This is a genomic window from Paenarthrobacter sp. Y-19, assembly GCF_029223985.1.
Classification (GTDB): Bacteria; Actinomycetota; Actinomycetes; order Actinomycetales; family Micrococcaceae; genus Arthrobacter; species Arthrobacter nicotinovorans.
In genome coordinates, this window is sequence record NZ_CP119414.1 from 2682012 (window position 1) to 2737830 (window position 55819).

General features: G+C 63.8%; 60 protein-coding genes and 1 riboswitch (2 of these 61 only partly in view). Of the genes, 24 read left to right on the forward strand and 36 right to left on the reverse strand.

The genetic code is table 11. From position 1 onward, the window contains the following. The 3 genes in view from PYR64_RS12515 to PYR64_RS12525 are tightly spaced (at most 12 nt apart) and all read left to right on the forward strand, a layout consistent with a single transcriptional unit that may run on beyond the window. Positions 1-346, forward strand: the final stretch of a protein-coding gene (locus PYR64_RS12515) for an ABC transporter substrate-binding protein (RefSeq protein ID WP_026266960.1). Its footprint begins 605 nt before the window's first position; 346 of the gene's 951 nt are visible here — the last part of the coding sequence; its start codon lies beyond the left edge, outside the window; the stop codon is at positions 344-346. Positions 347-358: 12 nt separating this feature from the next. Then, positions 359-1123 (forward strand): amino acid ABC transporter permease, encoded by a 765-nt coding sequence (locus tag PYR64_RS12520; RefSeq protein ID WP_018776499.1) that lies wholly within the window; start codon positions 359-361, stop codon positions 1121-1123. Next, positions 1120-1857, forward strand: a complete 738-nt coding sequence (locus PYR64_RS12525; protein WP_018776500.1) for an amino acid ABC transporter ATP-binding protein — start codon at positions 1120-1122, stop codon at positions 1855-1857. Before PYR64_RS12520 ends, PYR64_RS12525 begins: the two co-directional genes overlap by 4 nt. A gap of 108 nt (positions 1858-1965) precedes the next feature. Here PYR64_RS12525 and PYR64_RS12530 read toward each other — a convergent pair whose 3' ends face one another. The 10 genes from PYR64_RS12530 to hemE all read right to left on the reverse strand — a co-directional run bounded on the left by PYR64_RS12530 (position 1966) and on the right by hemE (position 13289). Continuing rightward, the gene (locus tag PYR64_RS12530) at positions 1966-3186 is read right to left on the reverse strand and encodes a glycoside hydrolase family 3 N-terminal domain-containing protein (RefSeq protein ID WP_275775515.1); all 1221 of its coding nucleotides are present in this window, start codon (positions 3184-3186) and stop codon (positions 1966-1968) included. Between the two features lie 156 nt (positions 3187-3342). Continuing rightward, positions 3343-4656, reverse strand: a complete 1314-nt coding sequence (gene hemL, locus PYR64_RS12535) for a glutamate-1-semialdehyde 2,1-aminomutase (RefSeq protein WP_018776503.1) — start codon at positions 4654-4656, stop codon at positions 3343-3345. Positions 4657-4713: 57 nt separating this feature from the next. Then, entirely contained in the window at positions 4714-5790 is a 1077-nt protein-coding gene (locus tag PYR64_RS12540; RefSeq protein WP_275775516.1) for an LLM class flavin-dependent oxidoreductase, read from the reverse strand. Further along, on the reverse strand, positions 5790-6770 hold the full coding sequence (gene hemB, locus PYR64_RS12545) for a porphobilinogen synthase (protein ID WP_018776505.1): 981 nt from the start codon (positions 6768-6770) through the stop codon (positions 5790-5792). Before hemB ends, PYR64_RS12540 begins: the two co-directional genes overlap by 1 nt. Then, entirely contained in the window at positions 6767-7630 is an 864-nt protein-coding gene (locus PYR64_RS12550; RefSeq protein WP_064721660.1) for a uroporphyrinogen-III synthase, read from the reverse strand. Before PYR64_RS12550 ends, hemB begins: the two co-directional genes overlap by 4 nt. A 61-nt stretch (positions 7631-7691) precedes the next feature. Continuing rightward, positions 7692-8690, reverse strand: a complete 999-nt coding sequence (gene hemC / locus PYR64_RS12555; protein WP_275775518.1) for a hydroxymethylbilane synthase — start codon at positions 8688-8690, stop codon at positions 7692-7694. After that, a complete protein-coding gene (locus PYR64_RS12560; protein WP_110503889.1) occupies positions 8687-9910 on the reverse strand; it encodes a ferrochelatase in 1224 nt (407 codons plus the stop codon). The genes hemC and PYR64_RS12560 overlap by 4 nt, the downstream gene beginning before the upstream one ends. After that, on the reverse strand, positions 9907-10608 hold the full coding sequence (hemQ, locus tag PYR64_RS12565; protein WP_018776509.1) for a hydrogen peroxide-dependent heme synthase: 702 nt from the start codon (positions 10606-10608) through the stop codon (positions 9907-9909). Before hemQ ends, PYR64_RS12560 begins: the two co-directional genes overlap by 4 nt. A gap of 72 nt (positions 10609-10680) precedes the next feature. Continuing rightward, a complete protein-coding gene (gene hemG, locus PYR64_RS12570; RefSeq protein ID WP_275775519.1) occupies positions 10681-12168 on the reverse strand; it encodes a protoporphyrinogen oxidase in 1488 nt (495 codons plus the stop codon). Between the two features lie 5 nt (positions 12169-12173). Further along, entirely contained in the window at positions 12174-13289 is a 1116-nt protein-coding gene (gene hemE, locus PYR64_RS12575) for a uroporphyrinogen decarboxylase (protein WP_275775520.1), read from the reverse strand. 157 nt (positions 13290-13446) lie between these two features. On the opposite strand from hemE, the gene PYR64_RS12580 reads away from it, so the two are divergent. After that, positions 13447-14769, forward strand: a complete 1323-nt coding sequence (locus PYR64_RS12580; protein WP_018776512.1) for a glutamyl-tRNA reductase — start codon at positions 13447-13449, stop codon at positions 14767-14769. Positions 14770-14781: 12 nt separating this feature from the next. On the opposite strand, the gene PYR64_RS12585 is transcribed toward PYR64_RS12580, so the two are convergent. Continuing rightward, complete coding sequence (locus PYR64_RS12585; RefSeq protein WP_275775521.1) at positions 14782-15771, reverse strand: SDR family NAD(P)-dependent oxidoreductase; 990 nt, start codon at positions 15769-15771, stop codon at positions 14782-14784. A 38-nt stretch (positions 15772-15809) separates the two neighbouring features. Continuing rightward, positions 15810-17012 carry a molybdopterin-synthase adenylyltransferase MoeB gene (gene moeB, locus PYR64_RS12590; protein WP_110503886.1) on the reverse strand — a complete coding sequence of 401 codons (1203 nt, stop codon included), beginning with the start codon at positions 17010-17012 and terminating at the stop codon, positions 15810-15812. Between the two features lie 6 nt (positions 17013-17018). On the opposite strand from moeB, the gene PYR64_RS12595 reads away from it, so the two are divergent. The 3 genes from PYR64_RS12595 to PYR64_RS12605 are packed head-to-tail and all read left to right on the forward strand — an operon-like array spanning position 17019 to position 18367. After that, a complete protein-coding gene (locus PYR64_RS12595) occupies positions 17019-17753 on the forward strand; it encodes a TetR/AcrR family transcriptional regulator (RefSeq protein WP_218670569.1) in 735 nt (244 codons plus the stop codon). A gap of 50 nt (positions 17754-17803) precedes the next feature. Continuing rightward, positions 17804-18028, forward strand: a complete 225-nt coding sequence (locus PYR64_RS12600) for a DUF3107 domain-containing protein (RefSeq protein ID WP_018776516.1) — start codon at positions 17804-17806, stop codon at positions 18026-18028. A 36-nt stretch (positions 18029-18064) separates the two neighbouring features. After that, entirely contained in the window at positions 18065-18367 is a 303-nt protein-coding gene (locus tag PYR64_RS12605) for a membrane protein (protein WP_018776517.1), read from the forward strand. A 49-nt stretch (positions 18368-18416) separates the two neighbouring features. On the opposite strand, the gene PYR64_RS12610 is transcribed toward PYR64_RS12605, so the two are convergent. From PYR64_RS12610 to thiO, 4 genes are all read right to left on the reverse strand, one after another. Next, the gene (locus PYR64_RS12610; RefSeq protein ID WP_189075201.1) at positions 18417-18761 is read right to left on the reverse strand and encodes a 4a-hydroxytetrahydrobiopterin dehydratase; all 345 of its coding nucleotides are present in this window, start codon (positions 18759-18761) and stop codon (positions 18417-18419) included. A gap of 46 nt (positions 18762-18807) precedes the next feature. Beyond that, entirely contained in the window at positions 18808-19605 is a 798-nt protein-coding gene (locus tag PYR64_RS12615) for a thiazole synthase (protein WP_039242222.1), read from the reverse strand. Positions 19606-19608: 3 nt separating this feature from the next. Next, entirely contained in the window at positions 19609-19845 is a 237-nt protein-coding gene (gene thiS / locus PYR64_RS12620) for a sulfur carrier protein ThiS (RefSeq protein WP_018776520.1), read from the reverse strand. After that, complete coding sequence (gene thiO / locus PYR64_RS12625; protein ID WP_275775522.1) at positions 19842-21077, reverse strand: glycine oxidase ThiO; 1236 nt, start codon at positions 21075-21077, stop codon at positions 19842-19844. The genes thiS and thiO overlap by 4 nt, the downstream gene beginning before the upstream one ends. Further along, positions 21070-21189: riboswitch (TPP riboswitch) on the reverse strand. It overlaps the preceding gene by 8 nt. 27 nt (positions 21190-21216) lie before the next feature. On the opposite strand from thiO, the gene thiE reads away from it, so the two are divergent. Further along, positions 21217-21903, forward strand: coding sequence for a thiamine phosphate synthase (thiE, locus tag PYR64_RS12630; protein ID WP_275775523.1), 687 nt, complete (start codon positions 21217-21219; stop codon positions 21901-21903). A 116-nt stretch (positions 21904-22019) separates the two neighbouring features. Here the strand turns inward: thiE and PYR64_RS12635 are convergent, their stop codons facing one another. Further along, positions 22020-22502: a CGNR zinc finger domain-containing protein gene (locus tag PYR64_RS12635; RefSeq protein ID WP_275775524.1), complete on the reverse strand. Its 483-nt coding sequence runs from the start codon at positions 22500-22502 to the stop codon at positions 22020-22022. A gap of 41 nt (positions 22503-22543) precedes the next feature. After that, positions 22544-23356, reverse strand: coding sequence for an alpha/beta fold hydrolase (locus PYR64_RS12640; RefSeq protein ID WP_275775527.1), 813 nt, complete (start codon positions 23354-23356; stop codon positions 22544-22546). A 222-nt stretch (positions 23357-23578) separates the two neighbouring features. On the opposite strand from PYR64_RS12640, the gene PYR64_RS12645 reads away from it, so the two are divergent. The 3 genes from PYR64_RS12645 to PYR64_RS12655 all read left to right on the forward strand — a co-directional run bounded on the left by PYR64_RS12645 (position 23579) and on the right by PYR64_RS12655 (position 27954). After that, positions 23579-25078 carry an RNB domain-containing ribonuclease gene (locus PYR64_RS12645; RefSeq protein WP_020608507.1) on the forward strand — a complete coding sequence of 500 codons (1500 nt, stop codon included), beginning with the start codon at positions 23579-23581 and terminating at the stop codon, positions 25076-25078. A 276-nt stretch (positions 25079-25354) separates the two neighbouring features. Further along, positions 25355-27067: a DEAD/DEAH box helicase gene (locus PYR64_RS12650; protein WP_018776526.1), complete on the forward strand. Its 1713-nt coding sequence runs from the start codon at positions 25355-25357 to the stop codon at positions 27065-27067. 8 nt (positions 27068-27075) lie between these two features. After that, a complete protein-coding gene (locus tag PYR64_RS12655) occupies positions 27076-27954 on the forward strand; it encodes a site-specific DNA-methyltransferase (RefSeq protein ID WP_055971844.1) in 879 nt (292 codons plus the stop codon). 34 nt (positions 27955-27988) lie between these two features. Here PYR64_RS12655 and PYR64_RS12660 read toward each other — a convergent pair whose 3' ends face one another. Further along, entirely contained in the window at positions 27989-28597 is a 609-nt protein-coding gene (locus PYR64_RS12660) for a MarC family protein (protein WP_018776528.1), read from the reverse strand. A 13-nt stretch (positions 28598-28610) separates the two neighbouring features. Further along, positions 28611-29456: a PHP domain-containing protein gene (locus PYR64_RS12665; RefSeq protein ID WP_064721646.1), complete on the reverse strand. Its 846-nt coding sequence runs from the start codon at positions 29454-29456 to the stop codon at positions 28611-28613. Positions 29457-29536: 80 nt separating this feature from the next. Here PYR64_RS12665 and PYR64_RS12670 point away from each other — a divergent pair, with 80 nt between their 5' ends. Then, the gene (locus PYR64_RS12670; protein ID WP_275775530.1) at positions 29537-31120 is read left to right on the forward strand and encodes an aminopeptidase P family protein; all 1584 of its coding nucleotides are present in this window, start codon (positions 29537-29539) and stop codon (positions 31118-31120) included. A 110-nt stretch (positions 31121-31230) separates the two neighbouring features. Here PYR64_RS12670 and PYR64_RS12675 read toward each other — a convergent pair whose 3' ends face one another. After that, a complete protein-coding gene (locus tag PYR64_RS12675; protein ID WP_018776531.1) occupies positions 31231-32061 on the reverse strand; it encodes a general stress protein in 831 nt (276 codons plus the stop codon). A 76-nt stretch (positions 32062-32137) separates the two neighbouring features. On the opposite strand from PYR64_RS12675, the gene PYR64_RS12680 reads away from it, so the two are divergent. The 3 genes from PYR64_RS12680 to PYR64_RS12690 are packed head-to-tail and all read left to right on the forward strand — an operon-like array spanning position 32138 to position 35266. After that, positions 32138-33421: a CBS domain-containing protein gene (locus PYR64_RS12680; protein WP_026266967.1), complete on the forward strand. Its 1284-nt coding sequence runs from the start codon at positions 32138-32140 to the stop codon at positions 33419-33421. Continuing rightward, on the forward strand, positions 33402-34133 hold the full coding sequence (locus PYR64_RS12685; RefSeq protein WP_018776533.1) for a DUF1003 domain-containing protein: 732 nt from the start codon (positions 33402-33404) through the stop codon (positions 34131-34133). Before PYR64_RS12680 ends, PYR64_RS12685 begins: the two co-directional genes overlap by 20 nt. A 5-nt stretch (positions 34134-34138) precedes the next feature. Further along, positions 34139-35266, forward strand: coding sequence for a P-loop NTPase (locus PYR64_RS12690; RefSeq protein WP_275775533.1), 1128 nt, complete (start codon positions 34139-34141; stop codon positions 35264-35266). Between the two features lie 59 nt (positions 35267-35325). On the opposite strand, the gene PYR64_RS12695 is transcribed toward PYR64_RS12690, so the two are convergent. From PYR64_RS12695 to sigE, 3 genes are all read right to left on the reverse strand, one after another. Then, positions 35326-35727: a twin-arginine translocation protein subunit TatB gene (locus tag PYR64_RS12695; protein WP_018776535.1), complete on the reverse strand. Its 402-nt coding sequence runs from the start codon at positions 35725-35727 to the stop codon at positions 35326-35328. A gap of 31 nt (positions 35728-35758) precedes the next feature. Continuing rightward, positions 35759-36565 (reverse strand): hypothetical protein, encoded by an 807-nt coding sequence (locus PYR64_RS12700; RefSeq protein WP_275775535.1) that lies wholly within the window; start codon positions 36563-36565, stop codon positions 35759-35761. Between the two features lie 115 nt (positions 36566-36680). Beyond that, positions 36681-37304 carry an RNA polymerase sigma factor SigE gene (gene sigE / locus PYR64_RS12705; protein WP_018776537.1) on the reverse strand — a complete coding sequence of 208 codons (624 nt, stop codon included), beginning with the start codon at positions 37302-37304 and terminating at the stop codon, positions 36681-36683. Between the two features lie 235 nt (positions 37305-37539). Here sigE and PYR64_RS12710 point away from each other — a divergent pair, with 235 nt between their 5' ends. Continuing rightward, positions 37540-38172 (forward strand): O-methyltransferase, encoded by a 633-nt coding sequence (locus PYR64_RS12710; RefSeq protein ID WP_026266969.1) that lies wholly within the window; start codon positions 37540-37542, stop codon positions 38170-38172. 98 nt (positions 38173-38270) lie between these two features. Here the strand turns inward: PYR64_RS12710 and PYR64_RS12715 are convergent, their stop codons facing one another. The 4 genes from PYR64_RS12715 to PYR64_RS12730 all read right to left on the reverse strand — a co-directional run bounded on the left by PYR64_RS12715 (position 38271) and on the right by PYR64_RS12730 (position 41116). Beyond that, the gene (locus tag PYR64_RS12715) at positions 38271-38438 is read right to left on the reverse strand and encodes a DUF3117 domain-containing protein (RefSeq protein WP_064721643.1); all 168 of its coding nucleotides are present in this window, start codon (positions 38436-38438) and stop codon (positions 38271-38273) included. 228 nt (positions 38439-38666) lie between these two features. After that, complete coding sequence (locus tag PYR64_RS12720; RefSeq protein ID WP_018776540.1) at positions 38667-39842, reverse strand: hypothetical protein; 1176 nt, start codon at positions 39840-39842, stop codon at positions 38667-38669. 77 nt (positions 39843-39919) lie between these two features. Then, entirely contained in the window at positions 39920-40261 is a 342-nt protein-coding gene (locus PYR64_RS12725; RefSeq protein WP_018776541.1) for a DivIVA domain-containing protein, read from the reverse strand. Between the two features lie 18 nt (positions 40262-40279). Then, positions 40280-41116: a TIGR00730 family Rossman fold protein gene (locus PYR64_RS12730; RefSeq protein WP_018776542.1), complete on the reverse strand. Its 837-nt coding sequence runs from the start codon at positions 41114-41116 to the stop codon at positions 40280-40282. Between the two features lie 163 nt (positions 41117-41279). On the opposite strand from PYR64_RS12730, the gene PYR64_RS12735 reads away from it, so the two are divergent. From PYR64_RS12735 to PYR64_RS12750, 4 genes are all read left to right on the forward strand, one after another. Further along, the gene (locus tag PYR64_RS12735; RefSeq protein WP_018776543.1) at positions 41280-42035 is read left to right on the forward strand and encodes an amino acid ABC transporter ATP-binding protein; all 756 of its coding nucleotides are present in this window, start codon (positions 41280-41282) and stop codon (positions 42033-42035) included. A gap of 55 nt (positions 42036-42090) precedes the next feature. Then, positions 42091-42966 (forward strand): glutamate ABC transporter substrate-binding protein, encoded by an 876-nt coding sequence (locus tag PYR64_RS12740; protein ID WP_018776544.1) that lies wholly within the window; start codon positions 42091-42093, stop codon positions 42964-42966. Positions 42967-43059: 93 nt separating this feature from the next. Beyond that, positions 43060-43710: an amino acid ABC transporter permease gene (locus tag PYR64_RS12745; RefSeq protein WP_018776545.1), complete on the forward strand. Its 651-nt coding sequence runs from the start codon at positions 43060-43062 to the stop codon at positions 43708-43710. Next, entirely contained in the window at positions 43707-44570 is an 864-nt protein-coding gene (locus tag PYR64_RS12750) for an amino acid ABC transporter permease (protein WP_018776546.1), read from the forward strand. The genes PYR64_RS12745 and PYR64_RS12750 overlap by 4 nt, the downstream gene beginning before the upstream one ends. 324 nt (positions 44571-44894) lie before the next feature. Here the strand turns inward: PYR64_RS12750 and dapE are convergent, their stop codons facing one another. Beyond that, positions 44895-46025, reverse strand: a complete 1131-nt coding sequence (gene dapE / locus PYR64_RS12755; protein WP_018776547.1) for a succinyl-diaminopimelate desuccinylase — start codon at positions 46023-46025, stop codon at positions 44895-44897. 85 nt (positions 46026-46110) lie between these two features. On the opposite strand from dapE, the gene dapD reads away from it, so the two are divergent. Together dapD and PYR64_RS12765 are read left to right on the forward strand one after the other, a co-directional pair. Next, positions 46111-47136 (forward strand): 2,3,4,5-tetrahydropyridine-2,6-dicarboxylate N-succinyltransferase, encoded by a 1026-nt coding sequence (gene dapD / locus PYR64_RS12760; RefSeq protein ID WP_064721641.1) that lies wholly within the window; start codon positions 46111-46113, stop codon positions 47134-47136. A 13-nt stretch (positions 47137-47149) separates the two neighbouring features. Continuing rightward, positions 47150-47992 carry a hypothetical protein gene (locus PYR64_RS12765; RefSeq protein ID WP_018776549.1) on the forward strand — a complete coding sequence of 281 codons (843 nt, stop codon included), beginning with the start codon at positions 47150-47152 and terminating at the stop codon, positions 47990-47992. A gap of 63 nt (positions 47993-48055) precedes the next feature. Here the strand turns inward: PYR64_RS12765 and PYR64_RS12770 are convergent, their stop codons facing one another. Both PYR64_RS12770 and PYR64_RS12775 read right to left on the reverse strand, forming a co-directional pair. After that, positions 48056-48667, reverse strand: a complete 612-nt coding sequence (locus PYR64_RS12770; RefSeq protein WP_018776550.1) for a hypothetical protein — start codon at positions 48665-48667, stop codon at positions 48056-48058. A 96-nt stretch (positions 48668-48763) separates the two neighbouring features. After that, a complete protein-coding gene (locus tag PYR64_RS12775) occupies positions 48764-49387 on the reverse strand; it encodes a TetR family transcriptional regulator C-terminal domain-containing protein (RefSeq protein WP_039242245.1) in 624 nt (207 codons plus the stop codon). A gap of 80 nt (positions 49388-49467) precedes the next feature. Here PYR64_RS12775 and galE point away from each other — a divergent pair, with 80 nt between their 5' ends. Continuing rightward, positions 49468-50484, forward strand: coding sequence for a UDP-glucose 4-epimerase GalE (gene galE, locus PYR64_RS12780; protein ID WP_039242247.1), 1017 nt, complete (start codon positions 49468-49470; stop codon positions 50482-50484). 144 nt (positions 50485-50628) lie between these two features. On the opposite strand, the gene PYR64_RS12785 is transcribed toward galE, so the two are convergent. From PYR64_RS12785 to fdxA, 3 genes are all read right to left on the reverse strand, one after another. Further along, entirely contained in the window at positions 50629-51912 is a 1284-nt protein-coding gene (locus PYR64_RS12785) for a citrate synthase (protein WP_018776553.1), read from the reverse strand. Between the two features lie 232 nt (positions 51913-52144). Then, on the reverse strand, positions 52145-53293 hold the full coding sequence (gene dapC / locus PYR64_RS12790; protein ID WP_275775541.1) for a succinyldiaminopimelate transaminase: 1149 nt from the start codon (positions 53291-53293) through the stop codon (positions 52145-52147). A 14-nt stretch (positions 53294-53307) separates the two neighbouring features. Then, positions 53308-53634, reverse strand: coding sequence for a ferredoxin (gene fdxA / locus PYR64_RS12795; protein WP_018776555.1), 327 nt, complete (start codon positions 53632-53634; stop codon positions 53308-53310). Between the two features lie 134 nt (positions 53635-53768). Between fdxA and PYR64_RS12800 the strand changes: the two genes are divergently transcribed. Then, positions 53769-54005: a hypothetical protein gene (locus PYR64_RS12800; protein WP_082499713.1), complete on the forward strand. Its 237-nt coding sequence runs from the start codon at positions 53769-53771 to the stop codon at positions 54003-54005. Here the strand turns inward: PYR64_RS12800 and PYR64_RS12805 are convergent. Beyond that, on the reverse strand, positions 53953-54369 hold the full coding sequence (locus PYR64_RS12805; RefSeq protein ID WP_275775546.1) for a hypothetical protein: 417 nt from the start codon (positions 54367-54369) through the stop codon (positions 53953-53955). The genes PYR64_RS12800 and PYR64_RS12805 overlap by 53 nt on opposite strands. 35 nt (positions 54370-54404) lie before the next feature. Further along, positions 54405-55819, reverse strand: partial view of a translational GTPase TypA gene (typA, locus tag PYR64_RS12810; protein ID WP_018776557.1) — the 3' portion only. The gene runs 502 nt beyond the window's last position; the window shows 1415 of its 1917 coding nt (coding positions 503-1917); the start codon falls outside the window, past its right edge — the gene reads right to left on this strand; its stop codon occupies positions 54405-54407.

Consider the following 55819-nt stretch of genomic DNA (forward strand, 5'->3'; position numbering starts at 1 on the left):
GCCGGTACGTTTCCCTGACTACAACACCGTCTACGGCAACGTGAAGAACGGCCAGATCGACGCATGGGTTGCCCCGTCGCAGCAGGCCGAAGGCCAGGTCAAGGAAGGCGACAACACCAAGATCGCCGAGAAGGTTGTCAACACCCAGAACTTCACTGCCTACGCCGTGAACAAGGACAACAAGCCGCTCATCGACGCCTTGAACTCCGGCCTGGATGCTGTCATTGCTGACGGCACCTGGGCAAAGCTCACGGCCGAGTGGTACAAGGACCGTCCGACTGCCGCAGAGCAGACCCCCCAGGGCTGGAAGCCGGGCAGCAAGGCCGTCCAGCTCCCGGCCAAGTAACCAAGGCGTTCCATGGATATCCTCAATCAATTAGCCGATACCTTCTTTGACTGGGAGGCGATGGGCCAAGTCATTCCCAAGATGTTCGCCGTTGGCCTGCCCAACACGATCGTCCTGGCTGTCGTCTCGGGCATCATTGGCACCGCCCTCGGGATGCTGCTTGCCCTGATGGGGATTTCCCGGAACGCGGCAGCACGGTGGGTAGCCCGCATTTACACGGACATTCTCCGCGGGCTCCCGCCAGTGCTGACCATCCTGGTGATTGGCTTCGGTTTCGGTCCGATCATTCGCGAACTCACCGGATCCACCAGCCCGTACCCCATGGCCATCGCGGCGTTGTCGCTGATGTCCGGCGCGTACATCGGCGAGATCTTCCGTTCCGGTATCCAGAGCGTTGACAAGGGCCAGCTCGAGGCCACGCGGGCGCTCGGCTTCAGCTACGGCTCCTCCATGCGCCTGGTAGTGGTGCCGCAAGGTATCCGCCGCGTCCTTCCGGCCCTGGTCAACCAGTTCATTGCGTTGATCAAGGAATCGTCCTTGGTCTTCATGCTTGGCCTGCTGGCGACCGAGCGGGAAATCTTCCAGATCGGCAAGGATGCCGCAGCCAACAGCGGCAACCTGTCACCGTACGTTGCAGCAGCGATCTTCTATCTGGCACTAACGATCCCGCTCACGCACTTCGTGAACTGGATCGATGCCCGCATGCGCGCCGGCCGCCCGGAGAAGAAGGAACCGGATGAGGCAGCCGCAGTGGTTGGAAAAGGAGCACAGGCATGAGTGAATTCGCTTCAGGGACGCTGACCGCGAAGAACATCCATTTGTCGTTCGGCAGCAACCATGTGCTGCGCGGTATCGACCTCCATGTTGAGAAGGGCACCACGGCCTCGGTCATCGGACCTTCCGGTTCGGGTAAGTCGACACTGCTCCGTGTCATGAACCGGCTGATCGAGCCGGACCAAGGCGACATCCTTCTGGATGGCCGTTCGGTGCTGAAGGACAATCCCGACGAGCTTCGCCGCCGCATCGGCATGGTCTTCCAGCAGTTCAACCTGTTCCCGCACAAAACAGTGGCCGAGAACATTTCCCTGGCCCTGCGGAAACTCCGCGGCATGTCCAAGGAGCAGGCCCGCGATGAAGCCCTGGCCCAGCTCGACCTTGTGGGCTTGAAGCACAAGGCCGATTCACGTCCTGCCAACCTCTCCGGAGGTCAGCAGCAACGTGTTGCCATTGCCCGTGCACTGGCCATGAAGCCAGAGGTCATGTTCTTTGATGAGGCCACGTCCGCTCTTGACCCGGAACTGGTGAAGGGCGTCCTCGCCCTCATGACCGACCTGGCCAAGGGAGGCATGACCATGGTGGTGGTAACCCACGAAATGGGCTTCTCCCGCAACGTCTCCGACATCGTGACCTTCATGGACGCCGGCGTGGTGGTGGAGTCCGGTCCCCCTGAGCAACTGTTCACCAACCCGCAGACGGAACGCCTCCAAGGCTTCCTTTCGGACGTTCTCTGACCCCGGAAGTACTCAAGCCGAACTGCAGAGAAGCCCTGCCCTTCCCGACGATCATGCCAATGCCCGTCACTGGAAGGGCGGGGCTTTTTTACTGCTCGTGCGCCGGTCCTACTGACCGTTCTTGATCCGCAGCACCGTCAGGGCGGCAGCGTCCACCTTGGCGCGGAAGGCGGGGTCCGCCTGGGCCTTCTTCACTACAGCCTGGTGCATCGCCGGAATGCTGGTGGGATCAGCACAGACCAGCATGGTTCCTCCGGCACCAAAGAAGCTCAGCGCACGGTCGGCATCTGACCAAGCCTCCAACTGAGCCGCGCTGCACAGGTCATCCGACAGGACAATGCCCTTGAATCCGATATCTCCGCGCAGCATCGTGTCCATCACCATGGGCGAAAACGGTGCGATATTGGCGGGATCGATTTTGTCGTAATAGGCATTGGAGATCATGACCCATTTGGTGTCCGACGCGACCGCTGCCTTGAAAGGCCCCAGGGCAGGATCGGTGCGGGTTGTAGCGCTGTCCCGCACATGGCTGGTGACATCGGTATTTGGCACAACGCGTCCCAGACCCGGAAAGTGCTTCACCACCGGCGCTACCCCTGCGTCCTTCATGCCAGCGGCGAAGGCGTTTCCCAGCTCCGAGACCGTCTCCGGCGCAAAGCCGTACTCACGTTGGAAATGGCCAATGGGACCGTTGGAGGGTGCAAACTGAGCACTGGTCACGGTGTCCAGAACAGGAGCAAGGTTGACGTTGACTCCCACGCCGAGAAGCTCCCTCCCCCACACCGCGGCATCGGCCCGAATCTTCGCCGGACCCGATGCTGCCTGCACCAAGGCTGTGGGAATGGTGGAGAACCCTGGCCCGGAGAGAACCTGGACAAATCCGCCCTCTTGGTCAGTTGCGACAAACAGGGGAACACCGCCGGTGGTCGCCGGCGAAACGGTCCCGGTCAGCGAGGAAACGACGGCAGCCGTGGCTGAAGTGCCGGCTTTGCTTCGCCCGCTGAGGTACACGTTCCCTGCATGGTATTTTTTCAGCGCTTCCATGGTGCCCGGCTCGGCGCCCGTAGCCTTGGCCGCCACCATGAACAGCTGCCCGACACGCTGCTCAAGGCTTAACGCCGCAAGTTGTTGCTCGGCAGGTGACGGGGTCCCGGCCGTGGGTGCCGGTGCAGCGGTAGTCGCCGGGGAGGGTGTTGCCGTCGCCGGGCTTGGCTGCGATGAGGCGGGCGCCTGCGACGTTCCCGCTGCGGACGATGGCCCGCCCGATCCTGTCCCGGTTGAACAGCCTGACGCGATGGCGACGAAGGCTCCAGCGGCGACGATGCTCATACTGAGGGATGCAATTGTGTGGGACTTGCGCATGGTAAACCGTAATTCGTTGGGGTTGGGTTTCCACTTACGAGCCTACCCTGAGCGGGCACGGCAATGCCCCGGGCAATTGCAGACCGTAAATGCCGGTCGCAACTGCCCGGGGCATCGGACGGACTAGGCCGAGGCAGCCGCCTTCGCAGCGGCAGGGAGGGCTTCGATGATGCGGTTCATCGCGGCATCGTCATGGGCCGCGGACAGGAACCAGGCCTCAAAAACCGACGGCGGCAGGTACACACCCGAGTCCAGCATGGAGTGGAAGAACGGCGCGTAGCGGAAGCTCTCCTGTCCTTGGGCGTCGTCGTAGTTGTGCACACCGTGGGCCGAGGTACCGAAAGCAACGGAGAACAGGTTGCCTGCCCTTTGAATGGAGTGGTCCACCCCTTCAGCGTCCAGCGCGGAGGACAGTGCGGCTGAGAGTTCCAGTGATCGGGCATCCACGTAGGCGTAGACCTCGGGAGTTGCATGGCTCAGGGTCGCGACGCCCGCTGCCATGGCCACAGGGTTTCCGGACAAGGTGCCGGCCTGGTACACCGGGCCCACGGGAGCGAGGTAGTCCATGACGTCGGCACGGCCGCCGAGTGCCGCCGTCGGCATTCCACCGCCGATGACCTTGCCGAAGGTGAGCAGGTCCGGGGCCCAACCTTCCTGGCGGCCTGTCAGTCCCCAGTAGCCGGCGTAGCCGGTGCGGAATCCCGTGAGGACCTCGTCGAGGATGAGCAGGGCACCGTGTTCCTTGGTGATGCGGGACAGCCCGGCGTTGAAGCCCTCGCCGGGGGTGACAACACCCATATTGGCGGGCGCCGCTTCGGTGATGACGGCAGCGATGTTCCTGCCGTGCGCAGCGAACGCGGCCTCGACGGCGTCGAGGTCGTTGTACGGCAGCACCAAAGTCTCCGCCGCGGTAGCCTCGGTGACCCCGGCGGATCCCGGCAATGCCAAAGTTGCGACGCCGGAGCCTGCCGCTGCCAGCAGACCGTCCAGGTGGCCGTGGTAGCAACCGGCAAACTTGATGATCAGGTTGCGGCCGGTAAAGCCGCGGGCAAGGCGCACTGCGGTCATGGTCGCCTCGGTGCCCGTGGACACCATGCGCAGGCGCTCGACGGCGGAGACGCGCTCCTTGACGATTTCGGCCAGATTGGCTTCGTCCGGGGTGGACGCACCGAAGGACAGTCCCCTATCCACGGCAGCGTGGACGGCGTCGAGCACGGCCGGGTGCGCGTGGCCCAGCAGTGCAGGGCCCCACGAACATACCAGGTCAACGTACTCCTGCCCGTCGGCATCGGTCAGGTAGGCACCCTTGGCGGACACCATGAACTTCGGGTTTCCCCCCACGGAGCCGAAGGCGCGCACGGGCGAGTTCACGCCGCCGGGCATCAGGGACCGTGCGCGGTCGAAGAGCTGATCGGACACAGGGGTGTTTGACGTCATGGTTCCTATTCTTTCAGTGATTCGAGGCGGGTCGTGCCGCCCGGAGGTGGAGATGGCTCAGGCCGAAGCCAGCAGCTCGGCAACCCGCGGAGCCACCTCGGTGCCGTAGAGCTCGATGCAGCGCATCATGGATTGGTGGGGCAACGTCCCGTTGCTGTACTTCAGGTCAAAGCGATCCACGCCCAGGTTCCGCTTGAGCAGGGCGATTTTCTGCGCCACGGTTTCCGGCGAGCCAACGTAGAGCGCACCTTCAGGGCCGCACATGGCATCAAATTCGCCACGGTTTCCCGGACCCCAACCACGCTCGGCTCCGATCCGGTTGCGCTGTTCGAGCCAGTGCGGAAAGAGCTCCTCGCGGGCGGCCTCGTCGGTATCGGCGATGAATCCCGGTGAGTGCGTCGCGATCTGGCGCATGGGGTGCCCGTACTTGGCCATGGCTTCGCGGTAGAGGTTGACCAAGGGCGCAAAGCGGCGCGGTTCTCCCCCGATGATCGCGAAGATGATGGGGTAACCGTATTCGGCGCAGCGCAACACTGATTCAGGGGTTCCGCCTACGCCGATCCAGGCCGGCAGCAGGTGGTGCTGCAGCTTCGGGTACACCTGCAGCCCGTTGACGTTCGGCCTGGTGCGCCCTTCCCAGTGCACGGGCTTCTGCGCCCGCACTTTGTCGAAGAGTTCCAGCTTCTCTTCGAAAAGGACCTCGTAGTCAGCCAGGTCCAGTCCGAACAACGGGAAGGACTCTATGAACGAGCCCCGCCCCAGCATCACTTCTGCCCGTCCGTTGGACAGCGCGTCAACAGTGGCGAATCGTTGGAAGACGCGGATGGGGTCATCCGAACTGAGCACGGTCACGGCGGAGCCCAGCCGGATGCGTGAGGTCACCGCCGCTGCCGCGGCCAGGAAGACCTCGGGCGCGGACACCGCGAAATCGCGGCGGTGGTGTTCTCCCACGCCAAAGGCATGGATTCCGACGGCGTCAGCCAGCTTTGCTTCCTCCAGCAGTTCGCGCAGGACTTGGGCGTGCTCCTTGGGGTTCCCGTCGGCGTCGAGTCCCGCATCGCCGAAGGTGTTGACGCCGAGCAGTATCTGGTCCGCCGCAACCGGGGCCGTGGGATCGGAGGAAACGGATGTCATCAGGACTCCTTCAGCCAGCCTGCCAGTTCGGAGGCCCAATAAGTAAGGACGGTGTCGGCTCCGGCACGCTTGATCCCGAGCACGGATTCGGTAATGGCGCCGCGCCTGTCGATCCAGCCGTTGGCCGCAGCCGCTTCGATCATGGCGTACTCGCCCGAGATTTGGTAGGCCGAGACCGGCACGGGGCTCATGGCAGCCACGTCAGCCAGGATGTCCAGGTAGCTCATGGCCGGCTTGACCATGACCATGTCCGCGCCTTCTTCGAGGTCCAGCTCCACTTCCAGGATGGCCTCCCGGCGGTTGGCCGCATCCATCTGGTAGGTCCGGCGGTCGCCCTTGAGCTGGGAATCGACAGCCTCACGGAACGGGCCGTAGAACGCGGACGCGTATTTGGCGGCGTAAGCCAGCACCGCTGTGTTCTTGTTGCCTGATTCCTCCAGAGCCTGGCGGATGACGGCGATTTGGCCGTCCATCATGCCCGACGGGCCCAGCACGTGCGCACCTGCTTCCGCCTGTGCTACGGCCATCCGGCCGTAGATCTCCAAGGTGGCGTCGTTGTCCACGTAGCCTTCGGCATCCAGCACGCCGCAGTGGCCGTGATCGGTGAATTCGTCCAGGCAGACATCGCCCATGATCACCAGGTCATCGCCGACTTCGGCTTTGACGTCGCGGATGGCTTTGTTCAGGACGCCGTCGGGATCGAGGGAGGCTGTGCCCCGGGCATCGCGGACCGCAGGTACGCCGAACAGCATGATGCCGCCCACGCCCAGTTCCACAGCTTCGGCGGCTGCGCGCTTCAACGAATCGGTGGTGTGCTGGACGACGCCGGGCATGGAGCTGATGGGGCTCGGTTCCGTGAGGCCTTCACGAATGAACGCCGGAAGGATCAGGTCGGCCGGAGCCAACCTGTTTTCTGCTGTGAGCCGGCGCATCGCGGCAGTGGTGCGCAAGCGGCGGGGACGATGGTTCGGAAAGCTCATTGCGGGTTCCCTTCGTTGGCGAAAACAGATTCGAGGGCGGCCACGATGCCGTCCGGGGTTGGTTCTTTGGCTGTAGCAGCCACGGTGAGGTGGAGCCGCGAGGCTTCTGCCGCCGTCGGGCGTCCGATCGCGATGAAACGGCACGTACCCAAGGACGGAAACAAGGCGGCGATCCGCCGTGCGGCACTGGGCGAGGCAGCAACAACCGCGTCCACGGTCCCGGCGTCGATCGCCTTTCGGGCATCGGCGGGTTCCAGGACGGCCGCTATGACTCGGGTGGAGTGCACGGCGTCTGAATTCACGACGGCGGCAGGAACCTCCGCGGTCACGCGCACTTCTTCGCGGGCCGGATAGTCCACCGTGTGGTAGGCAACAACTGCGGTGACGTCCGCTCCTTTCGCGGCCAGACCCTCCCTCAGCCTTGGCGCTGCGATGTCGGCCTGTGGGAGGAAAACCCGCGACGACGCTGGTTCCCACACCTGCAACAGCCCCTCGGCGGACTGGACGTCAGTCGGCGCCAAGTCAACGACGAGCCCTACGGACTCCAAAACCTGGCGGGATGAGTGGCCAATGGTGGCCACTTTGGTCCCGGCGGGCAGCAGCTCTGCGATGGCCAAGCCGCGCCCGGCTGCCTTTTCCAGCAAGACCCGCACCGTGGTGATGCTGCTGATGACCAGCCAGTCGAAGCCACCGGCAGAAAGCCTGTCCAGACCGGTGTCGAGTTCGGATTGGTCACGTGCCTGTTCGAAATCGATCAACGGCAGCACCAGCGGCTCCGCGCCACGGTCGCCCAGGGCGTCCGCCAGCGGCTGGGCCCGGTCCGCGCTCCTGGTGATCAGGATGCGCCGACCGGCCAGCACTGCTGGTTTTCCCGGGCCTGGGTTTAACGGGTCCGGGATTTCGGGCCAGGGGTTTGCTGACTCAGGACGCTGCAAGATCCGCGATCTCCGCGGCACCCGCAGCCAGGAGAAGCTCAGCAACTTCAATGCCCAGCAACGTAGCTCCCACTTCGGTCAAGCCGTCGGTAGCCTTCTTCTCGCGGACCGTCTTGGTGCCGTCAACGGCGCATACCACGGCCTCCAGGTGCAGCATGCTGCCTTTTCGGAAGGCATAGGCGCCAACAGGAGCTGCGCAGCCGGCCTCGAGCCGGGCCAACACGGCACGTTCCGCTGTCACGGCAAGACGGGTGTCGTCGTCGTTCAATGCCGCCAGGGCCTGTGCGAGCACGCCGTTGGAACCCTCGGTGTTGCCAGCCCGCCGGGGGGCGTCGTCCGTGCGGCATTCGATGGCCAGTGCGCCCTGTCCGGGTGCAGGCAGCATCACGTCCGTCTCGAAGAACTCGCTCACCGAGTCCAGCCGGTCGATGCGTTCCAGGCCGGCGGCCGCCAGCACGACGGCATCGAGGTCGCACGTTTTGCCGGGGACAACCTCATCCGTCGGATTTCCGGGAAGTCCCGGCACGCGGCCCAGGCGGGTATCAACGTTGCCGCGGATATCCAGCACCTCAATATCCGGGCGGGCGGCCCGGAGTTGCGCTGCGCGGCGGGGAGACCCGGTGCCTACTTTGGCGCCTCCAGGCAATTGAGCGAGCGTCATGCCATCGCGGGCACACAGGACATCCCGGACGTCCACGCGTTGCGGCGTGGCGGCGATGGTCAGGCCTACTGCAGCGCCAGTGGGCAGGTCCTTCAAGGAATGGACGGCAACATCGCAGCTGTTGGCCAGCAAAGCATCACGCAGCGCGGCAACAAAGACGCCGGTGCCACCCATTTGGGACAGGGACCCGGTCTTGACGTCGCCCTCGGTCCTGATGTGCACAAGCTCCACCGGGAAGCCGCCAACCGCAGCCAGTTTGTCGGCGGTTTGCTGCGTCTGCGTCAGGGCCAGCTTGCTCGCCCTGGTGCCGATGCGCACGGTCACTTGGCTGCCTCCGACGCTGGATAGGGGTCGTGGCGGGTTCCGATCGTGGTTCCGGCTTCGGAAATGACGGGCTTGGCCCCGCGGAAATTCTCGCAGCAGTTAGGCCGGCACACGTCGTACCAAGGGCCCAGGTCCGTGACATGCGGACGGTCTGCGATGTTGTTGTCCACGGTCCGTTCGCAGATGAGGTCCACGAGTCCCGAAACGAAGGCGGCGTGCGTGCCCGGTGTGGGAACACGGGTTGCCGCAATGTCCAGGTTCTTGCAGGTTTCCAGTGCTTCGGTGTCCAGGTCCCAGGCAACTTCCATGTGGTCGCTCACGAAACCGAGGGGAACAATGACTACACCGCGGACGCCCTGGGGCGCAATCTCCTCAAGGTGGTCGTTGATGTCCGGCTCCAACCACGGAATGTGCGGTGCACCGGAGCGTGACTGGTACACAAGATCCCAGGCGACGTTGGGTGCCACGACATCCATGATGGCTTTGGCGTTGGCCAGGTGCTGGGCGGCGTATGCGGAGCCCTCGGCGAATTCGCGGGGCTCGTCCTCGGAGCGGCCGGCGGCCTCGGCGTCACGCGTGGGGATGGAGTGCGTGGCGAAAAGGACGCGGATCTTCGAGTCCGGGTCGGCTTCCCCGGCAGCGGCGAGCTTTCCCCGGATCTCTTCCAAGCCGGCGGCAGTCCCCTCAAGGAAGGGCTGGACCACGCCAGGGTGGTCGAAGTACTGGCGGATCTTGTCCACCTGGAGCTTGCCGTCCAAACCTGTCTCCGTCAGCGCAATGCCGATGTCTTCACGGTACTGGCGGCAGCTGGAGTAGCAGGAGTAGATGCTGGTGGTGAGCATCAGGATACGGCGATGACCGGCGTCGTAGGCGTCCTGCAGGACCGGCGCGATGTACGGGTCCCAGTTGCGGTTCCCCCACAGGACCGGCAGTTCGATACCGCGGTTGGCCAGTTCAGCCTCGATGGCGGCTTTCAGCTCACGGTTCTGCTGGTTGATGGGGCTGATGCCACCGAAAGCGCGGTAGTGGTGGGAAACCTCTTCGAGCCGCTCGTCGGGGATTCCGCGTCCCCGGGTCACGTTGCGCAGGAAGGGAATGACATCTTCCTGGCCTTCGGGACCACCAAAGGATGCGAGCAATACGGCATCGTAGTTTCGGGGTTCCTGGCGACCACGTTCGGTCACTTCGTTCAGGTCGGTGGAGATAACGGGCGTGCTCATGCCAGGACCTCTGCAATCTCCGCTGCGGTGACGCGGCGGCCGGTGTAGAACGGAATTTCTTCGCGGACGTGGTTGCGGGCGTCAGTTGCGCGGAGGTGGCGCATGAGGTCCACGAGGTCTACGAGTTCAGGTGCTTCGAGGCCGAGTATCCACTCCCAGTCACCCAGCGCGAAGGAGGAGACCGTGTTGGAGATGACCTGGGGGAATTCCCGGCCCAGCATGCCGTGCTCCCGCAGCATGGCGCCACGTTCTTCGGCGGGCAGGATGTACCACTCGTAGGAACGGACGAACGGGTAGACACAGAGCCAGGTGCTGGGCTCAACCCCGCGGGCGTAAGCGGGGACGTGGCTCTTGGAGAATTCGGCTTCGCGGTGCACGCCCATGGCGGACCAGACGATCTCGGTTCCGGCGAAGAGTTTGCTGCGGCGGATGGAGCGGACGGCGGCCTGCAGGTCCTCCGGCTTGGCTCCATGGAGCCACACCATGATGTCGGCGTCCGAGCGCATGGCCGAGACGTCGTAGCTGCCGCGCAGGACTACGCCGTCGGCGGCAAGTTTTTCGACCAGGGCTTCAAATTCCTGGGCAGCATCGCCGCTGCGCAGGACGTCGGCCGAGCGTTTGAATACAGTCCAGAGCGTAAAGAACTGCTCTTCGGTTTCAGCAGTTTTAGTGACAGATTCGACAGAAGTGTGGCTCATGGTTCAAGTTTGCCCCGTGCCAGCCGCTAAGTCGAAACGGATCAGTTCTACAAGCCGTAGAAGTGACGCAAATCACGGAAACGAAGGTTCTTCCGCGCTTCCTTGGGCGAGCTGGCGCCGCGTGTCCGCCACCACCGCAGCCAGGCCATTCCCGGCCAACCAACCGCCGACGACCACCAGGCCGTCGGCTGCGGCACAAGCCTCCCGGACCTGGGCTACGCGCTGTTTATGACCGACGGCGGCAAAAGGCAACGCCCCAGCCCACCGCACGACATCCCAATCAACGACGTCTGCACTGGTCACCGGCACCGTCAGCAGGGCCGAGGCGTCCGCCAAGGATGCAGCCAGGAGGGATTCGTCATCCAGAACAAGGTCCGCTCCCCCGCCGGCTTCCTCGCGCCGGCCATAGGAAAGACGCAGGACATGCGTGCCCGGCCCTGCTTCTTCGGCCAGCCAATCCCACTTTGCCGTGGCGTGGGTCAGCGCTTTGGCCTTGATCCCGGGGGTTTGCGGCGCCACGAGGATGCCGGTCCCGCGCGGACGACTATCCAGCTCCGGCAGATCCACAACCAGGGTCACCAGGCTCACCAGCGGTCCGGGAGCGGGACGCAAGGCGGCCAACTCAGGCAAGGACTTCTCCAGAAGCCCAACGGCGGCCGGACCGTCCAGCGCAACGACCAGGCGATCGGCGTCGTACGTCGAACCTCCGGCGGTGACCCGCCAGCCGGCGCGGGTTTTCATCACGTCCTCGGCGCGCTTGTCGAGCACCAGGTCCACATCCCGTTCCCGGAGGTCGGCTACCAGCGCGGTCACCAGGGTGTTCATGCCACCTATAAGGCCGGCGACGGCGGAGCCCGCCTTCGCCGGACCGCTACCGGACCGGCCGCTGCCGGTTTTCGCGATGCCGGATTTCCGCTGCGCGGCTACCGCTGCGGCAAGCGAACCGTGTTTGCGCAGACCCGCCCGAAGTCCCGGCGCGACCATATCAACGTCCAGGAGAGCAGGATCGGCCGAATGGACACCGCCCACCACGGGCGAGACAAGCCGGTCAAGTACTTTCTTGCCCATCCGGGCGGCGACCAGCGAAGCGACGCTGGTGACCTCGGAGGATGTCCCCACCGATGCCGGCAGCCAACGGTCAAGGGAAGCTCGCACTGCTCCCACGAATCCCAGTGAACGCCGGACTTCCGGGTCCCACGGATTCGCGGGAATTCCCAGCACACCTGTTTTGGGCAGTTCCTGCGGACCGTCAGGCAGCTGTACCCAGGCCCCTCCCGGGTGGGGAGCCACGATCTGTTCCGCCAGGCCGAGTTCACGCGCGAGGTCGGCCACCGCCGGAGACCGCGTGGCGAAGGACTCCGCTCCGCTGTCCAGGTGCAGACCGGCGACTACGTGGCCCCCGACGCAGCCTCCCCACGCTCCGGTCGCTTCCAGCACGGTGACGGAAGTGCCGGCCATGGCCAGTTCCCGCGCTGCGAGGAGCCCCGAGATTCCGCCGCCCACCACCACTGCCCTGGCTTCCGGCGCGAGTTGTTTGGGCGTTGAGTGTCCGCCGCGCACGTGCCCTACTTGGCGGGGATCGAGTGGATGAGCTCCACAACGCGGGTAAGCACGGTGGGATCGGTTTCCGGCGGTACTCCATGGCCAAGGTTGAGCACGTGCGCAGGGGCGCCGGCGCCGGCAGCGATGACTTCCCGGACGTGCGCCTCCAGCACTTCCCAGGGTGCCGAAAGCAGCGCGGGATCGATGTTGCCCTGCAATGGAACCGTCCCGCCCAGGCGCCGGTTGGCTTCATCCAGGGGCAGTCGGTAATCGACGCCGACAACATCCACGCCGACATCACGCATGGCGACCAGGAGCTCGGAGGTTCCGGTTCCGAAATGGATCAACGGCGCACCAAGCCCGCGGACGTGGTCCAGCGCACGGGTCGAAGCCGGCGCAACGTACTTGGTGTAGTCGGCCAGACCCAAGGAACCGGCCCAGGAGTCGAAGAGCTGGCCTGCGGAAGCACCCGCTTCGAGCTGTGCCTGGAGGAACAGTCCGGACGCGTCGGCAGCCCAGTTGGCCAGCGCGGTCCAGGTCTCAGGGTCGGCGTGCATCATGGTCCGCGGGCCCAGGTGGTCGCGGGAAGGCTTGCCCTCAACCATGTAGGCGGCAAGCGTGAACGGGGCGCCGGCAAATCCGATGAGCGGCGTCGTGCCGAGCTCGGCAACAGTAAGGCGGACGGCTTCGCGGATGGGCTCCAGGGCTTCCCACGTCAGCTTGGGAAGAGCAGCGACATCCTCCGCGGTTCGCACCGGCTTGTCCAGGACCGGACCAACGCCCGGAACGATGTCCACGCCGACCCCTGCCAGCTTCAAGGGGATGACGATGTCCGAGAAGAAGATGGCGGCATCGACGTCGTGGCGACGAACGGGCTGAAGCGTGATTTCGGATGCCAGCTCCGGCCTCAAGCACGAATCCAGCATTGCAACGCCCTCGCGGACCTTGAGGTATTCGGGCAGGGAACGGCCCGCCTGGCGCATGAACCACACCGGCCTGCGTGAGGGCTTGCCGCCACGGTAGGCCGTGATCAACGGTGAGTCCGAGGTCCGGCCGTCCTTCAGCGGGTGGTTGGCGTCGAGGCTACCCGCCGGGGAGTTGGAGGCCGTACTCTTGGATGCTGCCGTGCTAGAAGTCATGCCTTTGATTGTGCCGAAAATCCGGGACAAAAGATAACGACAAACTGTCACGTCAGCCCGGCGAAGGCAGTTGTGTCGCGGATCACCGGCCTCCGTGGGGATCCCCACGGCGCCATATTGTTCTACCGGGCTACGAAAAAGCTATGATTGGGGTGCTGTGGTTCTTTTCTCATTGGTGGCTACACACGCCGACATCGACCTCGAAACCGTCGCTCAGTTGAGCAACGGTTCCTCTGGGCTTGCCTCGGCAGCCCTGACTGATTCCCCCGTGGTGTCCGGAGCGGTGGTACTCGCCACCTGCAACCGCTACGAGGTTTACGGCGAAACGGCCAACGGGGCTGACCTCGAAGCAGCCCGTTCCGCCCTCGTTTCCCAGATCAGCGAGCTCAGCGGACTCAACGAACAACTCGTCTCGCGCTCCTTCGCTACCCACACAGGTCCCGAGGTCACCCGCCACCTCTTCGCTGTAAGCGCCGGGTTGGACTCTGCCGTGGTGGGTGAGCGTGAAATCGCCGGCCAAGTACGCCGGGCACTCATCACAGCCCAGCAGGAAGGGACAGCGAGCTCCGGGCTTGTTCGGCTCTTCCAGGCTGCATCCAAGACAGCCAAGGACGTTGGCGCACAGACCGCCCTCGGTTCCCGCGGCCTGTCCATCGTCTCCGTGGCCTTGGACCTCGCGACGGACCTTGCCGAGAATGACGACTGGTCCACCAAGAAAGTCGTGGTCTTCGGAACGGGCGCCTATGCCGGTGCCACCATGTCCCTCCTGCGGGAACGCGGCTGCACGGACATCTCCGTCTATTCTTCTTCCGGCCGCGCCGAAGCTTTCGTCGCCACCCGCGGCGGCAACGCGCTCGACGCCGACACGCTCCCCGCTGCTGTGGCCGCCGCCGACGTCATGATCGGCTGCAGTGGCTCTGACAACCGGGTCGAAGCCGCGGACCTTGAGCGTGTCCGCGCCAACTCGGGCAAGCCGTTGATTGCCATCGACCTTGCCCTCACCCACGATTTTGATCCCGCAGTTGGTGAACTGGAAGGCGTCGAATTGCTGACCCTTGAGTCGGTTCGGCTCGCCGCACCACAGGAGCAGGCGGAGTCGCTGTCCCAAGCCAGCGCAATCGTCACAGGCGCTGCCGCCTCCTTCGAGTCCGAACGCGAAGCCCGTTCCGTCGACACAGCCATTGTCGCGTTGCGCCGCCACACCATGAACGTCCTGGACGCCGAGATGGAGAAGGTACGCGCCCGGCACGGCTGCACCGCTGCCGCCGAGGAGGTGGAGTTCGCCCTTCGGCGCATGGTCAAGCAGCTCCTCCACATCCCCACGGTCCGAGCCCGCGAGCTCGCGGCCAACGGCCAGCAAGACGATTACGTCGCAGCCCTTGAGGCCCTGTACGGCATCCAGGTGGAGCAACCGCAGGCAGCGGCCGCGGCCACGGAATGCCCCGTGGACCACGACCAGCTACGTTCTGAAAGCGCCTGAGCCACACCCGGCCTACGCGAAAGCGTTTATCCCCGTCAGCTCTGCCGACAACGCCCAAAGCTTCTTTGCGTCCGCCTTGTCGACGGCGTGGGCGTCCACTCCCTGGTAGCGGGCCAAGGGAGACTCCTTGTCAGTGGGTTTGGCTATATCGCAGTCTTCGCAGTAGACGCCACCCTTGCCATTGAGGGCCTCCGAGGTGGCAGCCCACACGGACGTCGCCGCACCTTGTTCAGGGGTCTTGAATCCTTCGCGGACGTTGCCTTCTGCATCCATCCAGCCCGCTGCCACCATTTCTTCCTTGGGCAGGTGCCGCTGCAACTCGGTCATGATGCCACCGGGGTGGACCGCGAAGGCCCGTACGCCAGAGCCTCGGCCGAGGTGGTCGAGTTCCACCGCCAAGAGGGAATTGGCAGTCTTGGCCTGGCCATAGGCCTGCCATTTGTCATAGGAAGTGCTGAAGTTGAAGTCGTCGAACCGGACCGGAGAGAGCTTGTGGCCTGTGGAAGACAACGACACGACGCGCGCACCGCCTGAGGCCACCAACGCCGGCCACAACAGATTCACCAGCGTGTAGTGCCCCAGGTGGTTCGTCGCGAACTGGGCTTCCCATCCCGGCCCGACCCGTTGTTCCGGGCTGGCCATGATGGCAGCGTTGTTGATCAGGATGTCCAGCTTGTTGTGGTCAGCCAGGTATCGCGCGGCGAAGTCCTTGACGCTGTCCTGGTCGGCAAGGTCCATGTGCTCCACCTGGACGTCCGCGGACAGGCCAGCGTCCGCCAGTACAGAACGGGCGTGCTCCAGGCGCCTGGCGGGTACTGTCACCTCTGCCCCTGCCGCGACCAAGGCACGCACAGTCTCCAGCCCAAGCCCGGAATAGCCACCCGTGACGATGGCGGACTTGCCGCGCAGGTTGATTCCGTCGATGACCTCCATGGCCGTGGTTCCGTGTCCAAACCCGGAGCCGAGGGGCCGCTGTTCTGTTTGTGTCCGTTCTTCGCTCATGCTTGAGCTTCCCAGAGAAGCCGGGATACGGGCAATGGTCAGTACACGGGCTTGGCGGGCTCCACCTGCCGCACCCAGGCGAGAATACCGCCGTCGAGGTGCTTGACGCGGCTGTAGCCGGCCTTCTGTGCGGCTTCCAGCACCGTTGCCGAGCGCGTGCCCGCCTTGCAGTGGAAAACGATGTCCTTGTCCTGCGGAAGTTCCACCCACGCCTCGCCGGACAGGATCCGGCCCTGCGGAATGAGCACCGAACCGTCGATGCTCACAATGCTGTGCTCTCCGGATTCGCGGACGTCGACGAGCTCAAAGTCCCGCTCCCCCGCTTCGCGCTCGGCCAGCATCCGGGCAAGTTCGGTCGCGGTCACGGTGTGGTCCTGGTCCGTGGCGGCAGCGGGTGTCACACCACAGAATGCCTCGTAGTCGGTCAGTTCCGTGATGGGCTCGGCTTCCGGGTCCTTGGACACCTTGATCTCGCGCCAGCTGCCGCCAAGGGCGTCGAACAGCGCCACCCTGCCAAGCAAGGAACGTCCGACGCCGGTAATCAGCTTTACGGCTTCTGTCACCATGAGCGAGCCGACCGCCGCGCACAACATGCCGAAAACGCCGCCCTCACCGCAGGACGGCACGGAGCCTGCCGGAGGGGCCTCGGGGTAGAGATCCCTGTAGCTGGGTCCGTGCTGGGCCCAGAAAACGCTGACCTGGCCATCGAAACGGAAGATGGAACCCCACACGTAGGGCTTGCCAAGGATCGCAGCAGCGTCATTGACCAGGTACCGGGTTGCGAAGTTGTCCGCGCCGTCAAGGATGAGGTCGTACTGCGCGAAGAGTTCCAATGCGTTGGAGGAGTCCAGGCGGATGTTGTGAAGGACCACGTTGACCAGGGGGTTCAGCTCCGCGATTGCACGGCGGGCCGATTCGATCTTGGGGGTGCCTACATCCTTGACTCCGTGGATGACCTGGCGCTGGAGGTTGCTGAGGTCGACGTCGTCGTCGTCGACGATCCCCAGCGTTCCCACGCCGGCGGCGGCCAGGTAAAGCAGGGCGGGCGAGCCAAGGCCTCCTGCGCCAATGACAAGAACCTTCGCATTCTTGAGCCTGCGTTGGCCCACGGCTCCGATTTCCGGAATGATGAGATGCCGTGAGTACCGCTCAACCTCGGCCGGCGAGAGCTCGGCGGCCGGTTCGACAAGGGGCGGCAGGACGGTGGGCGCAGCGGAGTGGGCAGCAACAATTGAGGCCATACCCCAATGTATGCCTGCCGATGCCGCCCGGTCATATTACCCACCGGTAGAGTGGTCATAACTGCAAAGGAAAGGCGGCAGACTGTGGCTGACGGCACACGGGCAAACGATGGGGCACCCGCAAAGCAGGAACGGACCGGTTCACCTCGTTCACCAAGGTTGCCGCGGGACGAACGCCGGGCACAGCTGCTGAACGCCGCCTTGGAAGTCTTCGTCTCCAACGGCTTCCACGGCGCGGCAATGGACGAGATCGCAGAAACTGCGCACGTCAGCAAGCCGGTGCTCTACCAGCACTTCCCGTCCAAACGCGAGCTGTACATGGCGCTCCTGGACAGCCATCTGGCAACCCTGACGGATTTGATGCTCGGTGCACTGAACTCCACCACGGACAACAAGGAGCGCGTCAAGGCCGTCATGCGCGCCTATTACAGGTTCATTGCGGACGACGACCAGGCGCACCGCCTTGTGTTTGAGTCCGACCTCATCAACGATCCCGATGTCAGCTCCCGTCTGGAGACGTTCAACAAGACGTTCGCCGACGCCGTCGCCCATGTCATTGCCGAGGACACCAAACTCCCGCCCCTCGAAGCCCAGCTCCTGGGTCGCGGCCTGGCAGGAATGGCCCAGGTCAGCGCCCGTTATTGGCTTGAAACGGACGGAAACCTGGACCTCGATGTCGCCAGCGATCTGATCTATCGTTTAGCTTGGCGCGGAATCAGTCGATTCCCCAAAGAGTCCTAGGCTACAAATAGAGGACTGACTTAACACTTGATTGGCTTGGAGGCCTTGCTGTGGAAGTAAAGATCGGCATTCAGAACGTTGGCCGTGAAATTGTGCTCGAATCCGCCCTGGACGCTGACGCCGTAGCCAAGATCGTGGCCGAGGCCGTGTCCAAGGGCTCGGAACTGCGGCTTACCGATGAGAAAGGCCGCCAGGTCATCGTTCCGGGCAACGTGCTGGGATACGTGGAAATCGGCGCCGAGGAAGTCCGCCGGGTCGGCTTCGGCGCCCTCTAGCGTTCACCGTCCCGCCTTCGTCCGCTAAGGAGTCTCATGCTTTCACTTGTCATCGTGGTTCTGGCCACCGTTGCTGCCGGTTTCATCGTGTGGGCCACCGATAAGCGGCACAGCAGGTACGGGATTGCATTGCCCGCAGGCATTGCGGCCGCTGTTGGCACCCTGAGCTGGATTGCTTTCATCAGTGCCGGACTGGGCTACCAGCCGGGCGCGACATGGATCCCCTGGGTCCTGCCAATCGTGCTCGGAAGTGCAGCGGCAGCGGGCATTGTGGTCTATCTGGGACGGACCCGCACCAAGCATGATACTGAGGCGCTGACCAAGGCCCTGCGGCTCTAGGCTCGAAAAACAGCAGTGACCATCACCCACGGGTGATGGTCACTGCTGTTTAAGGGCCCTCGGCGCCCGGATAGCGACCCGGCTCAGCGAGGGCACCCGTGGCCGATGCTGCCTCACTTACGGAGGCGGCAGCAGCAAGGTCGCGTTGGGTTACCTGTCCGCCGGCGTCATGGGACACGTAACGCAGGAAGACCCTGTTGTACCGCCAGTCAAGATCCGGATGGTGGTTCTGCTCTTCGGCGATCTGTCCAATGGCCGCGATGAGGGCCAAAGCCTCGGCCGCCGTCGACGTCTTGTAAACGGTTACGAGGCCGTTTTGGAGCTTCCACCCCGGGAGGTCCTTGAGAGCGGCTTCGACCGCTGCCGGGGGCACCGGTTCTTTCCTGTTAACCATGGTTGCTCCTTCGTTGCGGGGAACCCGGCCCGGGAGAAACCCGGCTTTAGAGGAACTCCGCCCGGCCTTCCATGGCCGAGGACGCCAAGGCGTGCTCACGACGCGGAATCCGGCCTGCCTGTTTGGCCAGCCTACCGGCGATGACGGCGTGTTTGAAGGCTTGACCCATCTGCACAGGGTTCTGCGCGCGGGTCACTGCGGTCGCCAGCAGGACCGCGTCACAGCCCAGTTCCATGGCAAGTGCGGCGTCGGAAGCTGTTCCGATCCCGGCGTCCAGCACCACCGGCACGGAGGCCCGGGACACGATGAGTTCTATGTTGTGCGGGTTCAGGATGCCCAGGCCGGTCCCGATGGGCGAGCCCAGCGGCATGACTGCCGTGGCGCCGAGGTTCTCGAGGCGGAGGGCAAGCACGGGATCGTCGTTGGTGTAGGCGAACACTTTGAAGCCGCGGTTCACCAATTGCTCGGTGGCGTCCACCAGTTCAACAGCGTCAGGGAGCAGCGTGTGCTCGTCCGCGATGACTTCCAGCTTGACCCAGTCGGTCTCCAGCGCCTCGCGTGCCAGTTCCGCCGTCATCACGGCGTCCTTCGCCGTGAAACAGCCTGCGGTGTTCGGGAGGACCCGGATGTTGTTGTCCACCAGCAGCTGGAACAGCGAACCGGTTTCGGCCGGCGAATAGCGTCGCATGGCCACGGTGGTGAGCTCGGTTCCGGATGCCAGGAGCGCGGCTCCGAGCCCGTCCAGGCTCGGCGCACCTCCCGTTCCCATGATCAGGCGGGACCCGAATTCGACGCCGTCGATCACCAAGGCGTCAGTACGGATTTCGGTGCTTGCTGTGGTCATGGTTCAGCCTCCCTGTACTGCGGTAACGAGTTCGAGTTCATCGCCGTCGGCCAGCGGAGTAGCCGCCCACTGGCTGCGCGGCACCACCTCGGAATTGCGGGCGACGGCGACACCCAGCTTCCCGCCGTCGGCCGCCTGTCCACGGTGGTCGAGTACGCGGCCGGTGACGGCCGTGACGAGCGTGCTGACGGAGGCGTCGGCGGGCACCTGGCGGACGGCGCCGTTGAGTTTGATGTTCATACTGTTTCCTTGCTGTGGAGTTGAGAGCGACGCGCGGTTGCACTGAAACGGTCGGGCCGGAAGATGGACCAGCGGGGATCAGGGGAACCGGTGAGCAGCTCCCCCACGATCATGGCGGCCGCGGGGGTCAGGAGGACGCCATGCCGGAAGAACCCGGTGGCCACCACCAGGCCTGCGATGTCCCCGCTTGAACCGGCTACGCGGCCCAGCAACGGAGCGTTATCCGGAGTCCCTGGCCTGGCGCGCGCAGTTGCTTCCAGGAGTTCAAGTTCGGCCACCGCGGGAACCAATACCTGGGCGTCCCTAAGGAGCTGGTAAACCCCGCCGGCAGAGACTGCGTTGGAGGCCGCCGACAAGCCGTCCTCCCGTTGGGTAGCTCCGATGACTACGGTTCCGTCGTCCCTGGGAACGATGTAAACGGGCACCCCGCGGACCATGCCACGAACAGTGGCAGTGAGCAGCGGTTGGAGGTGCGCGGGGACCCGAAGCCTGAGGATGTCCCCGTAGACCGGCCTGACCGGAAGTTCAAGACCCTCAGGAAGGCCGGCGAGCGCGGGGGCGCCCAGCCCGTTGGCCACCACGGTTTCGCCGGCCACGACGGATTTGCCGGATTCGAGCTCCACTCCGGCTACCTGGTCCCCGTCCCACAACAGGCCGTGCGCGGACTCTGCAACGGCAAATCCTTCCCTGGCGCCGCCTACCCACGTGCCATCGCCGGATGAATGCGCGGCCAGCCCTGCCATGAGGCACTCCGCCAGCTTCCGTGGATCCACCTGGTGATCGGCGGGTATATCAAAGGCACAGGAAATTTGCGGGCTAAGGAGCGGTTCGCGTTCCCTGGCGGTCCGCAACGGCAACGGTTCGACCCCCAGGCCCGCCGCGAGCTGGACGGTGCGAAGGTCCGCGAGCGCGCGGCGGTCGGCGGCATCGGCACCCACGGCGAGGGTCGGCGTCGTGCGGTATCCGGTATCTTCCACAGGCCGGTGAAGGCCGCCGGCAAACGAAGGCCACAACCGGGATGACTCGAGCATGAGCTCCAGGAGGTCTTCTTCCTGGTAGTGCAGCTCGCTCACGGGCGCCAACATTCCGGCAGCAGCAAATGTCGCACCGGTGGCGGGTGCCGGATCGATGAGTGCTACGGAGCGGCCCAGCTTCCGAGCCTGGTGGGCGATGCCCAGTCCGATGACGCCTCCGCCGATAACGGCAACATCCGCGTGAATGGCTTCTGCCATCTGTTTCCTTCCCTACGCCGGTACTAGCCGGATCAGGTCAAGCGGTCGGCTCTGAAGCCCTCTCAGCCGGACGGTCATAAAGACGTAGGTCACGGCTCCCGCAGTACGTGCCCAGTTTAGAGGAACTACTGTGGATTCCATGACCCAGCACTCTGCCCTCGCCAGCGCCCGCCTCTACCTGTGCACTGATGCGCGCAAGCGCCAAGGCGATTTCGAAGACTTTGCCGACGCCGCGTTCCAGGGCGGGGTGGACATCATCCAACTCCGTGACAAGACGATCGAAGCCGCCGAGGAATTGGAATTGCTGGCGATCCTGCGTGGCGTCGCAGAACGGCACGGGCGGCTCTGGGCGGTCAACGACCGGGCGGATATTGCCAGTGTTTCCGGGGCTCCGGTGTTCCATGTGGGCCAGAAGGACCTCCCGCTGGAGATTGCCCGCACCTTCCTTCCCCGCCCCGCTTCGATTGGTCTCTCCACCCATACACCTGAGCAGGTAAATGCCGCGATCACGGCTTCGCCGTGCGAGCCTGGACTGGACTATTTCTGCGTTGGTCCCGTCTGGGCGACCCCCACCAAACCCGGCCGTGAGGCGGTGGGAACCGGCCTGGTCACATATGCCGCGGAAGCGATCAAGCGTGCGGAGGAGACCACCGGAGGCGCCGTGGAGGTGCCGTGGTTTGCGATCGGCGGAATCGATCTCGGCAACGTCGAGCAGGTGCTCGCTGCGGGCGCCAGCCGTATCGTCGTCGTTCGCGCCATTACCGAGGCGGAAGATCCGACGGCGGCAGCCAAGTCGCTGCTCGAAGCCCTGGACGCCGCCGCGTAACGGTTCTCCAAACAACAGTCCCAGGCACGCAGACCGTCGCGGTATCGGCAGGTTGTGGCGACAGGGTGAGTCGGGGCTTGCAGATGCCGCAGCCCACCCACCGGATCGGATCAGATTCAGGTGAGCCGATCGCGGTACTGGCGCATCTTGCTCCGCGCCCCGCACGTGTTCATGTCGCACCAGGTCCGGGTCCTGGACCGTGAACTGTCGTAGAACACCCACCTGCACGCTTCCGACGCGCAGGTCCTGAGCCGCTGCCCCGAGCCGGTCAAGCCGTGGAGCAGGAGCGCCCCGACCGCTGCTCCTGCCGGCGAGACCGGCAGGGCGGCCGACGGGGTCAGCGCGAGCCGCCCGTCGTCGTCGACGTGGGGGCCTGCCCAGTGCTCCTGAGCGAGCTGGTTCAGGGCGGATCGCGCTGCCGTGTCGGTACGGTCGGCCAGGAACGCGCGCATGACCTCGCGGGCGTCGCGCAACGAGATGAGATGCTCGAGCGTGGGCTCCCCGTCCCATCCATGCCGGACCAGCCACTCCCGCCCGTCACGGATGGTCGCCAGGGCGTCGGTGCCGTGCAGCAGTGTGGCGCTGTTGCAAAACTCCACGACGACACGCAGCTCCTCGGGCACGGCGGACTGCACGGCGTTCACGCGCTCAGCAGCCTGAGGAGTTCGCCGGGCCGATCCTCCGGCACCATGTGCCCGGCTCCCTCGATGATCGAGAACCGCGCGTGATCCGGAAGCGCCGTGACGAGCCGATGGGCGTAGTCGACACCCAGCCACGCATCTTCCGAGCCCCAGACCACGTGGATCGGGATGTCCAACAGCCGGAGTCGATCCTGTAGCTCGTCGGTGTTCTCCTCGCCGCCTTGGGTGTACTGCCGGTAGAACGCCCGTGCCCCTTCCGCACCCGCCCACTGGCCCGTGTACGAAGCCAGGGCGTCTGCACGCAGACCCACGTGACTGCCGGACCGGATCTTGGCGTCGATCAGGGCAGCGCTAGCCCAGTCGGGGAGCGCCTCGAAGGCCTCGGGGTGCTGGTGGACGGTTTGGAAGAACCCGCCGGCGCCCCACCCACTCACCGTCGCGGCATCGATGAGCGTGAGCGACTCGAAGTTCACGTCGTGCAGGAGCGTCGCCCGCAGCGCGACCGCGCCGCCGACGTCGTGCGCCACGACCCGAGGCGCTGAGACCCCCCAGTGCTCGAGGAGTTCGACGAAGATCGTCGCCTGCTGCCGGAGGCTCACGTCCGGCGCGTTGCGGGTCGACTGTCCGAATCCGAGCATGTCCCAGACGTAGACCCGGTGATCACGAGCAAGCACCGGGGCGATGTCTCTCCAGATGTACGACGAGAAGGGTGTGCCGTGCATCAGAACGAGAGCCGGGCCCTCGCCGACCGAGTTCCATCGCACCGTACCGTCGCCGACGTCGAACCGCTCGGGTAGCGACCAATCGCTCATAGCTTGCCCCTTCCTTGTTACCGTCTTTATACCTTAGACGGTAACAGGCCCAAATGGGCTACGGGGGTGTTGATGGCTGCCGTCGACCGCCCCACCGCCTGCCTCCCCGGGCCGCCAAGAAGCTAATGGCCAGCAACAGCTGGCCATCCGCCGCACTGACAGCATCGCTTGGAGCCGGAAGCGTCCAAGACTATCTGCCGGTTTCGGGCTACCCTGATTTTCGTGTCACATCATCGGATAGCGCCCAACGTCGACGACTCATCGGACCAGCTCGCAGCGGCTTTCGCGGCCCTCCGGACGGAGCTGGAGCTGCCCGGCGACTATCCGGTTGATGCCGTCCGGGAGGCACGGGACGCCGTCGAATCCCTCCGCCTGCCCGATCGCGACCTCAAGCACGTCCCTTTCCTGACCATCGACCCCGCAACGTCAACGGACCTTGACCAAGCCCTGTTCATTGATCGCGCCGGCGAGGGGTACAAGGTTCTCTACGCGATCGCCGACGTGCCGTCTTTCGTGGCTCCCGGCGGGGCGCTGGATGCCGAAACCCGGCACCGCGGCCAGACGTTCTACGCTCCGGACGGCCGCATCCCCTTGCACCCGGAGATCATCAGCGAAAACGCAGGCAGCCTGCTCGCCGATCAGGACTGCGGTGCGTTCGTCTGGGACTTCGACCTCGATGCCAACGCGGAAGTGGTCAATGTTTCCGTCGCCCGTGCCACGGTCCGCAGCCGCGCCAAACTCAGCTATAAAGGAGCCCAGCAACAGATCGACGACGGCTCGGCACCGCCCGTACTGCAGCTCCTCAAGGAAGTCGGACTGAAACGGGTCGAACTTGAGAGACTCCGTGGTGGGGCAAGCCTCAACATGCCCGAGCAGGAAATCGTCCAGGCGACCGACGGCGGCGGGTACAGGATCGTTGCAGCACCGTCACTGCCGGTGGAGGACTGGAACGCGCAGATCTCCCTCATGACGGGCATGGCCGCGGCCCGGCTCATGCTGGACGGAAAAGTCGGCATCCTGCGGACCATGCCCGCCCCCGATGAGAGGTCCTTGCAGCACTTCAAGCGGCAAACCGTGGCCTTGGGCAAACCGTGGGACGGCCAGGTCACCTACGGAGAGTACCTTCGGACCCTGGACGCCTCCGATCCCAAGCAGCTCGCCATCCTGCACTCCGCCGGGATGTTGTTCAGGGGTGCCGGATACACCCCGTTCGACGGCGAAGTGCCGGAGACGGTGATCCAGGCAGCCATCGGCGCGCCCTATGCCCACACCACGGCTCCGCTGCGGCGGCTCATCGACCGGTTCGTCCTGGTGATCTGCGATGCCCTGTGCAACAACAGGGAAATTCCGCGCTGGGTCCGCGAGGCGTTGCCCTCCTTGCCCGAGATCATGGGCGCGTCCGACCAATTGGCCGGACGGCTTGAACGCGCTGCCTTGGACACGGTGGAAGCAGCACTGGTGGCCAACCACGTAGGCCAGGAGTTCGACGCCGTAGTGATTTCCGGTTCCAAGCCGCAGAACGGCAACGGAAACAGCAACAACGGCAATGGCACAGGCAAGGGCAACGGAAACGGCAGTGGACCGTCCGGTATCGTCCAGATCGCAGAACCTGCCGTCACCGCAAGGTGTGACGGCGAACTTGAGTCCGGCACCAAGGTCAGGGTGCGTCTCGTCAGGGCGGAAATCGCCAGCCGTGAAATCAGGTTCGAGCTTCTGAACTGACGCGCATCACGCGACGATCCGGGCTTTATGGCTCCCAGAGGATAGACTGGCCCTGTAGTAATGGATGCCCGGTCGTTGATTCAGTTAATTTTTGAACTCAACAAGCCCGCCCCTACGCGATCTTGAGATGTACCAACTGGTCACCAGTGCCAGTACTTAGATAGCCCGCGATCGGCTTCCACTGGACTTGCTTGCGCGCCCGTTCTGCTCCGGTACGGCTCCGCCGCCCCCGTTGAGCATGCAGCGCCAATGCCCAAATGAATAAGGAAACTCCCTGTGAGTGAATTGCACACCCATGAAGTCCTGACGGACTCCACCGGAACTGAATCCATCGAACCCGAGGAAACGATCATCTCGGATGAGACGCCCCACGAGATCGAGGAAAAGTCGTTTGCGGACTTCAACGTCCGCGCCGACATCGTCGAGTCCTTGGCCGACGCCGGTATCACGCACCCCTTCCCCATCCAGGCCATGACCCTCCCGGTCGCATTGAGCGGCCACGACATCATCGGCCAGGCAAAGACCGGCACCGGCAAGACGCTGGGCTTCGGTATCCCCGCCCTGCAGCGCGTTGTCGGCCGGGACGACGCAGGCTTTGAGAAGCTCGCTGTTCCCGGCGCTCCCCAGGCCCTGGTGATCGTTCCCACGCGTGAACTCGCCGTACAGGTTGCCAACGACCTCCAGGCAGCCTCGCGCAAGCGGAACGCCCGTATCGCCACCATTTACGGTGGACGCGCCTACGAGCCGCAGGTCGATGCGCTGCAGAAGGGCGTCGAAATCGTCGTGGGCACGCCCGGGCGCCTGATCGACCTCTACAAGCAAAAGCACCTGAGCCTCAAGAACGTCAAGATGGTCATTCTCGACGAAGCCGACGAAATGCTGGACCTGGGCTTCCTCCCGGACGTCGAGACCCTGATCGCCGGCACCCCCGCAGTCCGTCAGACGCTGCTCTTCTCCGCCACCATGCCCGGCCCGGTTATCGCCATGGCCCGCCGGTACATGACGCAGCCCACCCACATCCGGGCAGCCGACCCGAACGATGAGGGCTTGACCAAGCGCGATATCCGCCAGCTCATCTACCGTGCTCACGCCATGGACAAGACCGAGGTAGTGGCACGCATCCTGCAGGCACGCGGCCGCGGCAGGACCATCATCTTCACCAAGACCAAGCGCACGGCAGCGAAGGTTGCCGAGGAACTGGTTGACCGCGGCTTCGCTGCCGCCGCCATCCACGGCGACCTCGGCCAAGGTGCACGCGAGCAGGCTCTGCGTGCGTTCCGCAACAACAAGGTGGACGTCCTCGTCGCCACCGACGTCGCGGCCCGCGGCATCGACGTCGACGACGTTACGCACGTGATCAACTACCAGTGCGTCGAAGACGAAAAGATCTACCTGCACCGCGTGGGCCGTACCGGCCGCGCCGGCAACAAGGGCACCGCCGTCACGTTCGTGGACTGGGACGACATGCCGCGCTGGGGCCTGATCAACAAGGCCCTGGGACTCAGTGTTCCGGAGCCGGTTGAGACCTACTCGTCGTCACCGCACCTCTACAGTGACCTCGACATCCCCGAGGGCACCAAGGGCCGTTTGCCCCGCAACAAGCGCGTCCTGGCAGGCGTTGACGCCGAGGTCCTTGAAGACCTGGGCGAGACCGGCAAGAAGAACGCACGTTCGGGCGGTTCCGGCCGCGACGGCGGACGTGACGGAAAGCGCGACGGCGGCCGCGGCCGCTCCGGTAAGTCCGGCGGCTCCAGCGAATCCCGTGGCTCCAGCGAATCCCGTGGCGAGGGCGGAAGCAACCGCACCCGTCGTCGTCGTACCTCTGAAGGCGACGCAGCTCCGGCCTCCGGCGCGGCAGACTCGCGCAACGCCCCCGCAGACAACGCCGATAAGCCTGCCCGCACTCGCCGCACCCGCACGCGCCGCCGCAACGGCGAAGTGGTGTCCGGCGAGACGGCTGCTGCCCAGCCAGGCAACACCGAGGCCTAAAACCGTCGATGACTGAAACTGTTTGGGCGCCGGACGGCGGCAACATGGTGGTGCACGCGGACAACGCGGAATTCCTTCCAACGCTGCCGGACGGCGCCTTCACACTCATTTACGTGGATCCGCCCTTCAACACGGGCCGGGTCCAGCGGCGGCAGGAAACCCGCATGGTCCGCAACGCCGACGGCGACGGCGACCGCGTCGGCTTCAAGGGCCGTTCGTATGACACCATCAAGGGCGCCCTCCACAGCTACGACGACGCGTTCAGCGATTATTGGTCCTTCCTGGAACCCAAACTCGTGGAAGCCTGGCGTCTCCTGGCAGATGACGGCACTTTGTACCTGCATTTGGACTACCGGGAAGTGCACTACGCCAAGGTGATGCTCGACGCCATCTTCGGCCGGGAATGCTTCCTCAACGAGATCATCTGGGCCTACGATTACGGTGCCCGCGCCAAGAACCGCTGGCCCACCAAGCACGACAACATCCTGGTGTACGTAAAGAACCCTGCCAAGTACCACTTCGACAACGCAGAAGTGGACCGGGAACCGTACATGGCACCGGGTCTGGTCACTCCCGCCAAACGCGAACGCGGCAAATTGCCGACGGACGTGTGGTGGCACACCATTGTCTCCCCCACCGGCCGCGAAAAGACCGGCTACCCCACCCAAAAGCCCGAAGGGCTGGTGCGCAGGATCGTCTCCGCATCGAGCCGCCAAGGCGACTGGTGCCTTGATTTCTTCGCAGGTTCCGGGACCCTGGGTGCAGTAGCTGCGAAGCTGGGCCGCAACTTTGTGTGCGTGGACCAGAACGAACAGGCCATCGAGGTCATGCGGAAACGCCTGGGCAGCAAAGCCGGATTCCACGAGCTGCTGCCAACCGGCCTCTAGGCCCGGCCTATAGGCTGGTTGTCCTGAGGGATTCTCAGGCCACACCTTTCACGAATGCCGTCACGGAGTCGGCGATCATCTGCACAGCGATGGCTGAAAGCAACAGACCGGCGATCCTGGTCACCAGCTCAACCCCGTTCTCGCCCAGCACCCGCTGCACCACGCCCGCGAACCGCATGGCCAGATACAACGAGGCCAAAACCACTGCGATGCCCAGCCCAACAGCCAGATACTCCGACAGCTGGCTGGACTGCTGAACGAACACCATCACGGCGACAATCGCGCCCGGGCCGGCCATGAGCGGCGTTCCCAGCGGCACGAAAGCCACGTTCTTGTATTTGGCAGCATTCTCTTCCCCGCTGGTGGAGCCTGTCAGCAACTGCAGGGCTATGAGCACCAGGAGCAGGCCACCGGCACCCTGCAGTGCTGCCAGTGAGATGTGCATGTAGTTCAGGATGGACTGGCCGAAGATCGCGAACACCACGATCACGCCCGTGGCTACCAGAAGTGCTTGGAATGCCGAACGATTGCGGTCCTTCGCGGAAAGCCGGGCCGTCAACGACATGAAAATCGGCACGGTTCCCGGCGGATCCATGATCACGAACAGGGTGACGATCACGGAGGCGAGCAACTGCAGGTCCATCAGCGGGCCCCCTTCACCGAACCACCGTGGTGCCTGATGCCAACTCCTCTATCCGCGCCAAGACCTCCGGCGACGTCGTATTCTCCCCCAGCAAGTTCGGTTTGCCCGCTCCGTGGTAGTCCGAGGATCCGGTCATCAACAGCCCGTGCTCTGCGGCGAGGCCGCGCAGGAACGCCCGACCCTCCTCAGGGTTGTCCCGATGCTCCACTTCAAGTCCCAGCAATCCGGCGTCGATCATGTCCCGGTAGGTCCGCTCCCCCACGATGCGCCCCCTCGACGAGGCCACGGGATGCGCGAAGACAGGAACACCGCCTGCCGCCCGGACAAGCTCGACGGCGAGGGCCGGGTTGGGTGCATAGTGCTGCACGAAGTAGCGCGAATGAGACGTGAGGATGGAGGTGAAGGCCTCCGTCCGATCCGCAACAACTCCCGCCGCCACCAGGGCATCAGCGATGTGCGGGCGACCGACAGTCGCGCCCGGCGCCACGTGGTGGATGACGTCGTCCCACGTCAGCGGGTAATCCTCGGACAACAACGTCACCATATGTTCGGCCCGGGTCAGCCGGGCATCCTTGGACTTCGTAATTTCCTCGAGCAGTCCCTCGTGCGCGGGGTCGTGAAGGTAGCTGAGGAGGTGGACGCTGATCCCTTCCTCGGTCCGGCAGGAAATCTCCATGCCGGGAACGAACGCAACGCCATGTTCCCTGGCAGCGGCCGACGCAGATTCCCACCCGTCCGTTGAGTCGTGGTCCGTCAGGGCTACGGCGTCGAGACCGGCGGCCACGGCGGAAACGATCACGCCGGCCGGTGTCTCGGTTCCGTCGGAAACATTGGAGTGCGCATGCAGGTCTATCCTCACTTTCCCAGCCTATGGGATGCGGGGCCGCTTGGAGTGTTGCGCCGTTGGCCTCCTCAAGGAACTGGTGGGACGATGTAACGGTGAACGATGCCGAAAACACCCAAAACATGGACTCCACAAATTCCCAGCCGCTGCAGGAGCGCGTCAACAACCGCTCACAGCGGCCCACGTCCGATGCCTTCAAGGCATTCATGGCCAGCAACTGGGCGCCCGCCCCGCAGGTGACCCCTGCGCGGGACGCCGTTGCAGACCACGCTGCACGCCGCCGTCGTACCATCTCCGAACTGTTCAAAGGCGAACGGCTTGTCATCCCGGCCGGACCGCTGAAGGTCCGCTCGAATGACTGCGACTACCGCTTCCGCCCCCACTCCGGTTTCGCGCACCTGACCGGCCTGGGCGTGGACCACGAGCCCGACGCCGTCCTCATCCTTGAGCCGGTAGCCGAAGGAAAGGGCGACGACGGCGGTCACCACACTGCCACGCTCTACTTCCGTCCGTTGGCGGGCCGCGACACCGAACAGTTCTACGCCGACTCCCGGGCCGGTGAGTTCTGGATCGGTGCCCGCCCGACGCTTGCCGAGTTCGAAGCACGCCTGGGCCTTCCCACGGCACACATCGCCGAACTCGAAATGGCCATCACCAAGAACGTGGGCGCCCCGGAAATCGGCGGTATCTCCATCCGCCTCGTCCGCAAGGTGGACGAGAACATCGACGCCCTGGTGGATACTGCCCGTTACAACACGGCGAAGGATCCCGAAAACCTGGACCTCGGCGAACTGGATGCCTTGGACGAGAAGCTCAGCGAAGCCCTCTCCGAGCTGCGCCTCATCAAGGACGAGTGGGAAATCGAGCAGATGAAGATCGCGGTGGCAGCCACCGTCGAAGGCTTCGCCGACGTCGTCCGCGCACTTCCCCGCGCCCTCACGCACAAGCGCGGCGAGCGCGTTGTTGAAGGTGCTTTCTTCGCCCGTGCCCGCGAAGAAGGCAACGAACTCGGTTACGACACCATTGCCGCGTCCGGCAACAACGCCACGGTGCTGCACTGGACCCGCAATTCGGGGACCGTGAACGCCGGCGAGCTCCTTCTCCTCGACGCAGGCGTGGAAGCTGATTCGCTGTACACCGCGGATGTCACCCGGACGATGCCGGCCACCGGCACCTTCACCGATGTCCAGCGCAAAGTCTACGAAGCAGTGCTCGATGCCGCCGACGCCGGCTTCGCAGCCGCGCAGCCCGGCGTGAAGTTCCGCGACATCCACACCGCGGCCACCACCGTCCTGGCCGAGCGCCTGGCCGAATGGGGCCTGCTGCCCGTATCCGTCGAGGAAGCCATCAGCCCCGAAGGCCAGCAGCACCGACGCTGGATGCCGCACGGCACCAGCCACCACCTGGGCCTGGACGTCCACGACTGCGCCCAGGCAAAGAGGGAGCTCTACCTCGATGGCGTCCTCACTGAGGGAATGGTCTTCACCATCGAACCGGGCCTTTACTTCAAGGAAGAGGACCTGGCCATCCCGCCGGAATACCGCGGGATTGGTGTCCGGATCGAAGACGACATCCTGATGACCGCCGACGGCCCCGTCAACCTCAGCGCCGCACTGCCGCGCAAGGCTGACGATGTCGAATCCTGGATGGCGGGCATCTATCAGGACGCGCAGGGCTAAAGCCCTTCCAAGACGAAACAGACAGGGAAGGCCACCGGTGATCCGGTGGCCTTCCCTGTTTGTAGGTGCCCTGTTGTTCAGTGCCCTGTTGTTCAGTGCCCTGTCAGTGACTACTCCTTGGTGGAGCCTTCGTGGCCCGACTGCTGCGAGTCGTCCCGGGGTGCATCGTTCTGTCCCTCGGTGACCCTGACGCCGTACTGCGGACGGCCATCGGGCAGATCCGGATAGCGGACAGCTGCCGGCTTCGGGTTCTGCGCAGCAGGGGCAGGACCTGCGGGTGTCCCTTCCGGGTTCCCGGGCTGACCCTGGGCTGCAGGCTGAGCTGCGTCAGGACCGCGCTGGCCGTAGGGGTCGTTCCACGTGGAGGGGCGCTCCGGGGCTTGGCCCGGCTGCTGGAACGGAGGATTCTGCGGGGTGTAGTTGCTGGTCTGGGCGGTGGCGGCCTGTGACGGATTCATGGGGAGCTGCTGAAGCAAGCGGCGTGCCTCGTGGGCTGCCTCCTGGGCCACAATGACGTCATAGTTCGTGGCCACCACCTGGCTGGTGGAGGTGAAGTCCCGCTTGCCGCGCTGCATGGCATAGGTGACGATGCCGAACAACATGAAGAAGGCCGCACCCATCAGCACTGAGGTAATGATGGAGAACGGACCACCGGCAGGAGTGAAGAAGGAGAGCATGACGCCAACGAACAGGCCGAACCACATTCCGCTCAGCGCACCGGACAACGCCACCCTCGGGTAGCTCAGGCGACCGGTCACCCGCTCCACCATTTTGAGGTCGTTGCCCACGATCGACACCAGCTGAACCGGGAACTGCTGGTCCGCAAGGTAGTCCACCGCCTTCTGGGCATCCAAATAAGAGGTATATGAACCCACGGTGTCGCCTTGGGGGACGCTGCGGGATTCCTCAATGGCTTTGGGGGCACCAAAAATGTTAGACATAGCCCCATTGTGTCCCATGGACATGTGAAGCGGCTGGAATTCAGCTAAAAGAGAGCAGACTCGGTAGCCTGTAAACATGAGCACACATCCTTCTCGCGTCTTCGTGGCGCGCCTTCTGGGCTTGGACGTCTTCGACCCCCTGGGCGATCGTCTGGGCCGGTTGCGGGACGTCGTGGTGCTCTCCCGCGGGACCCGCGGCGCGCCCCACGTCGTCGGCATCGTCGTCGAGGTTCCCGGCAAGAAGCGGGTCTTCGTCCCCATGACGCGCATTACCTCCATCGACCAGACCCAGATCATCTGCACCGGGCTGGTGAACCTGCGGCGCTTCGAGCAGCGTGGTGCCGAAACACTCGTGGTGGCCGAGATGTTCGACCGCAGGGTGACGCTGGCCGATGGCAGTGGCGACGCCACCATTGAAGACATCGCCATGGACCAGCACCGCTCCAAGGACTGGTTCGTGAGCAAGCTGTTCGTACGCCGGGGTCACTCGCTCTCGCCGTTGAGCAGGCTCCGCCGGAACGAGACCCTGATCATCGATTGGGCCGACGCCCAAACCGGGGGCCACAACGAACCCCAGGCCGCCACCCAGTTCGTCGCCACGCACGAAGACCTCAAACCTGCTGACTTCGCCGAAGCCCTGCAGGAAATGAGCGATAAGCGGCGTTTTGAAGTGGCCAGTGAACTTCAGGACGAGCGGCTCGCCGACGTCCTCCAGGAGCTCCCGGAAGACGACCAGGTCACCATCCTCTCTGCGCTGGACGTGGAGCGGGCGGCCGACGTCCTTGAAGAGATGGACCCGGACGACGCCGCCGACCTCCTTGCCGAGCTCCCTTCCGCCCAAGCAGAAGAGCTGCTGCAGCTGATGGAACCCCAGGAAGCCGAAGACGTGCGCCGCCTCCTGGAATACGACGAAGACACCGCCGGTGGTTTGATGACTCCTGTTCCGGTCATCCTCCCCCCGGAAGCCACCGTGGCCGAAGCCCTTGCGCACGTCCGCCGCGAGGAACTGTCGCCGGCGCTGGCCTCCTCCATTTTCATTGCACGCCCGCCCCTGGAGACGCCCACCGGACGGTTCCTCGGTGTGGTGCATATACAGCAACTGCTGCGGTTCCCCCCGCCGGAGCCCCTGGGCAACCTCGTGGACAAGAACCTGGAACCTCTTTCGGACCAGGCCCACATCAGCGAGGTCGCCCGGACACTGGCAACGTACAACCTGAATTCGCTTCCAGTCGTAGACGACGACGGCCGCCTCGTGGGGGCGGTGACTGTTGATGACGTGCTGGATCACTTGTTACCGGATGATTGGCGCGCCCACGAGGACGATGCCCCGATAAGGAAACTTGGAGGCCGCATTGGCTGACAACAACGGCACCCGATCCCCCCGTGGCACGGCACGCCCGGGCAGCAGCCTGGATACGCCACTGAGTGGCCGTCAACGGATCCTCCCCAAGTTTTCCCCAAATCCTGACGCCTTCGGCAATGCAACAGAGGGTTTTGCCCGATTCATGGGTACGCCAACGTTCCTGGTGTACATGACCGTGTTTTGTGTGTTCTGGCTCGCTTGGAACTCGTTTGCGCCCACGGAGTGGCAATTCGACCGCATGGAGTTGGGCTTCACCCTGCTGACCCTGATGTTGTCGCTGCAGGCTTCCTATGCCGCACCACTGCTCCTGCTGGCCCAGAACCGGCAGGATGACCGCGACCGTGTCTCGCTCCAGCAGGACCGCCAGCGCGCTGAACGGAACCTCTCCGACACCGAGTACCTCACAAGGGAACTTGCCTCACTCCGCATCGCGTTGCGCGAGGTAGCCACCCGCGACTACGTCCGGGCCGAGCTCCGCAGCTTGCTTGAGGACATCATCGACGCCCAGGAAGAACTCCGCGAAAGCGAAGCCTCCGCCGACGGCACGGAGTCACCCGGGGAGAAGGTCAAGGAGAAACTGAAGGAGAAGCGGGACAAGTCCCGTGGACCCCGCACCCAGCAGATCCCCAAGGTACGGCCTCCGCGGGCCGCCGGACCCCAGCATTCCACCGCCAAGCCATCCCCAGACACCCCTGAAAGCCGGGCCTGAACGTTATGAGCACCGCAACTGCCGAGGCGCTGCACGCTGCCCTGGCAACGGTTATTGATCCCGAGCTCCGGCGCCCCATCACGGAACTGGGAATGCTGGAATCAGTCTCTTCCGACGACGACGGGATGGTCCATGTTGCCGTCCTGCTGACGATTGCCGGATGCCCGCTGCGCGAAACCATCACCCAGGACGCGACCGACGCCCTGATGGGGGTGGATGGTGTTACCGGCGTAGACGTGGAACTGAAAGTCATGACTCCGGCCCAGCGTGAAGCCCTCAAGGAAAAGCTCCGCGGCCCGGGTGGCCAGCGCGGCATTCCGTTCGCCAAACCGGGTTCGTTGACCAAGGTGTACGCCGTGGCAAGTGGAAAAGGCGGGGTGGGCAAGTCCTCCGTCACCGTCAATCTTGCCTGTGCCCTGGCGGCCCAGGGCCTCCGGGTGGGAGTTGTGGACGCAGACGTCCATGGCTTCTCTGTGCCGGCCCTGATGGGTATCACCCAGAAGCCCACACAGGTGGATGACATGATCCTGCCTCCCGTGGCCTACGGCGTGAAGGTCATCTCGATCGGCATGTTCGTCGAAGGCAACCAGCCTGTGGCCTGGCGTGGTCCCATGCTGCACCGCGCCCTGGAACAGTTCCTCACCGACGTGTACTTCGGCGATCTCGATGCACTCTTCCTCGATTTGCCTCCGGGCACGGGCGATATCGCAATCTCTGTGGCACAGCTGCTGCCGAACGCGGAGATCCTGGTGGTCACCACGCCCCAGGCAGCGGCAGCCGATGTCGCCGAACGCGCCGGAACCATCGCCACGCAGACCGGACAGAAAGTGGCCGGCGTCATCGAAAACATGTCATTCCTGGAAATGCCCGACGGCGGTCGCATGGAACTGTTTGGAAGCGGCGGAGGCGCCATCCTGGCTGAGAGATTGAGCGCAGCCGTAGGCCACGACGTTCCCTTGCTAGGGCAGATACCGTTGGATATCCGTTTGCGCGAGGGTGGGGACGCAGGGAAGCCCGTCGTCCTGGCAGCGCCCGATACTGCCGCTGCCAAGGCCATGGAAGGAATTGCCGCGGCCCTGGCCTCCCGGCCACGCGGGTTGTCGGGCATGTCGTTGGGAATCGAGCCCCGCTAGGATCTGTGGGCAGCACGCATCACCACAGTGGCCCACGGGAAGCGGGGCAGGCTACTGCCTTAGGTTGCCTCAGTGTCGAAAGGAGCGGCTTCGCCTTCGGCGAGCCTCTCGATGACCCTTACAGGAGCCTTGGGCTTGGCCTCTTCGGCAATAGCGGAAGCAGCGGTGGCCGCGGCTGCCGGTCCTCCGGCGCTGACCGGTTTGGTGTCATCGTCCAGCAGGGCATCCTTGATGATGCGCCGGGGATCGTACTGACGGGGATCGTACTTCTTCCAGTCGACTTCATCGATGTCGATGCCGACTTCTTCTTTGATCTGCTCGCGGGCGCCGGAAGCCATCCGCCGCACTTCTTTGACCAGATTGGCCAGCTTTTGAGTGTATTCGGGCAAACGGCTGGGACCGATGACGAGTACGCCGATAATCAGAAGGAGTATGAACTCCGGGCCGTTGATTCCAAGCACGCTACGAAGATTACCTTGTCTGTGGTGCCGCTCATAAACCAGCGGGGCGAAGAAGGGTCTGAAGACCGCGAAGCAGCCTGGGGTACCAAGTCTCCGAGCCCCTTAAACGGGGAGCCTCCGACACGGAATCACCGGCCCGGACTATCTCCGGGACAGCGTCATCAGCACTCTCTGCCGGAAGGTCGGAAGCATAGCTGATCACTGCTGCCTGCGTGGAGTAGACGGCTTTCCATGGAGTTCCTTGCGTGACCGAGAGCTGCGCCGTCGTCGACTGTGCCTGCGGATCCTGCCCCGCGGGCCGGTGCTCCTCCACAATCGTGGCGAAATGACCGTTGTGCTCCAGCCTGATCTCCACGGCCGGATGGCCGTTGACCATGGTGGCCTGCGCGGAAACGACGCTGAAGCCCATTCCGGCCAGCTCAGGACATGCCCAACCTTCCCCCCTGAGGGCATCCAGTTGGGCGGAACTGAGGGTAACTGTGCTCCCGGCCCGGAATGCCGGCGCTACGGCGGACTCCATTTGGCCGCCCGTCCACGCCCCGGCGAGTACGCCGGCGTCGTTGGTTTCCACAAAGGCCTGCGGCTGCTCGTCCCCAGCCACGACGAAGGCCGAGGCGGCCAAGGCTGCAGCGGAGACCGTCAAGGTGCCGGCAGCAATGGCCGTGATCCTGAGACCCCGACGGATTCCATTCACCGGCGGGGTTGAGTCCAAGGTCTGCCCGGGATGGTTTGCGAGCCGTTCGGTGTGCTGGATCAACCTCGCTGCGAGGTCATGGCTGGCCTCAGGCACAGCAGCATCACGGAGGCGTTCAATGTACTGCCGTTCCTGGCGCAGCATGGCACGGCACTTCGCACATTCCTGCACATGCTCCGGGCTCCGGGAATGGCGCAGCGAAGCCAACTTTCGCCGGTACGAGGCTCCCGGGCGATGAGGACGTCGGGGCATCGACAACCTAGAGGATACTTGCGATGCGGGGCATCTTCAGGCGCGGCTTCCGGGCCTCGGCCGGACGGGGGTCCCGGTGGGCCAGTTTCTCCCGAAGCATGGTGCGGCCACGGTGGATACGGGACCTCACGGTGCCAAGCTTCACGCCCAAGGCTTCTGCGACCTCGTCATAGGAAAGACCTTCAAGATCGCACAGCACGACGGCGGCGCGGAAGTCGGGCGGGAGTTCCTCCAGTGCCCGCTGGACGTCGAGGTCGAGGTTGTTGTGTTCGAAGCTCTGTTCGGGGCCCGGCTCACGTCCGGGCAGCCGTGATTCCGCGTCCTCGGCAAGCGCGTCGAAGCGGATCCGGCTCTTGCGGCGGGCCTGGTCAAGGAACAGGTTGGTGGTGATGCGGTGCAGCCAACCATCCAGTGTTCCGGGCTTGAAGTTTTCGAGCGAGCGGAAGACCCTCACGAAGACCTCCTGGGTGAGGTCTTCGGCGTCGAACTTGTTGCCGGTCAGGCGGTAGGCAAGGCGGTACACCTTGGCGGAGTGGTTGGAAACCACTTCCTCCCAGCTGGGCATGACCCAGTCAGTGGCTGCCTCGAGGCCCTCCGATGTCAGGACTGGCGCAGCATTGGATGCCGGCATCGTCCACTCCCCTCAAACTGTGGTTCACCGATTATTCGGTGCCGCCCACCTCTTGGATGACCGGAGCAATATCATCCCAAGTTTGTCTGGGAATTTCCTGACTGGACATAGTTTTTCCCGCAAGGCTGAAAACATGGGCGGACACAGCGACGGGGCGCTTGGCAACGGCGGTCCAGCGGGGGCAGACACAGTAGTCTGGTACAAACACCCCTACCCGCGGAAAGCGAATCCCTTCATGAGTGCCGACAAGTCAAGCAGCTGGTCCTACGCAGAAGATCTGCCGGCTGAGGATGACGTCATGTTGCGCGCCCGTGAGCGTTCCTTCGAGTTGGGGGTAACTCCCGTCAGTCCCGGTGTCGGCGCCGTACTGACGGTGCTCGCTGCGGCCTCCAAGGCGCAGACAGTGGTGGAGGTTGGCTCGGGAGCCGGAGTGTCCGGCGTCTGCCTGCTGCGTGGCCTGAGCCCCCAGGCCGTCCTGACCACCATCGACGTTGACGTCGAACACCTCAAGGCCGCCAGGGAAGCGTTCCTTGAGTCCGGCAGCCCGGCCAACCGCACCCGTACCATCTCCGGACGTGCCGCGGATGTCCTGCCGCGGTTGACCGACTCAGCGTACGACCTCGTGTTCATCGACGCCGACAAGCCGAACTTTCCCAAATATGTGGAGCAGGCGATCCGCTTGCTCAAATCCGGTGGCACGCTTGTCATCAACGACGCCCTCGATAAAGACCGCGTCTCCAATCCGGCTGCGCGGGACGCCACTACCGTGGTCCTGCGCCAGATCGGCAAGGCAATCCGCGACGACGAACGGCTGGCTTCGGCGATGCTGCCCACCGGCGATGGCCTTCTGGTGGCCGTCAAGAAGTAGACGCTTGTGAGGCGCCGGCACCCCGCAAGGTGACCGGGCCCGCCCACAGGTTAAACAAAAGCAGGGCTCCAGCTCACGCCGGGCCCTGCTTCGCAACTCTATTCGGTCACACCTACGAGGCATTCCTTGAGGTTTTCCGCTTCGGCGGCATTGAGCTCAACCACAAGCCGTCCGCCACCTTCGAGCGGCACACGCATGATGAGGCTGCGTCCCTCTTTGGTAACTTCCATAGGGCCGTCGCCAGTCCGTGGTTTCATAGCCGCCATTAGGAAAATCCCCTCCATTTGTCCCAAGTCACGCCCAACCCGGCCGGGCTGGATCCGCGTCGCAATTGCAGCCGGCGGCACCGCTTGGGAGGCCGCCATGGCCGGGCACTGTTAGGTGCTTTGTCCTTGCTCTTGGTCCATTATCCCGTACTTACCCGCCCGTAGCGAAATCAACGGCCTATTTGTCCGGGCTTTGTACATATTCGCGTTCGCGGGCAAAGGTCCACGTCAGGGCGGATAGTCGCCTCCTCCGGGCAGCGGGGCCCAAGCCCACAGCCACACCACCCAGACAATTTGGAGGAGGACGAACATCACCACTGCCGTCCCCCGGTATGCCTTCGACTTTGACAGCGCAGCTGCCGCCAGGGCCAGGGGGAACAGTGGCAGGAGCATCCGGAAGGTGCTGGTCTGTGGGTGCAGGAAGACCAGGAGGTAGCCCATGTAGCAGGCACACCATAGCCGCAGTTCCGTCCCCAGCGCCCGCACCGGAGCGGACATCATGACCAGCACAAACAGACCGGCGAAAATAAAGGGCGCCAGGACCCCAAGCACGGGACCGAACAGCATCCGGCCGGTGTCGAACCACGGCTTGAAAGGCACAAGATCGTGTCCCCGCCATGCCGTTTCCGTCCGCGTATAGGCTGCCGGGTCGCCGGTCGCCGCCCAGGCTATGGCCGGCCACGCGAGGGCGCCTATCCCCGTTGCCACCACCAACGCTGCCAGGGAAACCAGGCTGCGCGTGGAGGAAGCAGTGTCTGTCGATGGCCGCCTGAACCGCTCCCACAAACGCCACAGCAGGAGCAACCCCACCGTGGCGGCAAAGGGCACGCCCGTCGGCCTGGACAGGCACATCAGAAGGACCACGGGAATCGCTGTCAGATAGCGGCGCCTGACCACCAGCAGCAATGAAGCCGCTAGCAGCAGCAGATTCAACGATTCCGCATAGGGCACTTGCAGAATAGGCGACACCGGGAAGGTAGAGACGAAAACAACGCCCCACAAAGCCGTGCGCTTCCCTGCGAATTCACGGAAGAGCTTGAAGATCACCAGGGCAGCGCCCAGCCCCGAAGCCATCGCGATAACCGTCAGGGCCTGGAGCGTGCCAAGGCCGGTCATGGCGGAGAGGCCTCGTCCCAGGAGCGGGAAAAGAGCGTAGAACGCCCAGGCGTTCTCCTTGACTACCCCGTTGGCATCTACCGGCAGGACCGAGGGATAGCCGTCATCGGCAGCCCGTTGGTACCAGCGTCCGTCCCAGATCGTGATGAAGTTCCAGTAGTCGGGGGCCGGTGGGAACCACGGGTTGGTTCCCTGCTGGAGCGCGGCCGCCATGAAGATGCAGGCACTGACCAGGCGGGCAGCCACAAAGATCAGCGATACCTGCAACCACCAGGGCCAACCGGACATCCTTGCCCCAGCATCCGCCGCGGCCCTGGAGAGCCTCGCAGCGGGTCCTTCGCCGTGCCGGGCCGGCGTCTGGACGGTCACTGCCCGGTACGGCCGGAATCGCCGTCCCCGGGCCGCTCCCGTACGAGCGCGCTGAGCCTCTCGATTTCGAGGTCCTTGGCCCGCAGCTGGTCGCGAAGGTCATCGAGGACCTGGTCCACCTGGTCCATTCGGTAGCCGCGCAATCCCAGCGCGAACCGCAAGGAGTCGACGTCGGACGGCCGCGCCTCGGCCGGTAACAGCACCGGGGGCAGGTTGGGAACGGGATCATCGAGGCCCGTACCGATCGTGCGCCCACGGACGATTCCGGCGCCGAGGTACAGCGCCGCACCAACCAGGACAATCGCGAGAAACACCAGGAAAAAGCTCACAGTGTCCATCGTGCCAGAAACACGCTGCTACTCGGGGCGCTGCTCGCCCGTAGGTGTGGGAAGCGGGGCACCGTGAAGCACCCGGTGAACGGCATCGGCCGGGTCGTCGACCAACTGGATCAAGTCGAGGTCCTTTTCGGACACCATGCCCTCTGCCACCAAGGTCTCCCGGATCCATTCGATCATGGGTCCCCAGAACCGAACACCCAGGAGGACAATCGGGAACGAGGTCACTTTGCGGGTCTGGACGAGGACCATGGCTTCAAAGAGTTCATCTAGGGTTCCGAGTCCGCCGGGCAGCACCACAAAGCCCTGCGCATATTTGACGAACATCGTCTTCCGGGCGAAGAAGTACCTGAAGTTGATCCCCAGGTCCACCCACTGGTTGAGTCCCTGTTCGAACGGCAGCTCGATACCCAGGCCTACGGAGACTCCGTTGCCCTCGACAGCGCCCTTGTTCGCAGCCTCCATGGAACCGGGACCGCCGCCGGTGATGACTGCGACCCCGGACTCTGCAAGTTTGCGCCCGACATCCACTGCCATCTCGTAGTACTCGGTCCCGGGCTTGGTGCGTGCGGAACCAAAAACACTTACTGCGGGGCCCAGGTCGGCCAGGGCACCGAAACCTTCCACGAACTCGCTTTGGATCCGGAGAACGCGCCAGGGATCGGTATGGATGAACTGTCCGGCACCGCTCGTATCCAGCAAATGCTGGTCCGACATTCCCGTATCCGCCTGTTTGCGCCGAAGCTCCAGAGAGCCTTTGTGCTTGGCGGGCGCAATCTCCGAAGGCAGGGGCACGTGGGTGGTCCTGTCGTGGCCGTTGGCATCCGGGTTGGGAATTGAGTGCTGGCTGATGCTCATTGCCCAAGGCTAGCGCTTATGGACGCCAGCTCCATCGCAGCGACCCGCGGCTTGCATTGCAGTCTGGTATATGGCTGGGGAGGAGGTTTCTGTTCAGTCACGATCTTCAGGAACTTGCCGTGACCGTGGTCATATTTGCTTCTTTGTTCGCTAGATTCTTCGTATGACTACTCAAGCGTCCGGCGATGCCCTCGTCTCCCTGAACGGCGTCAACAAGCACTACGGTCAATTGCACGTCCTGAAAGACATCAACCTCCAGGTCCGGAAGGGCGAGGTCGTGGTTGTTATCGGACCTTCCGGGTCGGGTAAGTCCACGCTGTGCCGTGCGATCAACCGTTTGGAAACGATCGACGACGGCGATATCGCCATCGACGGGAAGAAGCTTCCCGAAGAAGGCAAGGACCTCGCCCACCTGCGGGCCGACGTCGGAATGGTTTTCCAGTCCTTCAACCTGTTCGCCCACAAGACGATTCTTGAGAACGTCACTCTTGGGCCGATCAAGGTCAAGAAGGTCGCCAAGGGCACCGCGGACAAGGAAGCCATGGCCCTCCTTGAGCGTGTAGGTGTCGGGCATCAGGCTCCGAAGCTGCCGGCACAGCTTTCAGGCGGACAGCAGCAGCGTGTGGCCATAGCCCGCGCCCTTGCCATGAAGCCCAAGGTGATGCTGTTCGACGAGCCGACGTCCGCGTTGGACCCCGAAATGATCAATGAAGTCCTGGACGTCATGATCCAACTGGCCAAGGAAGGCATGACCATGATCGTGGTGACCCACGAGATGGGCTTTGCCCGCAAGGCTGCCGACCGTGTGGTGTTCATGGCCGACGGCCAGATCGTGGAAGACGCAACCCCTGAGGAGTTCTTCACCAACCCGAAGAGCGACCGCGCCAAGGACTTCCTGTCCAAGCTACTGACCCACTAGCTCCTTACAGCCCGCACCCCCGGCCGTAAGGCGGCCATCCAATGAAAGGAACACCATGAAGTCTCTTATTACCCGGAGGAAGTCGCTCCTGGTGGCCGCTTCTGCTGCTCTTGCCCTCACGCTGAGCGCGTGTGGCGGCAGCAGCACCACCACTCCCCCTGTCGCCTCGGCGAGCTTCGAAGCCGGTACCACCATGGAAAAGCTGAACAAGGCACAGAAGATCACCATCGGCACCAAGTTCGACCAGCCGCTCTTCGGCCAGAAGGGCCTGGACGGCAAGCCTGTCGGTTTCGACGTTGAAATGGGCAAGGCAATCGCCGCCAAGCTGGGCATCGCCGCTGACAAGATCGAATGGGTGGAGACCGTGTCGGCCAACCGCGAACCATTCATCGAACAAGGCCGCGTAGACCTTGTCATAGCGACTTACACCATCAATGACTCCCGCAAGGAAAAGGTTTCCTTCGCGGGCCCGTACTACGAAGCCGGCCAGGCTCTCCTGGTAAACAAGGACGACAACTCCATTACCAAGCCAGAGGACGTCAAGGGCAAGAAGGTCTGCTCCGTCACGGGCTCCACCCCTGCCAAAACCATCGTCGACAAGTACGGCGCCGAACTCGTTCCGGCAGCCAACTACACTGCTTGCCTGGAACCGCTCCGCAATAAGCAGGTTGTCGCTGTTACAACGGACAATGTGATCCTTGCGGGCTACGTCGACAAGGAACCGGATGCCTTCAAACTGGCATCCGAAGAAACCTTCACCAAAGAGCCCTACGGCATCGGCCTGAAGAAGGACGACACTGTCTTCCGCAACTGGATCAACGACCAGCTGGAGGAATTCGCCAAGGACGACACGTACAAGAAGGCCTGGGAAGCAACCGCGGGCAAGGTCATCAAGACAGTCCCCGACCTGCCGAAGATCGACCGCTACTAAAAGAACCGGTGGCTGTCGCCGTCCTCTGCCGGGGCGGCGACAGCCTTTCATCTTTAGGATTCAGTCCTTTTTCCGCCACAGACGAAGGAAGCCATGGACGCCATCTTCGAGAGCCTTCCCCAATATTGGGACGGATTTCTCCGAACCCTGTTCCTAGCTGTTGTTTCGGGCGTCATTGCCCTAATCATTGGCACCCTCCTGGCAGCAATGCGCGTGTCGCCCGTTGCCGCCCTGCGCGGTTTCAGCACGTTCTACGTTGAAGTCGCCAGGAACACTCCCCTCACTATTATTTTCTTCTTTTCCGCCATCGTGCTGCCCCGTCTCGGCGTCAAATTTGAACAGTTCGAAGTCGCGGCAATCATTGCTCTCAGCAGCTACACCGCCGCATTTGTCGCAGAAGCCGTGCGCTCGGGCGTCAACAGTGTTCCCGTGGGCCAGGCGGAAGCCGCACGCAGCGTCGGAATGACGTTCACCCAGGTCCTGGGGCTGGTTGTCTTGCCCCAGGCGCTCCGCACCGTTGTACCCCCCTTGATCAACATCATGATCGCGTTGGTCAAGAACTCATCCGTTGCCGGCGCGTTCTTCGTACTCGAACTTTTCGGCTATGGCCTTCAGCTGTCCAATAGCCGGGGCGACGCAGTCATGTGGATCCTGATCGGTGTGGCCTTCTTCTACCTCCTGATCACTGTGCCGCTCGGACTTCTTGCCCACTTCGTCGAGAAAAAGGTGGCGATTGCCCGATGACTTCCGTTCTCTATGACGTACCCGGCCCCAAGGCCAGGCGCATGTCCCTCGTCGCCTCGGTAATTGGCGCGCTCATTATCCTCGGTGGAGTGATCGGCGCCATCGTCATCCTGTCCTCGCAGGGCATCTTCAATGCCTCGCGATGGGAGGTCTTCGTCAACGAATCCGCCAAGGACGTCTGGACGCAGCTGGGCTTGGGTCTGCTGGCCACCCTGCAGGCCGCAGGTGTCGCCGCGGTGATCGCTTTTCCGTTGGGCGTCGCCTTGTGCCTGCTCCGAATATCACTGATTCCGTGGATACGTATTCCCACACAAGTGGTTCTCGAGTTCCTCCGCGGCATGCCGGTGGTTCTCATGATCTTGTTCGTACTGCTGGTGTTTGCCACGAGCCCGTTCGTGGCCGTTGTCAGCGGCCTCGTGTTGTATAACGCAGCCATATTCGCTGAGATCCTGCGAGCCGGCATTCAGTCCCTCCCGAAGGGGCAACGTGAAGCGGGCCTGGCGATTGGTCTTCGCAGCTTTCAATCGCGAATGAGCATCGAGTTTCCGCAGGCTATCCGGCGCATGCTCCCCTCGTTGGTGGCACAGCTGGTAGTCCTCCTTAAGGACACTTCCCTCGGGTACATCGTGGCCTACGAGGAACTCCTGCGTAAGGTGAAGCTCATTTCGGACCTCGAGCCCAGCCTCCTGTTCTCCGCCTTCTTTGTCGGAGCAGCCATCTACATCCTGATAAACCTCTCCGTTTCGCGCTTGGCCATTTGGATCGAACGCCGCGGATCCAGGAAGGCAGCCGGCGGCATGGCCTCCGCCATCAAGACGGTGGATCTCCAAGTCAACGCAGCGGGCACGGACAAGAAGTAGTCTCACGCACCTCGAACTCTCTCAAGAACGAAAAACCCGGGATGCCGATTCTTTCCAGAATCGGCATCCCGGGTTTTTCACGCTGATGAATCGGATATCAGATAGTTACGCACGGCCTCGAGCTTATGCTTTCAGGACCGAGCCCACTGGACACGTAGATATTGACCTGACCGCAATATGTCCCTGCACCATTCATCGGCGCAAGCGGTGTTTTGAACGCCAATGCAACGAGGTCCCACGGCGGCAGCTGGGAAGTCTTGCACTCCCATGCGAAGGAGGCCCGCAGCCAAACTGGCTGCGGGCCTCCTTCGCGTCATGGGCAGGTTATGCCGACGGCGCCAACCACGTCCTCAGTGCACGGAGGCACTCACGGATGGCGTCGGCGTCGACGTGTTCGTTGTCCTTGTGCGCCAGCAGCGGATCGCCGGGGCCGAAATTCACCGCCGGGATTCCCAGCTCGCTGAACCGCGCGACGTCGGTCCATCCGTATTTGGGTTTCGGCTCGGCGCCCACTGCGGCAACAAAGGAAGCAGCCGCTGGGTGGTTAAGTCCCGGTCGCGCGCCGGCAGCGGCGTCCGTGCGGACGACGTCGAAGCCTTCCAGGAGTTCGCGGACATGGGCCTCGGCCTCATCCGGGGTCTTGTCCGGGGCGAAGCGGTAGTTGATTTCCACCACGCAACGGTCCGGGATCACGTTGCCGGCGGTTCCACCGTTGATCTTCACCGCGTTGAGGCTCTCACGGTAGTCCAGGCCGTCCACGTTGATGGTCCTGGGCTCGTAGGCAGCCAGGCGTTCAAGAATCGGGGCTGCAGCGTGGATGGCGTTGACTCCCATCCAGGCCCGTGCGGAATGGGCCGTCTCACCGAGCGTGGTGGCCTCGAAACGGCTGGTTCCATTGCAGCCGCCTTCCACCGTGCCGTGGGTTGGCTCCAAAAGGATGGCGAAGTCACCCTTGAGCAGGTCTCCGTGGTTGCGGACCAACCTGCCGAGGCCGCTCTTGACCGCTTCCACTTCCTCGTGGTCGTAGAAGACGAAGGTGACGTCCTTGTCCGGCTGCGCTCCGTCGTCGAACAGTGTTGCCGCAAGGGCGAGTTGAACTGCGACGCCGCCCTTCATGTCAGTGGTGCCGCGGCCGTACAGGACACCCTCCCCCGGCGTGCCCGATTCCCAGGTTGCCGGTACAGTGCCGAGCGATCCCTCGACGGTGGGCAGGGGAACAGTGTCCAGGTGGCCGGCAAGGATCACCCGTTCAGCTCGCCCGAGTTCGGTCCGGGCAATAATGGCATCGCCATCGCGGACCACCGTGTAGGCAGGGATGGCGCGAAGGGCAGCCTCCACGGCATCGGCCAGTTCGGTCTCGTTGCCGGAGACGGAGTTGAAGTCGATGATCGCGGCCGTCAGCAGGGCAACATCCTGGCGCAGGTCAAGAAGGGCGGGAGCAGGGTTCAGGGTCACCCGTCCAGCTTAATGCCAACAAATGCGACTTCACCGGCATGAGACGCGTTTCAGCCGACCTCCGCCTGCTGGATAGACTTGGCCCATGACTGAAACTGCTTCCTCCGCTGCGCCCGCAAACGCGCCCACCAACGATCGATCAGCTTACGGATTCGGCCTCGCCACCATAGCCACTTCGGCATCAGGGGAAGCAACCGTTCTGGACGTCTGGTTCCCGGCACCGTCACTGGGCGTTGCCGCAGAGACCCTGCGTGACGTCGACAACGCCGACCCCGCACTCACAGCACTGGCAGAAGAGGGCAAGGACGCCGACCGCGGCACCGAGCAGAAAGTGGTCTTCGCACAGATCGACCTCGACGCCGCCCCCGCGGACACGGCCGACGCCTACCTCCGGCTGCACCTCCTGTCGCACCGCCTGGTCAAGCCGAACAGCATCAACCTGGACGGCATCTTCGGAAAGCTCCCCAACGTGGTCTGGACCAACTTCGGTCCGGCCGCCGTTGACGGTTTCGAGCTGACCCGCGCCCGCCTGCGCAAGCGCGGCAACGTCGTGGTCTACGGCGTGGACAAGTTCCCCCGCATGGTTGACTACGTCGTCCCCACCGGTGTGCGGATCGCCGACGCCGACCGCGTCCGCTTGGGTGCCCACCTTGCCGAGGGCACCACGGTGATGCACGAAGGCTTCGTGAACTTCAACGCCGGAACCCTGGGCACCTCCATGGTGGAAGGCCGCATCTCCGCAGGCGTCGTGGCCGGTGACGGTACGGACGTCGGTGGCGGCGCATCCATCATGGGCACCCTCTCCGGTGGCGGCAAGGAAAAGATCGCATTGGGTGAGCGTGTTCTCCTCGGTGCCAACTCCGGTGTAGGCATCAGCATCGGAGATGACTCCGTTGTTGAAGCCGGTCTGTACGTCACCGCGGGCACCCGCGTCCGCGTCCCGGGCCCCAAAGACGAAAACGGCGAAGACACCAGCCAGATCATCAAGGCTGTGGAACTCTCCGGCGTCCCCAACTTGCTGTTCCGTCGCAACTCCACCACCGGCGGCGTGGAAGTCCTCCCCCGCAAGGGTCAGACGGTGGAGCTGAACGAAGCGCTTCACGCCAACTAGCAGGAGGATATCCGTGCGCCGGTTCCGCCGCGCCATCGTAGCGGTGCTGGCTCTGGCCCTGGTGGCAGGCGCCATCTACGCGATCGTCGCTGTACTGCAGCGCTCCGAGACCCTGGTCACGGAGCGCTGCACCGCCGTCGTCGGCTCCGAAAGCCACGAGCTCGCCACGGACCAGGCTGCGAATGCTTCGCTCATCACTGCCATCTCGGTCAAACGTGGCCTGCCGCCCAGGGCCGCGAGCATTGCCTTGGCCACTGCCATGCAGGAATCCAGGCTGCGCAACATCAATTACGGTGACGACGCCGGCCCTGATTCCCGGGGCCTGTTCCAGCAGAGGCCCTCACAGGGTTGGGGCACCGAGGCGCAGATCATGGATCCGGTCTATGCCAGCAATGCGTTCTACGACGGCCTGGTCAAGGTGCCCGGCTACGAGACCATGGAAATCACCCAGGCCGCCCAGGCAGTCCAACGCTCGGCCTTTCCCCGCGCCTACGCCCAGCATGAGCCCATGGGCCGGGCCTTCGCATCCGCACTGACCGGACATTCGGCGTCGTCACTGAACTGCGAACTGCGCATGCCGGAAGCGGCAGGCGACCCTGCCGTCGTCGTGGATGAACTCACGACGGCGTTCGGCACCCAGGCGGCCACCGTCCAGGGCCGCACGGTACAACTGGAGCTGACGGGCACCCAAGCCTGGGCTGTAGCCCACTGGGCCGTTGCGAATGCAAAGGCGTTGTCCATCACGCAGGTGGATGTCGCAGGCCAGACCTGGAACCGCGAAAAACGCGATGGTTGGCAAGCTGGCGCTGCATCTTCGGATGCTGTCACCATCACAGTGTCAGCTCCCACCACGTGAGTTTTTGTACAGCTAATGCCCTTAAGAGCGCTCCTTAAGGGCATTAGCTGTACAAAAACTCCGTCAGGCGAGCATCTCAACCACGGGCTGGACGTAGCTTCGGAAGGCATCCGGCTGGGACATGAGCCGGTGGCTCATGATCATCGTGTCAGGCTCCAGGTACCACGCCCGGGGCTCGTTGAGCGGCAATTCGATGATGGTGAGGTCGAAATCCCGGGAGCTGCGGCCCACCTCCAACAGCCGGTCTTCCACCATTTCGCTGAGGACCTGGTTCAGGCCGCTTGCCGCTCGTTCGGCTTCAAGCCGGGCGTATTCGTCAATCCTGTCCGTGGCCCATCCCAAGGCCGAGCCGAAATGGGCTTGGAGGACCCTCTGGAGCGCCGGCGAGTTACCGAAAGCCTTGAAACTTGGAGGCTCGAGTTCGGACACCGGCTTGGGGTAGGACTTCACCAGGCTTTCCCACCAGGCTTCCCATTCGGTTTTGAGGGCGTTGATGCCGCCCACGTCGGAGGTGAGATGGCTATGGTCTGCGTGTCGGACTTTGGGGTCCGCGTGGGAGAGGCTCGGCTTTCCCGCGCCGTCCAGGCCGGCAACATCGCGCAAATACAGTGCGATGAGCATCGGTCCGGACGTGTCCATGGTGATGCGCCACCCTTGGCCGTCTGATACGTGCATCCCAAGACCTCCATCAGCAGGATACCGACATCACCCAGTCTATTCCTGATGGGCTGCCCTGTCCCATGCCGATAGCAGGGCTTTGGCGTACCGGCACTAGGACTCCGCTGGCTCCGCCAACGTCTTCAAGTGCGATGCCAGGACGTCACTGCATACCTCGGCCGTCATCCACTCAGGCTGAAGCAAGGCGTGCATACAGAGCCCGTCCAAGGTGGCCAAAAGGCGCTCTGCCTCCGTCACCAGGGTTTGCCTGGCATCGGCCTGGCCGGGGTTCAGAAGCAGGATCAGCCGCCCAATGGCGGCTGCCACGGTCCTGTGGCTCCGCTCAGCTTCCGGGGCGAGGACGGGCTTGATACGGGCGGCATGCCTGAAGGCCATCCAGACACAGGCGTCTACGGCGAGTTCCTCATCCAAAGGCAGGAACTGTCCGAGGAGATTCAGGACGGCTGCGTGGTGTCCCGGACTGCCGGCGACTTCCAGTTCAACGTCGGACAGCGCCGTCTCGAGGCGCCCGGCGATGCGGTCAATGACGACCCCAAAGGAGAAGACCAGTAGTTCGTCGCTGCTGGCAAAGTAATGACGTACCGAGCCCACGGCCAGTCCGGCTTCGTCGGCTACTTCCCGGAGGGATGCCCGTTCCAAGCCATCGCTGGCAATGATCCGGAATACAGCTTGGACGACTTCCTGGCGCCGGGCTTCGGCATCAACAATTTTGGGCACCAGTCGTTTTTAGCACGAACGTGCTTCAACACCGCTCAATACGAAGCGGCGTGGCTCCGATTTCCGATAGCGTAGGGACCATGAAAATTCTTGTCACGGGTGGCACCGGCTACATCGGGTCCCACACCGTCTTGTCCCTTCAGGAAGCCGGCCATGACGTCGTCGTGCTGGATAATCTGGTGAACTCCAGCGAGGAGTCCCTGCGTCGGGTGTCCGAGCTCACCGGCAAGAACGCGGCCTTCCACAAGGTTGACTTGGTGGATGAGCCCGCCGTCGAGGCCGTGTTCGACCAGCACCAGATCGATGCCGTGATCCACTTCGCGGGTCTGAAGGCTGTAGGAGAATCCGTCCAGGAGCCGCTGGCCTACTACTACAACAACATCGTGGGCACCCTCAACCTGCTCCGCGCCATGGACAAGCACAACGTGCGCTCCATCGTCTTCAGCTCGTCGGCCACCGTCTACGGCGAGCACAACCCGATCCCCTACATCGAAAAGATGGAAATCGGCGCCAACAACCCGTACGGCCGCACCAAGGAACAAATCGAGGACATCCTCTCGGACCTCGGCAACGCGGACGACCGCTGGCATATCGCACTGCTGCGCTATTTCAATCCAGTGGGCGCCCACCCGTCCGGCCGCATCGGCGAAGACCCGCAGGGCATTCCGAACAATCTCGTCCCCTTCATCGCCCAGGTAGCGGTTGGACGCCGAGAGAAGCTGATGGTGTTCGGCGGCGACTACGACACCCCGGACGGCACGGCCCAGCGCGACTACATCCACGTGGTGGACCTGGCAGAGGGCCACGTAGCAGCCCTGAACTACATTGCCGACCGTGCCGGCGTCCGGCGCTGGAACCTCGGCTCCGGCCGTGGGTCTTCCGTCCTGGAGGTCCTGCGGTCCTTCGAGAAGGCCGTGGGCCAGCCGATCCCCTATGAGATCACCGGCCGCCGTGCAGGCGACCTCCCCGCCTTCTGGGCCGACGCATCCTCTGCGCTGGCGGACCTCGGATGGTCCACCACCAAGACCGTGGACCAGATGTGTGAAGACCACTGGCGCTGGCAGAAGAACAACCCCTTCGGCTACAACGCTTCCTGAGGCAACGCGGGGTCACTTATGGCCCCCTGGAGGCCCCAACATGGGCCATAAGTGACCCCGCGTTGCTTTTAGGGGCGGAAACAACGACGGCGGCCGTCCCACCTCGCGTGAGGTGGGACGGCCGCCGTCGTTATTGGCCTGAAACTAGTTGGCCGGGTAGTTGCGCTCCGGCTCCCCTGTGTAGAGCTGCCGCGGGCGGCCGATCTTGGTCTGGGGGTCGTTGATCATTTCGCGCCACTGGGCAATCCAGCCCGGGAGGCGTCCAATAGCGAAGAGAACGGTGAACATCTTCTCCGGGAAACCCATGGCCTTGTAGATCAGGCCGGTGTAGAAGTCGACGTTCGGGTACAGCTTGCGCTGGATGAAGTAATCGTCGGCCAGGGCCTTCTCTTCGAGGCGCATGGCGATATCCAGCAGTTCGTCGTTGCCGCCGAGCTTGCCCAGGACTTCGTGTGCCGTTGCCTTGATGATCTTGGCGCGGGGATCGTAGTTCTTGTAGACACGGTGTCCGAAGCCCATGAGGCGGACGCCGTCTTCCTTGTTCTTGACCTTCTCCATGTAGTCCTCGGGCTTGATGCCGTCGGCTTGGATCTGGCGGAGCATCTTCAGGACGGCCTCGTTGGCGCCACCGTGGGCGGGTCCGAAGAGGGCGTTGATGCCGGCGGACACCGAAGCAAAGAGGTTCGCGTTGGACGAACCCACCAGGCGGACGGTGGAGGTTGAACAGTTCTGCTCGTGGTCTGCGTGCAGAATGAGCAGGAGGTCCAGCGCCTTGACGACAACCGGGTCCATTTCGTACTGCTCAGCCGGGAGGCCGAAGCTCAGGCGCAGGAAGTTCTCCACGAGGTTCATGGAGTTGTCCGGGTACAGCATGGGCTGGCCGATGGACTTCTTGTGTGCGTAAGCGGCGATGACGGGCAGCTTGGCCATGAGGCGGATGGTGGAAACTTCCACGTGCTCCGCGTTGAAGGGATCCAGCGAGTCCTGGTAGAACGTGGACAGCGCCGAAACGGCCGAGGAAAGCACCGGCATAGGGTGGGCGTCGCGCGGGAACCCGCCAAAGAAGCCCTTGAGTTCCTCGTGCAGGAGCGTGTGGCGACGGATGCGCTGATCGAACTCTTCCAACTCCGTGGGGGTGGGAAGGTTGCCGTAGATCAGCAGGTAGGAAACTTCGAGGAAGCTCGAGTGCTGCGCGAGCTGCTCAATGGGGTAACCGCGGTACCGCAGGATGCCTGCGTCGCCGTCGATGTATGTGATGGCCGAGGTGGTGGCCGCTGTGTTCATGAAGCCGGGGTCATAGGCAACGGCGCCCGTCTGCTTCAGCAGCTTGGAAACGTCGTAGCCTTCGTTTCCTTCTACAACCTTGATGCGCGGCAGTTCGAGTTCGCCGCCGGCATGGCGCAGTGTCGCGCTGGTGGTCTCAGTCATGGAGTCCCCTTCATGAGGCCTTTGGGCCTCTATCGAACGCTTGTCCAACCACCTTCTGGTGCCGCCGCCTTCGGCCCCGCTGTCGCAGGGCTCCAACGGCCGGAGTGCATTCTTAGAGAAGGCCACCATTGATAGTCAGTTAAAAAGCTACCGCCAGTAACCCCGCGGAACTAATCCGCAGCCTCCGGTTACTGGCGGAATGGCGCTATAAGTGGCGCAAGTCACAGCATTGTTATGCGTTGGCGACAAGCCTCTCAACGGCGGCATCGATCCGCTCGTCACTGCCGGTCAGGGCGACGCGGACGAAACCGTTACCGGCGTCTCCGTAGAAAACTCCCGGCCCCACCACAATGCCCAGTTCCGCGAACCTCGCCACCGTGTCCCAGGTGGCCTCGCCGGCTGTGGACCACAGGTAAAGCCCGGCCTTGGACTGGTGGATCTGCAGCCCGAATTTCTCCAGGGCGGGCACGATCCTCTCGCGCCTCCCCCTGTACAGATCTTTCTGGGCGAGGACATGGCCGGCATCGCCCAACGCCACGCGCATGGCCTCCTGGACGGGGAACGGCACGATCATGCCGGCATGCTTGCGGCTGTTGACCAGGTTGGCGATGATCGCGGAATCACCGGCGACGAAGGCTGCCCGGTAACCGGCAAGGTTGGATTGCTTACTCAACGAGTAGACGCACAGCAGGCCATCGGTGGAGCCGTCTGTGACCCTGGGATCCAGGATGCTGGGGACAGCCTCTCCCCCGCGCTGGGCATCCCATTCGCCCCATCCCAGTTCTGCGTAGCACTCGTCCGAGGCCACCACTGCGCCCATTTCGCGGGCCTGGGCTACGATCCGACGAAGCGACTCGACATCCCGGACACTTCCTGTGGGGTTGCCCGGAGAGTTGATCCAGACCAACCGGACCTTTGCACGGGTTGCCGGATCCAGCTCATCCAGGTCATCGGCAGCAACGGCCGTGGCACCTGCCAATGAGGCGCCAATGTCATAGGTCGGGTAGGCGACCGTGGGCCGGACGACCACGTCACCGGCGCTCAATCCCAACAGGAACGGCAGCCAGGCCACCAGTTCCTTGGAGCCCACCGTAGGCATGACGTCCTTCGGGTCCAGCCCGGGCACCCCGCGCCTGGCGGCGAACCAGTCGACGACAGCCTGGCGCAGTGCCTCGGTGCCGTGCACCGTCGGATAGCCGTGGGCGTCCGCTGCGTTGGCCAACGCGTCCCGGATCAGTCCGGGCGTGGGATCCACCGGGGTGCCGATGGAAAGGTTCACTGCGCCGCCCGGGTGTTTGGCAGCCGTGGCGACATACGGCGCCATGGCTTCCCAGGGGTAGTCAGGCAGGTTCAGGCCGAAAGCCGGTGCCGCTGAGATCAACCTAGCTACCGCCCTTAGTGGTCTTGGTTCTGCGGGGGCAGGGCAGCGATGAACGGGTGGTCCTTGCCCGTGTTGCCGATCTTGGCAGCCCCACCCGGAGAACCGAGGTCATCAAAGAACTCGACGTTGGCCTTGTAGTAGTCGGCCCACTCTTCCGGGGTGTCATCCTCGTAGTAGATGGCCTCTACCGGGCATACGGGTTCGCAGGCACCACAGTCGACGCACTCGTCGGGGTGGATGTAGAGGGAACGCTCACCTTCGTAAATGCAGTCGACAGGGCATTCTTCAATACATGCCTTGTCCTTGACATCCACACACGGCTGCGCGATTACGTACGTCACGTCCCAGACCTCTCCACGGTTTGTCCCGGCGATGGCCGGGTAATACTGCCGGCATGATGCCGGGCACTCAACTTCTGAGCCTATTATCCAACAGTGCGATCACGCCAACCTAGCCCGCGTCTTAGTATGAAACGGTGAATCCGCCACACTTGCCTCCCCGCCAGTTCCTGCTCAACGCAACGCCGGGCATCCGGGTGGTGGTGCGGTACAAGATCGAGGAAGGCCTCACTGACGCCCTGGGCTACTTGCTGGGCAGCAACGACACCGTTTGCACGGTACGGACCCGCACCGCCGACGTCGAAATTCCCTTGGCGTTGGTCATCGCGGCGAAAGAGGTTCCGCCGCCACCGCCGCGGCGACAGGCGTCCTAGTTCGAAGGCGGCTGGCCGCCACGAGCATGACCAGTGTCACAGCGCCGATCCCAAAAACCCAGACGTTTCCGACGGCGTCGCCCAGCACCAACCGCTTGGACGGCCCCGCCGACGACAATACGCCGACGGCGGCATAACCCACCACGCCTGCCACCGCCGTCGGGACGACCGAGCGTGACCAGGCGGCGAGCCACAGCTGAACCGAGGCGAGAAGCAGCAACGCGGCGGCTACGCCCCAAGGGATCCCGACGCCGGCCCACTGGATGGCCTGGCGGTGCAGTGCCGTTCCTGCCGCAGCAACGAAAAGAGCCGCCGGTACGGCCGCGGCTATGCCACGGACCGTACCGGCGACTCCCTTCTTCATGCAGCTGTCCTTGACCGGTTCAGAACCAGCGGGTGTTAGGACTTGGCGCGGGCGCGGTTGGCCTTTGCGCGCTCGTTGGAGTCCAGGATGACCTTGCGGATACGGATTGCATCCGGGGTCACCTCAACACACTCGTCTTCGCGGGCGAATTCGAGGGACTCTTCGAGGGTCAGATCGCGCGGCGGCGTCAGGTTCTCGAAGGTGTCGGAGGAAGCTGCACGCATGTTGGTGAGCTTCTTTTCCTTGGTGATGTTGACGTCCATGTCGTCGGCGCGGGAGTTCTCGCCAACGATCATGCCCTCGTAAACCTCGGACGTGGGCTTGACGAAGAAGGAGCCGCGTTCCTGCAGGTTGATCATCGCGAACGGGGTCACAACACCGGCGCGGTCGGCGATCATCGAACCGTTGGTGCGGTATTCGATGGGGCCGGCCCACGGCTCGTAGCCCTCGGAGATGGAAGCTGCGATACCGGCGCCACGGGTGTCCGTGAGGAACTTCGTGCGGAAGCCGATCAGGCCTCGGGCCGGAACGATGAATTCCATGCGGCACCAGCCGGTGCCGTGGTTGGCCATGTTGGTCATGCGGCCCTTGCGGGCTGCCATGAGCTGCGTTACGGCGCCGAGGTACTCTTCGGGGACGTCGATGGTCATGTGCTCCATCGGCTCGTGGATCTTGCCGTCGATGGTCTTGGTAACAACCTGCGGCTTGCCAACGGTCAGCTCGAAGCCTTCGCGACGCATCTGCTCCACCAGGATGGCGAGGGCGAGCTCGCCACGGCCCTGGACTTCCCAGGCGTCAGGACGCTCGGTGGGCAGAACCTTGATGGAGACGTTACCGATGAGTTCCTTGTCCAGGCGGTCCTTCACCTGGCGGGCGGTGACCTTGGCGCCCTTGACCTTGCCGGCCAGCGGCGAGGTGTTGATACCAATGGTCATGGAGATCGCGGGATCATCCACGGTGATCAGCGGCAACGGCTGCGGGTTCTCGGCGTCCGTGAGGGTTTCACCGATGGTGATGTCCTCGATGCCGGCAACTGCAACGATTTCACCGGGACCGGCTTCTTCGGCAGGAACACGGGTCAGGGCCTTGGTGGCCAGCAGTTCGGTGATCTTGACGTTCTTGAGTTCGCCGTTGGCGCGTGCCCAGGCAACGGTCTGGCCCTTGCGGAGCGTGCCGTTGTAGATGCGGAGCAGGGCGAGACGGCCAAGGAACGGCGATGCGTCCAGGTTGGTCACGTGAGCCTGCAGCACGCCGTCCGGGTTGTACGTCGGAGCCGGGATGTGCTCGATGATGGTCTTGAAGAGGGGCTCAAGGTCCTCGTTGTCCGGGGCCGAGCCGTTGGCCGGCTGGTCCAGGGATGCGCGGCCGACCTTGGCGGCGGCGTAGACAACCGGAACCTCGAGTACCTTGTCCAGATCCAGGTCCGGAACTTCGTCTGCGAGGTCGGAGG

What these genes read in the sequence shown, in the direction of transcription:
- PYR64_RS12675 (WP_018776531.1), bottom strand. Translation starts at nt 32,061, where the DNA reads ATGTCTAACATTTTTGGTGCCCCCAAAGCCATTGAGGAATCCCGCAGC.
- PYR64_RS12770 (WP_018776550.1), bottom strand. Translation starts at nt 48,667, where the DNA reads ATGCACGTATCAGACGGCCAAGGGTGGCGCATCACCATGGACACGTCC.
- PYR64_RS12540 (WP_275775516.1), bottom strand. Translation starts at nt 5,790, where the DNA reads ATGACATCCGTTTCCTCCGATCCCACGGCCCCGGTTGCGGCGGACCAG.
- thiE (WP_275775523.1), top strand. Translation starts at nt 21,217, where the DNA reads ATGACCCAGCACTCTGCCCTCGCCAGCGCCCGCCTCTACCTGTGCACT.
- PYR64_RS12525 (WP_018776500.1), top strand. Translation starts at nt 1,120, where the DNA reads ATGAGTGAATTCGCTTCAGGGACGCTGACCGCGAAGAACATCCATTTG.
- PYR64_RS12530 (WP_275775515.1), bottom strand. Translation starts at nt 3,186, where the DNA reads ATGAGCATCGTCGCCGCTGGAGCCTTCGTCGCCATCGCGTCAGGCTGT.
- hemB (WP_018776505.1), bottom strand. Translation starts at nt 6,770, where the DNA reads ATGAGCTTTCCGAACCATCGTCCCCGCCGCTTGCGCACCACTGCCGCG.
- PYR64_RS12560 (WP_110503889.1), bottom strand. Translation starts at nt 9,910, where the DNA reads ATGAGCACGCCCGTTATCTCCACCGACCTGAACGAAGTGACCGAACGT.
- hemQ (WP_018776509.1), bottom strand. Translation starts at nt 10,608, where the DNA reads ATGAGCCACACTTCTGTCGAATCTGTCACTAAAACTGCTGAAACCGAA.
- PYR64_RS12720 (WP_018776540.1), bottom strand. Translation starts at nt 39,842, where the DNA reads ATGTCCGGTTGGCCCTGGTGGTTGCAGGTATCGCTGATCTTTGTGGCT.
- PYR64_RS12615 (WP_039242222.1), bottom strand. Translation starts at nt 19,605, where the DNA reads ATGACCACAGCAAGCACCGAAATCCGTACTGACGCCTTGGTGATCGAC.
- PYR64_RS12715 (WP_064721643.1), bottom strand. Translation starts at nt 38,438, where the DNA reads ATGGCGGCTATGAAACCACGGACTGGCGACGGCCCTATGGAAGTTACC.
- dapD (WP_064721641.1), top strand. Translation starts at nt 46,111, where the DNA reads ATGACTGAAACTGCTTCCTCCGCTGCGCCCGCAAACGCGCCCACCAAC.
- PYR64_RS12700 (WP_275775535.1), bottom strand. Translation starts at nt 36,565, where the DNA reads ATGCTGCGCCAGGAACGGCAGTACATTGAACGCCTCCGTGATGCTGCT.
- PYR64_RS12595 (WP_218670569.1), top strand. Translation starts at nt 17,019, where the DNA reads ATGTATGCCTGCCGATGCCGCCCGGTCATATTACCCACCGGTAGAGTG.
- PYR64_RS12725 (WP_018776541.1), bottom strand. Translation starts at nt 40,261, where the DNA reads ATGGACACTGTGAGCTTTTTCCTGGTGTTTCTCGCGATTGTCCTGGTT.
- PYR64_RS12730 (WP_018776542.1), bottom strand. Translation starts at nt 41,116, where the DNA reads ATGAGCATCAGCCAGCACTCAATTCCCAACCCGGATGCCAACGGCCAC.
- thiO (WP_275775522.1), bottom strand. Translation starts at nt 21,077, where the DNA reads ATGGCAGAAGCCATTCACGCGGATGTTGCCGTTATCGGCGGAGGCGTC.
- thiS (WP_018776520.1), bottom strand. Translation starts at nt 19,845, where the DNA reads ATGAACATCAAACTCAACGGCGCCGTCCGCCAGGTGCCCGCCGACGCC.
- sigE (WP_018776537.1), bottom strand. Translation starts at nt 37,304, where the DNA reads ATGCCGGCATCCAATGCTGCGCCAGTCCTGACATCGGAGGGCCTCGAG.
- PYR64_RS12785 (WP_018776553.1), bottom strand. Translation starts at nt 51,912, where the DNA reads ATGACTGAGACCACCAGCGCGACACTGCGCCATGCCGGCGGCGAACTC.
- PYR64_RS12740 (WP_018776544.1), top strand. Translation starts at nt 42,091, where the DNA reads ATGAAGTCTCTTATTACCCGGAGGAAGTCGCTCCTGGTGGCCGCTTCT.
- PYR64_RS12605 (WP_018776517.1), top strand. Translation starts at nt 18,065, where the DNA reads ATGCTTTCACTTGTCATCGTGGTTCTGGCCACCGTTGCTGCCGGTTTC.
- PYR64_RS12585 (WP_275775521.1), bottom strand. Translation starts at nt 15,771, where the DNA reads ATGAGCGAAGAACGGACACAAACAGAACAGCGGCCCCTCGGCTCCGGG.
- PYR64_RS12680 (WP_026266967.1), top strand. Translation starts at nt 32,138, where the DNA reads ATGAGCACACATCCTTCTCGCGTCTTCGTGGCGCGCCTTCTGGGCTTG.
- PYR64_RS12655 (WP_055971844.1), top strand. Translation starts at nt 27,076, where the DNA reads ATGACTGAAACTGTTTGGGCGCCGGACGGCGGCAACATGGTGGTGCAC.
- PYR64_RS12750 (WP_018776546.1), top strand. Translation starts at nt 43,707, where the DNA reads ATGACTTCCGTTCTCTATGACGTACCCGGCCCCAAGGCCAGGCGCATG.
- PYR64_RS12520 (WP_018776499.1), top strand. Translation starts at nt 359, where the DNA reads ATGGATATCCTCAATCAATTAGCCGATACCTTCTTTGACTGGGAGGCG.
- PYR64_RS12660 (WP_018776528.1), bottom strand. Translation starts at nt 28,597, where the DNA reads ATGGACCTGCAGTTGCTCGCCTCCGTGATCGTCACCCTGTTCGTGATC.
- PYR64_RS12610 (WP_189075201.1), bottom strand. Translation starts at nt 18,761, where the DNA reads ATGGTTAACAGGAAAGAACCGGTGCCCCCGGCAGCGGTCGAAGCCGCT.
- PYR64_RS12690 (WP_275775533.1), top strand. Translation starts at nt 34,139, where the DNA reads ATGAGCACCGCAACTGCCGAGGCGCTGCACGCTGCCCTGGCAACGGTT.
- PYR64_RS12710 (WP_026266969.1), top strand. Translation starts at nt 37,540, where the DNA reads ATGAGTGCCGACAAGTCAAGCAGCTGGTCCTACGCAGAAGATCTGCCG.
- galE (WP_039242247.1), top strand. Translation starts at nt 49,468, where the DNA reads ATGAAAATTCTTGTCACGGGTGGCACCGGCTACATCGGGTCCCACACC.
- PYR64_RS12640 (WP_275775527.1), bottom strand. Translation starts at nt 23,356, where the DNA reads ATGAGCGATTGGTCGCTACCCGAGCGGTTCGACGTCGGCGACGGTACG.
- hemE (WP_275775520.1), bottom strand. Translation starts at nt 13,289, where the DNA reads ATGACTTCTAGCACGGCAGCATCCAAGAGTACGGCCTCCAACTCCCCG.
- moeB (WP_110503886.1), bottom strand. Translation starts at nt 17,012, where the DNA reads ATGGCCTCAATTGTTGCTGCCCACTCCGCTGCGCCCACCGTCCTGCCG.
- PYR64_RS12745 (WP_018776545.1), top strand. Translation starts at nt 43,060, where the DNA reads ATGGACGCCATCTTCGAGAGCCTTCCCCAATATTGGGACGGATTTCTC.
- PYR64_RS12735 (WP_018776543.1), top strand. Translation starts at nt 41,280, where the DNA reads ATGACTACTCAAGCGTCCGGCGATGCCCTCGTCTCCCTGAACGGCGTC.
- hemL (WP_018776503.1), bottom strand. Translation starts at nt 4,656, where the DNA reads ATGACGTCAAACACCCCTGTGTCCGATCAGCTCTTCGACCGCGCACGG.
- PYR64_RS12805 (WP_275775546.1), bottom strand. Translation starts at nt 54,369, where the DNA reads ATGAAGAAGGGAGTCGCCGGTACGGTCCGTGGCATAGCCGCGGCCGTA.